The 50,616-nt window shown below is 45.3% G+C and carries 54 protein-coding genes and 1 riboswitch (1 of these 55 running past the window's edge); of the genes, 44 read left to right on the plus strand and 10 right to left on the minus strand.

Going from position 1 to position 50,616, the window contains the following annotated elements:
* The 12 genes from araA to NSQ09_RS21375 all read left to right on the plus strand — a co-directional run.
* Positions 1 to 726, plus strand: partial view of an L-arabinose isomerase gene (araA, locus tag NSQ09_RS21320; RefSeq protein WP_134156533.1) — the final stretch only. Its footprint begins 765 nt before the window's first position; only the last 726 of its 1,491 coding nucleotides appear in the window; the start codon falls outside the window, past its left edge; it ends in the stop codon at positions 724 to 726.
* A 13-nt stretch (positions 727 to 739) separates the two neighbouring features.
* Positions 740 to 2,422 carry a ribulokinase gene (gene araB, locus NSQ09_RS21325; protein WP_014480518.1) on the plus strand — a complete coding sequence of 561 codons (1,683 nt, stop codon included), beginning with the start codon at positions 740 to 742 and terminating at the stop codon, positions 2,420 to 2,422.
* A gap of 16 nt (positions 2,423 to 2,438) precedes the next feature.
* On the plus strand, positions 2,439 to 3,128 hold the full coding sequence (gene araD / locus NSQ09_RS21330; RefSeq protein WP_003229501.1) for an L-ribulose-5-phosphate 4-epimerase: 690 nt from the start codon (positions 2,439 to 2,441) through the stop codon (positions 3,126 to 3,128).
* Entirely contained in the window at positions 3,106 to 3,924 is an 819-nt protein-coding gene (araL, locus tag NSQ09_RS21335; protein ID WP_341032643.1) for a sugar-phosphatase AraL, read from the plus strand. Before araD ends, araL begins: the two co-directional genes overlap by 23 nt.
* Positions 3,921 to 5,105, plus strand: coding sequence for a sn-glycerol-1-phosphate dehydrogenase (egsA, locus tag NSQ09_RS21340; protein ID WP_144452714.1), 1,185 nt, complete (start codon positions 3,921 to 3,923; stop codon positions 5,103 to 5,105). Before araL ends, egsA begins: the two co-directional genes overlap by 4 nt.
* A gap of 30 nt (positions 5,106 to 5,135) precedes the next feature.
* Entirely contained in the window at positions 5,136 to 6,437 is a 1,302-nt protein-coding gene (locus tag NSQ09_RS21345; RefSeq protein WP_129137831.1) for an ABC transporter substrate-binding protein, read from the plus strand.
* A 35-nt stretch (positions 6,438 to 6,472) separates the two neighbouring features.
* On the plus strand, positions 6,473 to 7,414 hold the full coding sequence (locus NSQ09_RS21350) for a carbohydrate ABC transporter permease (RefSeq protein ID WP_003229507.1): 942 nt from the start codon (positions 6,473 to 6,475) through the stop codon (positions 7,412 to 7,414).
* Positions 7,415 to 8,260, plus strand: coding sequence for an arabinose ABC transporter permease AraQ (gene araQ, locus NSQ09_RS21355; RefSeq protein ID WP_017696695.1), 846 nt, complete (start codon positions 7,415 to 7,417; stop codon positions 8,258 to 8,260).
* Between the two features lie 18 nt (positions 8,261 to 8,278).
* Positions 8,279 to 9,781: an alpha-L-arabinofuranosidase AbfA gene (gene abfA / locus NSQ09_RS21360; protein ID WP_003222445.1), complete on the plus strand. Its 1,503-nt coding sequence runs from the start codon at positions 8,279 to 8,281 to the stop codon at positions 9,779 to 9,781.
* Between the two features lie 151 nt (positions 9,782 to 9,932).
* A complete protein-coding gene (cstA, locus tag NSQ09_RS21365) occupies positions 9,933 to 11,729 on the plus strand; it encodes a carbon starvation protein CstA (RefSeq protein WP_032726361.1) in 1,797 nt (598 codons plus the stop codon).
* Positions 11,672 to 11,860 (plus strand): hypothetical protein, encoded by a 189-nt coding sequence (locus tag NSQ09_RS21370; RefSeq protein ID WP_100506469.1) that lies wholly within the window; start codon positions 11,672 to 11,674, stop codon positions 11,858 to 11,860. Before cstA ends, NSQ09_RS21370 begins: the two co-directional genes overlap by 58 nt.
* Complete coding sequence (locus NSQ09_RS21375; protein WP_225510034.1) at positions 11,775 to 12,143, plus strand: VOC family protein; 369 nt, start codon at positions 11,775 to 11,777, stop codon at positions 12,141 to 12,143. Before NSQ09_RS21370 ends, NSQ09_RS21375 begins: the two co-directional genes overlap by 86 nt.
* A 38-nt stretch (positions 12,144 to 12,181) precedes the next feature.
* On the opposite strand, the gene NSQ09_RS21380 is transcribed toward NSQ09_RS21375, so the two are convergent.
* The 4 genes from NSQ09_RS21380 to sspI all read right to left on the minus strand — a co-directional run bounded on the left by NSQ09_RS21380 (position 12,182) and on the right by sspI (position 16,418).
* Positions 12,182 to 13,516 carry a (Fe-S)-binding protein gene (locus tag NSQ09_RS21380; protein WP_129137828.1) on the minus strand — a complete coding sequence of 445 codons (1,335 nt, stop codon included), beginning with the start codon at positions 13,514 to 13,516 and terminating at the stop codon, positions 12,182 to 12,184.
* Positions 13,513 to 14,925 (minus strand): glycolate oxidase subunit GlcD, encoded by a 1,413-nt coding sequence (glcD, locus tag NSQ09_RS21385; protein ID WP_341032639.1) that lies wholly within the window; start codon positions 14,923 to 14,925, stop codon positions 13,513 to 13,515. The genes NSQ09_RS21380 and glcD overlap by 4 nt, the downstream gene beginning before the upstream one ends.
* A 102-nt stretch (positions 14,926 to 15,027) precedes the next feature.
* Positions 15,028 to 16,134, minus strand: a complete 1,107-nt coding sequence (locus NSQ09_RS21390; protein WP_341032640.1) for a CdaR family transcriptional regulator — start codon at positions 16,132 to 16,134, stop codon at positions 15,028 to 15,030.
* 68 nt (positions 16,135 to 16,202) lie between these two features.
* Positions 16,203 to 16,418: a small acid-soluble spore protein SspI gene (gene sspI / locus NSQ09_RS21395; RefSeq protein WP_003229525.1), complete on the minus strand. Its 216-nt coding sequence runs from the start codon at positions 16,416 to 16,418 to the stop codon at positions 16,203 to 16,205.
* A gap of 118 nt (positions 16,419 to 16,536) precedes the next feature.
* Between sspI and NSQ09_RS21400 the strand changes: the two genes are divergently transcribed.
* Positions 16,537 to 17,283 carry a TrmH family RNA methyltransferase gene (locus tag NSQ09_RS21400; RefSeq protein WP_017696688.1) on the plus strand — a complete coding sequence of 249 codons (747 nt, stop codon included), beginning with the start codon at positions 16,537 to 16,539 and terminating at the stop codon, positions 17,281 to 17,283.
* Between the two features lie 66 nt (positions 17,284 to 17,349).
* Here the strand turns inward: NSQ09_RS21400 and NSQ09_RS21405 are convergent, their stop codons facing one another.
* Positions 17,350 to 17,556 (minus strand): hypothetical protein, encoded by a 207-nt coding sequence (locus NSQ09_RS21405; RefSeq protein WP_004398812.1) that lies wholly within the window; start codon positions 17,554 to 17,556, stop codon positions 17,350 to 17,352.
* An 81-nt stretch (positions 17,557 to 17,637) separates the two neighbouring features.
* Between NSQ09_RS21405 and pheS the strand changes: the two genes are divergently transcribed.
* On the plus strand, positions 17,638 to 18,672 hold the full coding sequence (pheS, locus tag NSQ09_RS21410) for a phenylalanine--tRNA ligase subunit alpha (RefSeq protein WP_004398818.1): 1,035 nt from the start codon (positions 17,638 to 17,640) through the stop codon (positions 18,670 to 18,672).
* A 15-nt stretch (positions 18,673 to 18,687) separates the two neighbouring features.
* Positions 18,688 to 21,102, plus strand: a complete 2,415-nt coding sequence (gene pheT, locus NSQ09_RS21415) for a phenylalanine--tRNA ligase subunit beta (RefSeq protein ID WP_341032641.1) — start codon at positions 18,688 to 18,690, stop codon at positions 21,100 to 21,102.
* Positions 21,103 to 21,295: 193 nt separating this feature from the next.
* On the opposite strand, the gene rnhC is transcribed toward pheT, so the two are convergent.
* Complete coding sequence (rnhC, locus tag NSQ09_RS21420) at positions 21,296 to 22,237, minus strand: ribonuclease HIII (RefSeq protein ID WP_024571958.1); 942 nt, start codon at positions 22,235 to 22,237, stop codon at positions 21,296 to 21,298.
* A 133-nt stretch (positions 22,238 to 22,370) separates the two neighbouring features.
* On the opposite strand from rnhC, the gene zapA reads away from it, so the two are divergent.
* From zapA to NSQ09_RS21490, 14 genes are all read left to right on the plus strand, one after another.
* The gene (zapA, locus tag NSQ09_RS21425; protein WP_003229534.1) at positions 22,371 to 22,628 is read left to right on the plus strand and encodes a cell division protein ZapA; all 258 of its coding nucleotides are present in this window, start codon (positions 22,371 to 22,373) and stop codon (positions 22,626 to 22,628) included.
* A 6-nt stretch (positions 22,629 to 22,634) separates the two neighbouring features.
* Positions 22,635 to 23,168 (plus strand): CvpA family protein, encoded by a 534-nt coding sequence (locus NSQ09_RS21430; protein ID WP_003229537.1) that lies wholly within the window; start codon positions 22,635 to 22,637, stop codon positions 23,166 to 23,168.
* Between the two features lie 73 nt (positions 23,169 to 23,241).
* A complete protein-coding gene (polX, locus tag NSQ09_RS21435) occupies positions 23,242 to 24,954 on the plus strand; it encodes a DNA polymerase/3'-5' exonuclease PolX (RefSeq protein WP_128474160.1) in 1,713 nt (570 codons plus the stop codon).
* Positions 24,955 to 24,974: 20 nt separating this feature from the next.
* The gene (locus NSQ09_RS21440) at positions 24,975 to 27,332 is read left to right on the plus strand and encodes an endonuclease MutS2 (RefSeq protein WP_017696683.1); all 2,358 of its coding nucleotides are present in this window, start codon (positions 24,975 to 24,977) and stop codon (positions 27,330 to 27,332) included.
* 14 nt (positions 27,333 to 27,346) lie between these two features.
* On the plus strand, positions 27,347 to 27,751 hold the full coding sequence (locus NSQ09_RS21445) for a DUF350 domain-containing protein (protein WP_003237674.1): 405 nt from the start codon (positions 27,347 to 27,349) through the stop codon (positions 27,749 to 27,751).
* Positions 27,752 to 27,939: 188 nt separating this feature from the next.
* Positions 27,940 to 29,622 (plus strand): long-chain-fatty-acid--CoA ligase LcfA, encoded by a 1,683-nt coding sequence (gene lcfA, locus NSQ09_RS21450; RefSeq protein ID WP_341032642.1) that lies wholly within the window; start codon positions 27,940 to 27,942, stop codon positions 29,620 to 29,622.
* Between the two features lie 104 nt (positions 29,623 to 29,726).
* Entirely contained in the window at positions 29,727 to 30,311 is a 585-nt protein-coding gene (fadR, locus tag NSQ09_RS21455; RefSeq protein WP_014477593.1) for a fatty acid metabolism transcriptional regulator FadR, read from the plus strand.
* Between the two features lie 14 nt (positions 30,312 to 30,325).
* Positions 30,326 to 31,102 (plus strand): enoyl-CoA hydratase, encoded by a 777-nt coding sequence (locus NSQ09_RS21460; protein ID WP_003229549.1) that lies wholly within the window; start codon positions 30,326 to 30,328, stop codon positions 31,100 to 31,102.
* Positions 31,103 to 31,116: 14 nt separating this feature from the next.
* Positions 31,117 to 31,890 (plus strand): electron transfer flavoprotein subunit beta, encoded by a 774-nt coding sequence (gene etfB / locus NSQ09_RS21465; RefSeq protein ID WP_014480500.1) that lies wholly within the window; start codon positions 31,117 to 31,119, stop codon positions 31,888 to 31,890.
* A gap of 35 nt (positions 31,891 to 31,925) precedes the next feature.
* Entirely contained in the window at positions 31,926 to 32,903 is a 978-nt protein-coding gene (gene etfA / locus NSQ09_RS21470) for an electron transfer flavoprotein subunit alpha (protein ID WP_072173597.1), read from the plus strand.
* Positions 32,904 to 33,121: 218 nt separating this feature from the next.
* Positions 33,122 to 34,609, plus strand: coding sequence for an alpha-L-arabinofuranosidase AbfB (abfB, locus tag NSQ09_RS21475; RefSeq protein WP_124058806.1), 1,488 nt, complete (start codon positions 33,122 to 33,124; stop codon positions 34,607 to 34,609).
* Positions 34,610 to 34,931: 322 nt separating this feature from the next.
* A complete protein-coding gene (gene trxA, locus NSQ09_RS21480; RefSeq protein WP_003222500.1) occupies positions 34,932 to 35,246 on the plus strand; it encodes a thioredoxin in 315 nt (104 codons plus the stop codon).
* A 135-nt stretch (positions 35,247 to 35,381) separates the two neighbouring features.
* Positions 35,382 to 37,154 carry an excinuclease ABC subunit UvrC gene (gene uvrC, locus NSQ09_RS21485; protein WP_017696677.1) on the plus strand — a complete coding sequence of 591 codons (1,773 nt, stop codon included), beginning with the start codon at positions 35,382 to 35,384 and terminating at the stop codon, positions 37,152 to 37,154.
* Between the two features lie 64 nt (positions 37,155 to 37,218).
* A riboswitch (Lysine riboswitch) is annotated at positions 37,219 to 37,398 on the plus strand.
* Positions 37,399 to 37,523: 125 nt separating this feature from the next.
* On the plus strand, positions 37,524 to 38,750 hold the full coding sequence (locus NSQ09_RS21490) for an aspartate kinase (RefSeq protein ID WP_024572581.1): 1,227 nt from the start codon (positions 37,524 to 37,526) through the stop codon (positions 38,748 to 38,750).
* Positions 38,751 to 38,793: 43 nt separating this feature from the next.
* Here the strand turns inward: NSQ09_RS21490 and NSQ09_RS21495 are convergent, their stop codons facing one another.
* Positions 38,794 to 39,240: a YslB family protein gene (locus NSQ09_RS21495; protein ID WP_003222508.1), complete on the minus strand. Its 447-nt coding sequence runs from the start codon at positions 39,238 to 39,240 to the stop codon at positions 38,794 to 38,796.
* A 292-nt stretch (positions 39,241 to 39,532) separates the two neighbouring features.
* Between NSQ09_RS21495 and sdhC the strand changes: the two genes are divergently transcribed.
* The 5 genes from sdhC (at position 39,533) to NSQ09_RS21520 (ending at position 43,501) form a co-directional block, all read left to right on the plus strand.
* Complete coding sequence (sdhC, locus tag NSQ09_RS21500; protein ID WP_003222512.1) at positions 39,533 to 40,141, plus strand: succinate dehydrogenase cytochrome B558; 609 nt, start codon at positions 39,533 to 39,535, stop codon at positions 40,139 to 40,141.
* Positions 40,142 to 40,174: 33 nt separating this feature from the next.
* On the plus strand, positions 40,175 to 41,935 hold the full coding sequence (gene sdhA / locus NSQ09_RS21505) for a succinate dehydrogenase flavoprotein subunit (RefSeq protein WP_003229567.1): 1,761 nt from the start codon (positions 40,175 to 40,177) through the stop codon (positions 41,933 to 41,935).
* 2 nt (positions 41,936 to 41,937) lie between these two features.
* Positions 41,938 to 42,699 (plus strand): succinate dehydrogenase iron-sulfur subunit, encoded by a 762-nt coding sequence (gene sdhB, locus NSQ09_RS21510; RefSeq protein ID WP_003229569.1) that lies wholly within the window; start codon positions 41,938 to 41,940, stop codon positions 42,697 to 42,699.
* A gap of 60 nt (positions 42,700 to 42,759) precedes the next feature.
* Positions 42,760 to 43,203: an acyl-CoA thioesterase gene (locus tag NSQ09_RS21515; RefSeq protein ID WP_129137821.1), complete on the plus strand. Its 444-nt coding sequence runs from the start codon at positions 42,760 to 42,762 to the stop codon at positions 43,201 to 43,203.
* Positions 43,204 to 43,318: 115 nt separating this feature from the next.
* Positions 43,319 to 43,501 carry a LuxR C-terminal-related transcriptional regulator gene (locus NSQ09_RS21520; protein ID WP_032722321.1) on the plus strand — a complete coding sequence of 61 codons (183 nt, stop codon included), beginning with the start codon at positions 43,319 to 43,321 and terminating at the stop codon, positions 43,499 to 43,501.
* Positions 43,502 to 43,512: 11 nt separating this feature from the next.
* Here the strand turns inward: NSQ09_RS21520 and NSQ09_RS21525 are convergent, their stop codons facing one another.
* The 3 genes from NSQ09_RS21525 to NSQ09_RS21535 all read right to left on the minus strand — a co-directional run bounded on the left by NSQ09_RS21525 (position 43,513) and on the right by NSQ09_RS21535 (position 45,832).
* Complete coding sequence (locus tag NSQ09_RS21525) at positions 43,513 to 43,989, minus strand: ImmA/IrrE family metallo-endopeptidase (protein WP_242139169.1); 477 nt, start codon at positions 43,987 to 43,989, stop codon at positions 43,513 to 43,515.
* Between the two features lie 138 nt (positions 43,990 to 44,127).
* Positions 44,128 to 45,165 (minus strand): hypothetical protein, encoded by a 1,038-nt coding sequence (locus NSQ09_RS21530; protein WP_064670934.1) that lies wholly within the window; start codon positions 45,163 to 45,165, stop codon positions 44,128 to 44,130.
* 283 nt (positions 45,166 to 45,448) lie between these two features.
* Complete coding sequence (locus NSQ09_RS21535) at positions 45,449 to 45,832, minus strand: helix-turn-helix domain-containing protein (protein WP_032722318.1); 384 nt, start codon at positions 45,830 to 45,832, stop codon at positions 45,449 to 45,451.
* 172 nt (positions 45,833 to 46,004) lie between these two features.
* Between NSQ09_RS21535 and NSQ09_RS21540 the strand changes: the two genes are divergently transcribed.
* The 10 genes from NSQ09_RS21540 (at position 46,005) to NSQ09_RS21585 (ending at position 50,440) form a co-directional block, all read left to right on the plus strand.
* Positions 46,005 to 46,256: a helix-turn-helix transcriptional regulator gene (locus tag NSQ09_RS21540; RefSeq protein ID WP_041850205.1), complete on the plus strand. Its 252-nt coding sequence runs from the start codon at positions 46,005 to 46,007 to the stop codon at positions 46,254 to 46,256.
* 53 nt (positions 46,257 to 46,309) lie between these two features.
* Positions 46,310 to 46,450 (plus strand): hypothetical protein, encoded by a 141-nt coding sequence (locus tag NSQ09_RS21545; protein WP_017696669.1) that lies wholly within the window; start codon positions 46,310 to 46,312, stop codon positions 46,448 to 46,450.
* Positions 46,451 to 46,496: 46 nt separating this feature from the next.
* Complete coding sequence (locus NSQ09_RS21550; protein ID WP_144452720.1) at positions 46,497 to 47,225, plus strand: Rha family transcriptional regulator; 729 nt, start codon at positions 46,497 to 46,499, stop codon at positions 47,223 to 47,225.
* Between the two features lie 56 nt (positions 47,226 to 47,281).
* On the plus strand, positions 47,282 to 47,851 hold the full coding sequence (locus NSQ09_RS21555) for a helix-turn-helix domain-containing protein (RefSeq protein WP_017696667.1): 570 nt from the start codon (positions 47,282 to 47,284) through the stop codon (positions 47,849 to 47,851).
* Positions 47,848 to 48,105 carry a YqaH family protein gene (locus NSQ09_RS21560; protein WP_032722314.1) on the plus strand — a complete coding sequence of 86 codons (258 nt, stop codon included), beginning with the start codon at positions 47,848 to 47,850 and terminating at the stop codon, positions 48,103 to 48,105. The genes NSQ09_RS21555 and NSQ09_RS21560 overlap by 4 nt, the downstream gene beginning before the upstream one ends.
* Positions 48,102 to 48,323 carry a hypothetical protein gene (locus NSQ09_RS21565; protein ID WP_272516055.1) on the plus strand — a complete coding sequence of 74 codons (222 nt, stop codon included), beginning with the start codon at positions 48,102 to 48,104 and terminating at the stop codon, positions 48,321 to 48,323. The genes NSQ09_RS21560 and NSQ09_RS21565 overlap by 4 nt, the downstream gene beginning before the upstream one ends.
* Positions 48,280 to 48,477 carry a YqaI family protein gene (locus tag NSQ09_RS21570; protein ID WP_095713588.1) on the plus strand — a complete coding sequence of 66 codons (198 nt, stop codon included), beginning with the start codon at positions 48,280 to 48,282 and terminating at the stop codon, positions 48,475 to 48,477. Before NSQ09_RS21565 ends, NSQ09_RS21570 begins: the two co-directional genes overlap by 44 nt.
* 100 nt (positions 48,478 to 48,577) lie before the next feature.
* Positions 48,578 to 48,769 carry a hypothetical protein gene (locus NSQ09_RS21575; protein WP_114523722.1) on the plus strand — a complete coding sequence of 64 codons (192 nt, stop codon included), beginning with the start codon at positions 48,578 to 48,580 and terminating at the stop codon, positions 48,767 to 48,769.
* Entirely contained in the window at positions 48,766 to 49,683 is a 918-nt protein-coding gene (locus tag NSQ09_RS21580) for a hypothetical protein (RefSeq protein ID WP_199680936.1), read from the plus strand. Before NSQ09_RS21575 ends, NSQ09_RS21580 begins: the two co-directional genes overlap by 4 nt.
* The gene (locus NSQ09_RS21585) at positions 49,643 to 50,440 is read left to right on the plus strand and encodes a PD-(D/E)XK nuclease-like domain-containing protein (RefSeq protein WP_284674913.1); all 798 of its coding nucleotides are present in this window, start codon (positions 49,643 to 49,645) and stop codon (positions 50,438 to 50,440) included. Before NSQ09_RS21580 ends, NSQ09_RS21585 begins: the two co-directional genes overlap by 41 nt.
* Positions 50,441 to 50,616 lie beyond the last annotated feature (176 nt).

A 50,616-nucleotide genomic window follows, 5' to 3' on the forward strand; every position in this document is an offset into this window, starting at 1 on the left:
GCGAAAATTGAGCTTGGCTTAACCGCTTTTCTTGAGCAAGGCGGATACACAGCGTTTACGACATCGTTTGAAGTGCTGCACGGAATGAAACAGCTGCCGGGACTTGCTGTTCAGCGCCTGATGGAGAAAGGCTACGGGTTTGCCGGTGAAGGAGATTGGAAGACAGCGGCCCTTGTACGGATGATGAAAATCATGGCTAAAGGAAAAAGAACTTCCTTCATGGAAGATTACACGTACCATTTTGAACCGGGAAATGAAATGATTCTGGGCTCTCACATGCTTGAAGTGTGTCCGACTGTCGCTTTGGATCAGCCGAAAATCGAGGTTCATTCGCTTTCGATTGGCGGCAAAGAGGACCCTGCGCGTTTTGTATTTAACGGCATCAGCGGTTCTGCCATTCAAGCTAGCATTGTTGATATTGGCGGGCGTTTCCGCCTTGTGCTGAATGAAGTCAACGGCCAGGAAATTGAAAAAGACATGCCGAATTTACCGGTTGCCCGTGTTCTCTGGAAGCCGGAGCCGTCATTGAAAACAGCAGCGGAGGCATGGATTTTAGCCGGCGGTGCACACCATACCTGCCTGTCTTATGAACTGACAGCGGAGCAAATGCTTGATTGGGCGGAAATGGCGGGAATCGAAAGTGTTCTCATTTCCCGTGATACGACAATTCATAAACTGAAACACGAGTTAAAATGGAACGAGGCGCTTTACCGGCTTCAAAAGTAGAGGGGGATGTCACATGGCTTACACAATAGGGGTTGATTTTGGAACTTTATCAGGAAGAGCAGTGCTCGTTCATGTCCAAACAGGGGAGGAACTTGCGGCTGCTGTAAAAGAATACCGGCATGCTGTCATTGATACCGTCCTTCCAAAAACGGGTCAAAAGCTGCCGCGTGACTGGGCGCTGCAGCACCCTGCTGATTACCTCGAAGTCTTGGAAACAACCATTCCGTCTTTACTCGAACAGACGGGCGTTGAACCGAAAGACATTATCGGGATTGGAATTGATTTCACGGCATGTACGATCCTTCCTATTGACAGCAGCGGGCAGCCGTTATGCATGCTGCCTGAATATGAAGAGGAGCCGCACAGCTATGTGAAGCTCTGGAAGCATCATGCGGCCCAAAAACATGCTGATCGGCTCAATCAAATCGCGGAAGAAGAAGGGAAGGCTTTTTTACAGCGGTACGGAGGAAAAATTTCATCAGAATGGATGATTCCAAAGGTCATGCAAATTGCCGAGGAAGCGCCTCACATTTATGAAGCGGCTGACCGGATCATCGAGGCTGCGGACTGGATCGTGTACCAGCTGTGCGGCTCGCTCAAGCGAAGCAATTGTACCGCAGGGTATAAAGCGATGTGGAGTGAAAAAGCGGGGTATCCGTCAGATGATTTCTTTGAGAAATTAAATCCTTCAATGAAAACGATTACAAAGGACAAATTGGCAGGTTCTATTCATTCGGTAGGAGAAAAAGCCGGCAGTCTGACTGAAAAAATGGCAAAGCTGACAGGGCTTCTCCCGGGAACGGCTGTTGCGGTTGCCAATGTGGACGCTCATGTTTCCGTACCGGCGGTTGGCATTACAGAGCCAGGGAAAATGCTGATGATTATGGGAACCTCAACGTGCCATGTTCTTCTTGGTGAAGAGGTGCATATCGTTCCAGGTATGTGCGGCGTTGTGGACAACGGAATTCTCCCGGGCTATGCGGGATATGAAGCCGGGCAGTCCTGTGTCGGCGATCATTTTGACTGGTTTGTGAAAACATGTGTCCCGCCAGCTTATCAAGAGGAAGCAAAGGAAAAAAACATTGGCGTTCATGAGCTGCTGAGTGAGAAAGCAAACCATCAAGCGCCAGGTGAAAGCGGCCTGCTTGCTTTAGATTGGTGGAATGGAAACCGTTCAACTCTTGTTGATGCAGATTTAACAGGGATGCTGCTTGGAATGACACTGCTGACGAAGCCTGAAGAGATTTATAGAGCGTTAGTTGAAGCGACAGCTTACGGAACCCGGATGATTATCGAAACATTCAAAGAAAGCGGTGTTCCGATTGAGGAACTATACGCAGCGGGCGGAATAGCTGAGAAAAACCCGTTTGTCATGCAGATTTATGCGGATGTGACAAACATGGACATTAAAATCTCTGGTTCACCGCAAGCCCCAGCCTTAGGATCTGCCATTTTCGGTGCGCTTGCAGCAGGCAAAGAAAAAGGCGGCTACGATGACATCAAAGAGGCAGCGGCGAACATGGGAAAACTGAAAGATATAACTTATACGCCAAATGCCGAAAACGCCGCGGTTTATGAAAAATTGTACGCTGAATATAAAGAGCTGGTTCATTATTTCGGAAAAGAAAACCATGTCATGAAGCGTCTGAAAACGATCAAAAATCTTCAATTTTCATCTGCCGCAAAAAAGAATTGATAAAGGGTGATGGAGCATGCTTGAAACATTAAAAAAAGAAGTGCTGGCTGCCAACCTGAAGCTTCAAGAGCATCAGCTGGTAACCTTTACGTGGGGAAATGTCAGCGGCATTGACCGTGAAAAAGAAAGAATTGTCATCAAACCTAGCGGAGTCGAATACAGCGACCTTACAGCAGATGACTTGGTTGTTTTGAACCTTGATGGAGAGGTCGTCGAAGGCTCGCTTAAGCCTTCTTCAGATACACCTACCCATGTTTATCTATATAAAGCCTTTCCGAATATCGGGGGAATTGTCCATACCCATTCCCAATGGGCGACAAGCTGGGCGCAATCGGGCAGAGACATCCCTCCGTTAGGCACGACCCATGCTGATTATTTTGACAGTGCGATTCCATGTACTCGAGAAATGTATGATGAAGAAATCATTCATGACTACGAACTGAATACAGGAAAAGTCATAGCGGAAACCTTTCAGCATCATAACTACGAACAGGTGCCGGGTGTGCTCGTGAATAATCACGGACCGTTCTGCTGGGGCACTGACGCCTTAAATGCCATTCATAACGCAGTTGTATTAGAAACGGTTGCCGAAATGGCCTATCACTCTATTATGCTGAACAAGGATGTAACCCCAATCAATACAGTCCTGCATGAAAAGCATTTTTATCGAAAACACGGAGCAAATGCGTATTATGGCCAGTCATGATACGCCTGTGTCACCAGCCGGCATTCTGATTGACTTGGACGGTACTGTATTCAGAGGAAATGAGTTGATCGAAGGAGCAAGAGAAGCGATCAAAACGCTTAGGAGAATGGGAAAGAAAATCGTCTTTTTAAGCAACCGGGGGAATATCTCCCGTGCCATGTGCAGAAAAAAACTTCTTGGCGCGGGGATTGAAACGAACGTAAACGACATTGTTCTGTCATCAAGCGTGACAGCGGCTTTTCTGAAAAAACATTATCGTTTTTCAAAGGTATGGGTGCTTGGGGAGCAAGGCTTGGTTGACGAGCTGAGGCTGGCCGGCGTGCAGAACGCGAACGAACCGAAGGAAGCGGATTGGCTCGTGATCTCCCTTCATGAAACGCTCACGTACGAAGATTTAAATCAAGCCTTTCAAGCGGCTGCCGGCGGCGCTCGTATTATCGCTACAAACAAAGACCGCTCTTTTCCGAACGAAGACGGAAATGCCATTGATGTGGCTGGAATGATTGGGGCGATAGAGGCTTCCGCACAAGCGAAGACTGAACTTGTTGTCGGAAAGCCGTCATGGCTGATGGCGGAGGCTGCCTGTACAGCAATGGGACTGTCCGCACATGAATGCATGATTATAGGAGACAGCATTGAATCTGACATTGCGATGGGGAAGCTTTATGGCATGAAAAGCGCCTTAGTGCTTACTGGTTCTGCGAAACAGGGCGAACAGCGTTTGTACACGCCGGATTATGTGCTGGATTCTGTTAAGGATGTAACCAAATTGGCTGAGGAGGGGATTCTGATATGAATCGTATCGCAGCTGACGTTCAGCGTGCTTTTGAACACGCCGGAGAAAAGACGTTGCCTATAAAAGTTGAAGAAATTGTTCTCGGTAAGCAAGCAGCTGATTCGCTTTTGGATTATGTAAAACGAAAAAACTACAAACATATTGTCCTTGTTTGCGACGCGAATACACACCGCATTGCAGGAATTGATTTAGAAAACCGACTGAATCAAGCAGGATTTCAGGCCGAGTGCCTGATCATTCCAGAAAATGAAGCCGGAGATGTGACAGCTGATGAACGATCGCTCATTCATGTGCTGATCCATACGAAACAAACAACGGATGTCATGATCGCAGTCGGTTCGGGCACGATTCATGATATCGTCCGCTTTGCGGCGTTTCAAAGAGATTTGCCGTTTATTTCTTATCCGACTGCTCCATCTGTAGACGGTTTTACATCAGCAGGGGCGCCGATTGTTTTATACGGTACGAAAACAACCATTCAAACGAAGGCCCCGTCTGCACTGTTCGCTGATCTGGATCTATTAAAAGCGGCACCGCAGTCAATGGTGGCGGCTGGATTTGGTGACATGCTCGGTAAAATAACGTCTTTAGCAGATTGGGAAATATCCCGGCATCTTGCCGGCGAGCCTTATTCGCCAGCAGGAGCTAAGATTGTTCAGGAGGCGCTTGCTGCCTGCATTGAACACACAGAAGACATTGCGATGAAAACGGAAACAGGCATACGGGTTTTGATGGAGTCTTTACTTGTATCGGGGCTTGTCATGCTGGCATTAGATCATTCCCGCCCGGCATCAGGCGGAGAGCATCATATTTCACATTGGATTGAGATGGAATTAATGGAGAAAAAACGGCCGCAGATTCTTCATGGGGCAAAGGTGGGCTGTGCAGCTGTTTTATTAACTGACACATACAGAAAGCTCGCTAAGGATGACGGGCTGAACGAATTTTCACCGAGCCGGCGGCAAGCCATCCAATCGGCTTATCAAACTCTCCCGGAAGGAGAAGTGCTGGCTGATTGGCTGAGATCAGCCGGAGGCCCTGCGTATTTTGACGAAATCGGTGTCGGGCAGGATTCCGTCAAGAATGCCTTCAGACACGCGCACACCTTAAGAGACCGCTGCACCGGATTAAGAATCATTAATGAAAACAAAACGCTGATCAACCATGGTCTATATGAATAGCCCGCACCTCGAATGGAAGGGGTAACGCAGATGAAAAAAATGACTGTCTGTTTTCTTGTGCTCATGATGCTGCTGACATTAGTCATTGCCGGGTGTTCAGCAGAAAGATCATCCGGGAAGTCGGGTGAAACCGAGCTGACCTTTTGGACATTTAACGGGCTTCATGAGCAGTTCTATGTGGAAATGGTGAAGGAATGGAATAAAAAATATCCTGACCGCAAAATTAAGCTGAATACGGTCGTTTATCCGTATGGACAAATGCACGATAACTTGTCTATCTCCTTAATAGCGGGAGAAGGCGTCCCTGATATTGCCGATGTTGAATTGGCCCGTTTTTCAAACTTTTTGAAGGGCTCTGACATACCGCTTGCCGACTTGACTCCGCTGATTGAAAAGGACCGCGATAAATTCGTTGAGGCGCGGCTGACCCTGTACAGCAAAAACGGCAAGCTTTACGGACTCGATACGCATGTAGGAACAACAGTCATGTTTTATAACATGGATGTTATGAAGAAAGCCGGCGTCAATCCTGACGATATTAAAACATGGGATGATTACCATAAAGCCGGACAGAAAGTGCGCAAAGTGACCGGGAAGCCGATGGGAACGGTGGAAACAAATGATTCCGGAACGTTCTTATCTATTATTTCACAGCAAAACTCAGGCTATTTTGATAAAAACGGCAAGCTGATCCTCAATAATGACACCAACGTAAAAACACTTCAATATTTAAAAGACATGATCAATGATAAAACGATGATTCCTGCGCCGGGCGGCGGGCATCACAGTGAAGAATACTACGGCTTTATGAACCAAGGAGGAGCTGCTTCAGTCCTCATGCCGATTTGGTATATGGGAAGATTTATCGATTATATGCCTGATCTGAAAGGGAAGATTGCCATCAGGCCGCTCCCGGCATGGAAAGAGGGAGGCGACCGCTCGGCAGGTTTGGGCGGTACGGCAACCGTTGTGCCGAAGCAAGCCAAGCATGTTGAGTTAGCAACAGAGTTTTTAGCCTTTGCGAAGGGCTCTAAAGAAGGAAACAAAAAGCTCTGGAGCGTACTTGGGTTTGACCCGCTTCGCTGGGATGTCTGGAGCTCCAAGGAATTGAAAGAGAAAAACAAATACACGGATTACTTCCAAAACGGAACAGGCATTTTTTCCGTGCTGCTCGATATCAAGGATGAAATCAATCCGATTTATTTACATGAGGATTTTGCCAAGGCTTCAGACCTTGTCAACAGAAGCGTGTTGTTCGACGCACTTAAATCTCAGCAAAAAACGCCTAAACAAGCCTTGGACAGAGCGGCAGGTGAACTGAAACAGAAATAGAATCCCATTCAAAAAGTGAAAGCGGGGAGGTTCTCATGAAACCTGTGAAAACAGGAACGGTTCATCCCGTTCCTTCAGCTGCGAAACAATCAGGCTGGCGAGATCTATTTTATTCAAAAAAAGCGGCGCCCTATCTGTTTACAGCGCCATTCGTTTTATCCTTTCTCGTATTTTTTCTATACCCCATCATTAGTGTCTTCATCATGAGCTTCCAAAGAATTTTGCCGGGAGAGGTGTCCTTTGTCGGATTGTCTAATTATACAGCGCTAAACAACCCGACGTTCTATACCGCCCTTTGGAATACGCTGGAATACACCTTTTGGACGCTAATCGTGCTGATTCCTGTCCCATTGCTTCTGGCCATATTCCTGAATTCAAAGCTGGTCAAATTTAGAAATATATTTAAATCAGCATTATTCATCCCGGCATTGACCTCCACCATTGTCGCGGGGATCATTTTTCGGCTGATCTTCGGAGAAATGGAAACGTCTCTGGCCAATTCCATCCTACTCAAACTCGGCTTTTCACCTCAGAACTGGATGAACAATGAACATACCGGCATGTTTTTGATGGTGCTGCTTGCTTCATGGAGATGGATGGGAATCAACATCCTTTACTTTTTAGCCGGTTTGCAAAATGTGCCGAAAGAGCTGTACGAAGCCGCTGATATAGACGGCGCGAATACAATGAAAAAATTTCTGCACATCACGCTGCCGTTTCTCAAGCCTGTAACCGTATATGTGCTGACCATCAGCATCATCGGCGGCTTCAGGATGTTTGAGGAAAGCTACGTCCTTTGGCAGAATAATTCCCCGGGTAATATTGGTCTGACGCTTGTCGGATATTTGTATCAGCAGGGACTTGCCTACAACGAAATGGGGTACGGAGCAGCCATCGGCATCGTGCTTTTGATTGTGATCCTTGTTGTCAGCCTGATTTCATTAAAGCTGTCAGGCTCGTTTAAGGGGGAGGGATAAATGTTGCGGCACAGTCCTCAGTTCAGCGTTTACAGAATCGCACTAACCCTGTTTTTTATGATGCTGAGCCTATTGTATCTTTTTCCGATTTTCTGTTTGCTTTTAGGATCATTAAAGCCCTCATCTGAGCTTTTGCGTGTGGGGCTCAATCTCGACATTGATCCTAAAGTAATGAGTCTTGATAATTATACATTTCTGTTTAACGGCGGAAGCATTTATTTCAAATGGTTTTTTAACAGTCTTGTACTTGGGCTTTTCACAACCGTGCTTACCCTGTTTTTTTCTTCGATGATCGGGTACGGGCTTGCGGTTTATGATTTTAAGGGCAGAAATATCATCTTTGTTCTTGTGCTGATTATCATGATGGTTCCGCTGGAAGTGATGATGCTTCCTCTGTTTAAGCTTACCGTCGGACTGCACTTGATCGATTCATATACAGGTGTCATATTGCCGTTTATCGTTTCACCTGTTGCCGTTTTCTTTTTTAGGCAATATGCTCTTGGCCTTCCAAGAGATCTGCTGGACTCTGCAAGGATGGACGGCTGTACGGAATTCGGCATCTTTTTCAGGATTATGGCACCGCTGATGAAACCGGCTTTCGGTGCGATGATTATCCTTCAGTCCTTAAACAGCTGGAACAACTTCTTGTGGCCGCTGATTGTGCTTCGGTCGAAAGAAATGTTTACGCTTCCAATAGGGCTGTCCAGCTTGCTGAGCCCTTATGGAAATAATTACGACATGCTTATATCCGGCTCAGTATTTGCGATTTTGCCGGTGATTATCATTTTCTTGTTTTTCCAAAAGTACTTTATCTCCGGCCTGACGGTAGGGGGAGTCAAAGGTTAATGAAGGAGGAAACGTGTGATGAAAAAAGCGCGAATGATTGTAGACAAAGAATATAAAATCGGTGAAGTAGATAAACGGATTTATGGCTCGTTTATCGAACATATGGGTCGTGCGGTATATGAAGGCATATACGAGCCTGATCACCCTGAAGCGGATGAAGATGGGTTTAGAAAAGATGTTCAGTCGCTGATCAAAGAATTACAGGTTCCCATCATCCGCTATCCGGGCGGAAACTTTTTATCCGGATACAACTGGGAGGACGGTGTCGGACCAGTCGAAAACCGCCCGAGACGGCTTGACTTGGCATGGCAAACGACAGAAACCAATGAAGTGGGAACAAATGAATTTTTATCTTGGGCCAAAAAGGTGAACACTGAGGTCAATATGGCCGTCAACCTCGGCACAAGAGGCATAGATGCCGCCCGTAATCTCGTTGAATACTGCAACCACCCGAAAGGCTCTTACTGGAGTGATTTAAGAAGATCGCATGGCTATGAACAGCCGTATGGCATCAAAACATGGTGCTTAGGAAACGAAATGGATGGACCGTGGCAGATCGGCCACAAAACAGCTGATGAATACGGACGGCTTGCCGCAGAAACAGCAAAGGTCATGAAGTGGGTTGACCCATCAATTGAACTCGTTGCCTGCGGCAGCTCAAACAGCGGCATGCCGACCTTTATCGATTGGGAAGCGAAGGTGCTGGAGCATACGTATGAGCATGTCGACTATATCTCTCTTCACACCTACTACGGAAACCGGGATAACAATCTGCCAAACTACTTGGCACGTTCTATGGATTTGGATCATTTTATCAAATCAGTCGCTGCGACCTGTGACTATGTAAAAGCAAAAACACGCAGCAAGAAAACAATTAATCTTTCTCTGGATGAATGGAACGTCTGGTACCACTCAAATGAGGCTGATAAAAAAGTCGAGCCGTGGATCACTGCGCGTCCGATTTTAGAGGATATTTACAATTTTGAAGATGCCTTATTAGTCGGCTCTCTGCTCATTACGATGCTGCAGCACGCAGACCGTGTGAAAATTGCGTGTCTTGCACAGCTTGTCAATGTCATCGCGCCGATCATGACGGAAAAAGGCGGAGAAGCATGGAGACAGCCGATTTTCTATCCATACATGCATGCTTCTGTTTACGGAAGGGGCGAGTCACTGAAACCGCTTATTTCCTCTCCTAAGTACGATTGTTCTGATTTCACTGATGTGCCATATGTTGATGCTGCTGTTGTGTACTCTGAAGAGGAAGAAACACTCACTATTTTTGCGGTAAACAAGGCTGAGGATCAGATGGAGACGGAGATTTCGCTCAGAGGCTTTGAATCCTACCAAATCGCAGAGCACATCGTACTTGAGCATCAGGATATCAAAGCGACAAACCAGCATAACAGAAAAAATGTCGTTCCGCATTCCAACGGAACATCGTCTGTCAGCGAAAACGGCTTAACTGCTCATTTCACGCCGCTTTCCTGGAATGTGATCCGCCTGAAAAAACAGTCATAAGAGAAGCTAAGCCGGAGATTTCTCTCCGGCTTGTCTTTCAACTGCCACGAGCCGGCCCGTTCAAGCCGGCTTTTTGTATAGGAAAAAATGACCGCTTTTCACCATGAAATTATGATATATTTATGAAAAACAGCAAAGGGGATGGGAGAAAATGAATGCGGTTACAATTGTGATAGCATCAATGTGTATTTTGGCTATTGCCTATCGTTTATACGGAACATTTATGATGGTGAAGGTTCTCAAAGTGAATGATGACAAGCCAACACCTGCTCATGCGCTTGAGGATGGGAAAGACTATGTGCCTACAAATAAATGGGTTTCGTTCGGCCACCACTTTGCCGCGATCGCAGCGGCCGGGCCGCTGGTCGGACCAATTCTGGCGGCGCAGTTTGGCTATTTGCCGGGATTATTGTGGCTGTTAATCGGGGCGGTAATTGGGGGAGCCGTCCATGATATTGTGGTGTTGTTTGCATCGATGCGCAAAAACGGAAAATCGCTGTCGGAAGTGGCGAAGGATGAGCTTGGCCCTGTTGCAGGATTTTGTACAGGACTGTCCATGCTGTTTATCATCACGATCACAATGGCGGGCCTGTCGATGGTTGTCTTGCATGCGCTTGAACGTAATCCATGGGGAACATTTGCGGTAGGGATTACGATTCCGATTGCGATGGGTGTGGGCTTATTTTATAAGAAAACGGGAAATTTAAAGCTCGCTTCAACGGTCGGCTTTCTCTTTTTAATGGCAGGAGTCTTTATCGGTCCGTGGGTACAGACTACCGCGCTCGGTGACTTTTTAACGCTAGATACGAAAGCGCTTGCAATCGCGCTTCCTGTTTATGCATTTTTTGCGGCTGCGCTTCCCGTTTGGCTGCTTCTGGCTCCGCGTGATTATTTAAGCAGCTTTATGAAAATCGGTGTTTTTATCGCTTTGATTGTTGGTGTGTTTGTCGTCAATCCGTCTATTCCGTTTCCTGCGTTTACAGAATTCGTAAAAGGCGGCGGGCCGGTGCTGGCAGGACCTGTCTGGCCGTTCATCTCAATAACCATCGCCTGCGGGGCGATCTCTGGGTTCCATGCCTTTGTCGGCTCAGGAACGACACCGAAAATGCTGAATAAATGGAGTGATATGAAGCCGGTTGCGTTTGGCGCAATGCTTGTTGAGTGTCTTGTCGGCATCATGGCGCTGATTGCAGCGACCGCTTTACAGCCTGCTGATTACTTTGCGATTAACAGCACGCCTGAGGTTTTCCGTACGCTTGGCATGAATGTCGTACATTTGCCTGAATTGAGCAGGGAAATCGGTTTGGACTTAGAAGGAAGAACAGGGGGAGCCGTTACGCTTGCGGTGGGAATGACTTATATTTTTACCGGAATGCCGTTTTTCAGCCATTTGGCCTCATACTTTTTCCAATTTGTCATTATGTTTGAAGCGGTCTTTATTTTAACAGCGATTGACGCCGGCACACGTGTCGCCCGTTATTTGATCCAGGACTTCTTCGGGGAGGTGTATAAGCCGCTGAAGAAAACAGACTGGATTCCGGGCTCTGTATTTGCCAGCGCGCTTGCCTGTTTGATGTGGGGGTACTTGCTGTATTCAGGAGATATCGGTTCCATTTGGGCGCTCTTCGGCGTTTCTAATCAGCTGATGGCTTCAGTGGGGCTGATTATCGGAGCGACGATCGTGCTGAAAATCGCCGATAAACGCCGGTACATTCTGACCTGTCTTATCCCGCTTGCCTATTTATATGTCACTGTCAATTATGCGGGCTATTGGATGGTGCGCAATGTGTATCTCAATCCTGAAGCAGCAGGATATAGTGTATTGAATGGCGTATTATCTATCATCATGCTGGTGTTAGGCTTCATCATTATCGTGGCGGCTGTGAAAAAATGGGCGCAGATGTGGAAAGATCCGAGCTTAAGGATGGAAGCGTCTATACCGGGCTAGAAGGACTATTGAAAATGCTGAGAGGGGTTGGCAATGAATCTATCAATGAAATATCTTATTCTATACGTATCGGACAGCAAGCGGGCTATTCATTTTTACCGGGATATTTTAGGACTGCCGATTCGTGCTGAACACGGCACGTATGTCGAATTTGATACAGGGTCTACGATATTGGCGCTTAATACCCGGGAAAGCGCCAGAGACATCACGGCGCTGGACATTCCGGATACATCTGCTTCAAACACATTTGAAATCGGGTTTGTTACTGAAAATGTAGAAGCGGTCATCAAAAGGATGAGAGAACAAGGCGTATCGATTATCGGGGAGCCGAAAGTGAAACCATGGGGGCAGACGGTCGCCTATATCGCTGATCCGGATGGACATTATATCGAAATTTGCAGTCCGATGGAATAACGCACAAAAGCCCAAAACAATGTCTGTTTTGGGCTTTCTCATGATGTTTTGTGCCCGGCTGCTTCTAATAGCAAATCAGCCAGGTGAACGGCTCTGACTTTACCGCTTAGTCCTTCGCGTTCAATGCCGAGCTTCATCTGCAGCAGGCAGCCGGGATTTGCTGTTACAATGAGGATCGCTTCGGTTGCTTTGACGGCAGCCATTTTGCTGTCCAGTATTTTCATAGACATTTCAGCTTCGATGATGTTGTAAATTCCCGCTGACCCGCAGCAACTGTCTGCTTTCTCCATTTCTTTGAATTCAGCACCTTTTATGCTTTTAAGAAGCTGGCGGGGCTCAAGCGACGTATGCATTACATTTCTTAGGTGGCATGAATCTTGGTAGGTAACGACCTGAGGCGTCTCGAGTGCTAGATCCATTTGATGGAAATCGAGTTCAACCAAAACAGAAGAAAAATCCTTCAGCTTTTGAACAAAAGCGGCAGCCCGTTCCGACCACTCAGGGTCATCCTTCAGCAAATGATCATATTCAGTGAGAAAGGCTCCGCATCCTCCTGCGTTTGTAATGACTGCATCCACGTCTAACGCTTCGAAAGCAGCGATATTTTGTTTCGCGAGCTCTTTCCCTGTGTTTTTTTCACCGCTGTGTCCATGAAGCGCCCCGCAGCAAGCCTGTTCAGGCGGAATGACAATGTCGCAGCCTGCCAGCTGTAAAAGCTTCAATGTGGCGTTATTGGTCGGTAAAAACATTGTATCCATTAAGCAGCCCGAAAAAAAGGCGACCCGTTTTTTCATGGGGCCAATGGAAGGCAGGAAACGCGGCCGATGTTTCATGTCTTTGCTTTTTGGAACATCAGGAAGAACAGCTTCCATCGTCCGCAAATGCTCAGGCAGGACTCGAAGCATGCCTGATTTTCGCACAGCGGTTTGCAGCCCTGACCGCTGATATAAACCGATAAGGCTTACAGCTGAGCGCATGCGGTTTTGATGCGGAAACAGCTCGTGAAAAGCCGTCTTTCGCATGACACGTTCACCAAGCGAGTGTTTTTTATTTTGGTGGATAATATCTCTGGCTTCCTCAAGCAGCTGCCCGTATTTCACGCCAGACGGGCATACGGGCTCACAGGCGCGGCAGCCGAGGCAAAGTGACAGCGAACGTTCGACATCTTCATCCGGTTCAATCATACCGTCGGCTACGGCTTTCATTAAGGCGATACGCCCGCGCGGAGAGTGTGTTTCCTGAAATCCCGATTCGATATAGGTCGGACAGGAAGGAAGACAGAAGCCGCAGCGCATACAATTTAATAACTCGCCTTCATCCATACGCTCTTTAAATTCATTTTGGATCTGTTTCATTTCTTTTTCTGTTGTCATCTTTCCGCCACCACACGTTTTCTGGCATCTTTCGCAAACACTTTGCCCGGATTTAATATGTTCCGGGGGTCAAATGCCGCTTTCAACGCTTTCATCGCATCAATGCCTTCTTTTTTCAGCTTCATTTCCAAGTAAGGCGCTTTCATTTCCCCGACTCCGTGCTCTCCGGTTATCGTCCCGCCAAGTTCAATCGCTTTCTCAAAAATCTCGGCAAAAGCCTGTTCGACACGTTCCATTTCATCCTTATTTCTTATGTCTGTCGTGCATGTCGGGTGAAGGTTCCCGTCTCCCGCATGACCAAAGGTGCAGATGGAAATATCATATTTAGCAGCAATATCATTAATCGCTTTAACCATATTGGCGATTTCTGAGCGAGGAACGGTCGCATCCTCTAAAATCGTCGTCGGTTTGAGGCGGGCTAGGGCAGAAAGTGCAGAGCGCCGTGCTTCAGTCAGGGCGAATGCCTCCTCCTCCGTTTGTGCGGTCTGAACGGATACGGCGTCGCCTTTTTTGCAGATCGCCTCAATCTTTTCCATATCCCGTTCAACAGTTTCAAATGGCCCGTCTTGTTCAATTAACAGAACTGCTTTTGCGTTTGTCGGAAGTCCGATTTTGGCATAATCCTCAATCACCAAAAGTGTAGGCTGGTCGAGAAATTCAAGCGTGGCGGGTATGATTTTTGCGGCAATGATGTCTGATACCGTTTGAGCAGCGGCATCGATGTTTTCATATAGGGCAAGCAGTGTCTTCTTTGTTTCAGGCTTTGGAACGAGCTTGACGATTGCCTCTGTCACAATGCCGAGTGTTCCTTCTGAGCCGACAAAAAGACGTGTGAGATCGTATCCGGCCACATCCTTTGCGAGTTTTCCGCCGGTGCGGATGATGTCACCATTTGCGAGAACAACCTCCAGTCCAATAACATAGTCGCGGGTGACGCCGTATTTTAATCCGCGTAGCCCGCCGGAATTTTCATTGATGTTGCCCCCGATAGTTGATATTTTCATAGAACTCGGGTCAGGCGGATAAAATAAACCTTTGCTTTCAACCGCGCGGATCATATCCAACGTAATGACGCCCGGCTGAACTGTGGCAGTTAAATTTTCTTCATCAATCTCAAGAATCTGGTTCATGTGCTTAAAGAGAAGCACAAGTCCGCCTTCAGTCGGGCACGTGCCGCCGCACAGGTTTGTCCCTGATCCTCTTGGAACGATCGGCACTCGATGTTCGCTGCAAATTGTTAAAATGCGTGATACTTCATCAGTATTCCTTGGAGCAATCACGGCATCAGGCATAGACTGATACTGAGGCGTCGCATCATATGAATAGACGAGACGGCCGGCATTCGAGTCATCAAAGTTTTCTGGTCCGGAGATCCGAATCAGCTGCTCCTTTACATCCTTGGTGATCATTTCACCCATCCCCCTGTCAAAAAACGCTTTCAATCTATTGTAAAAGAAAAAAAGCAAAGCCTTCTATAGAGAGACATACAAAAAATGAAACTGAAACTCTCTCTATTTTGTATCTTGATCTAAAAAATAGAGTGCAACGTACATCGTGACGATGTCCTCGGTACGGTCAAAACGTAAACCCGTCAGCTGTTCAGCCTTAGCCAGACGATAACGCAATGTATTGATATGAATATGCATATTTTCTGCGGTTTGTTTCAAAGACAAATCGTGATGAAAGAAAGTCCGTAACGTATTCATAAGTTCCTGATGCTCTAGCGCCTCTCCTAATACTCTTTGCGGAAATTCATTTCGGGTTCCCGGGCTGATCTCCGTCAGACACATATCAAGCTTCAGATCCTCTTCAAATATGGGCGTTTTTCGCTTAAGGCTGACAGCCAGCGCTTTTTCCGCTTGCTCGTATGAATCTGTCAGGCTGGAGCTTGCGACAGCCCTTCCGGCGCCAGCTGCTGTATATTGGCTGCTTGCGGTATTGGCAAACGAACAAATGTGAAGGATCTTCCGTAAAAGCTGATCCCTTTGTTCATGCTGCGGCACTTCATGATTAATCAAGATCCGTTCATTTCCCCACCTGATGAACAAATCCGCAGGGTACGAGGATTTCCAGCTGCGTGCCATTTGTTCAATATCATGAGGTGACCACTCATACCCCTGAATAAGAATCATTTGGCGCCGGGAGGCAAGGTCAACACCAAGAAGCTGAGCTTTCTCAAGAAAACTGGGAGACCACTCCTTTAGTTGCAGCCAATCGATCATAAAGGACTCCAGCATTCTCTCACGCCACTGGGATTGCTCTAAATGCCGTGATTCCTTAATGAACAGCTCTGTCATTTTTCGAAGCAGTTCTCCGAATGGCTGAATCTCTGCAGGCTCACCTGTCAGCCCGAAGACGGCGATCACATCATGGTCAAAAAATACAGGGAGGTTTATGCCTGCTTTCACTCCTTTTAACCTTGTTTCATCTTCTTTTGTAATAATCACGCTGCGTCTTTCTTTTGCGCAGATAAGCGCTCCCTCATGAAATTGTCCGACACGCTCATCGTTTGTGCCTGCCATAATAAGACCGTCCGTGTTTACAATAATGACTTCACGTTCGTACATTTTTTTAACTTCAGCAATAATTTTTTTCGCTAATAACGGCTGTAAAAACATGGCGTTCCCCCTCATCATGTTTTTATTATATAAGAAAAAAACCGGGCGCTGTCACCCGGTTTCATGTCTTATTCGGCGGGTTTTAATCCGCCTTCAAGCGTTTTCAGCATTTCGTTTTTCTCACTTTCGGATGCGTGCTGCCAAATGACTTCGAATAAAACGCCGAGCCCTGGAAGCATTTTTTCTTCACCGCTTTGAATAGCATCTACGATTGTATGCTCAAGCTGCTCCTGATTATTGCCGGTGACATTGGCAATGACGGCATGACGTAAATTAAGATCCATGTAAAATGCTCCTTTTTCTAAAATGTAATACGTATATTCTAACCCTGCACCTGGTTTATTATGTGCTGTTCTTGCGATATAATAACATCATGTTAAAAAAAGGAGCGCCACATAGACAGTGAAACAAATAGAATCAGCAAAAAACCAAAAAGTGAAGGATTGGAAAAAGCTTCACACAAAAAAAGAACGAACAAAAACAAATACATTTCTGATAGAGGGAGAACACCTCGTTGAAGAGGCGTTGAAAAGCCCGGGCATTGTGAAAGAAATCCTTGTAAAGGATGAAACGAAGATTCCTTCAGATCTTGAGACTGGTATCCAGTGCTATATGCTGAGTGAAGATGCGTTTTCAGCTGTGACTGAAACCGAAACGCCGCAGCAGATTGCCGCTGTGTGCCATATGCCTGAAGAAAAGCTGGCAACGGCACGCAAGGTGCTGCTGATTGACGCTGTTCAAGATCCGGGAAACCTTGGCACAATGATTCGAACGGCTGATGCGGCGGGTTTGGATGCGGTTGTACTCGGTGACGGCACGGCGGACGCCTTTAACGGAAAAACACTGCGATCTGCGCAAGGATCTCACTTCCATATTCCTGTTGTGAGAAGAAACCTGCATTCATATGTGGACGAATTGAAGGCAGAGGGCGTAAAAGTATACGGCACGGCGCTGCAAAACGGAGCGCCTTACCAGGAGATCCCTCAGTCTGAATCCTTTGCGCTCATTGTAGGAAATGAAGGTGCAGGGGTAGATGCTGCATTGCTGGAAAAAACGGATTTGAACCTGTACGTGCCGCTTTACGGACAGGCTGAATCACTAAACGTTGCGGTTGCGGCTGCCATCCTCGTGTATCACTTGCGAGGATAGTGTTGCGCCAAGCGTTGGATTTCTCTATAATAGAACATAATATTTCAAAAACCGTGACAGAGGACCTCAATTTCTGATCAACTGCTTTCCAGGGAGAAAATGCCGCTGACTGAGAGCATTTTTAACGCAGCCGGAAATTGGCTTCACCTCTTGAGTTGTCGCCGGGACCGCGTACACTGCGCGTAAAGGTGAACCGGAATCTGATTCCGTTATGTCAATGAAGCTGACGACAGCATCAGTCTGTCTGAAATAAGGGTGGTACCGCGGCCACAACTCGTCCCTTGTACAAGGGACGGGTTTTTTTTATTTTCCAAAGACATATGACGGTTTGTTTACATAAAAGGAGGATGCAAAATGGAAGAAAAGCTAAAACAGCTGGAACAAGAAGCTTTAGAACAAGTAGAAGCGGCAAGCTCATTGAAGGTTGTCAATGATATTCGGGTGCAATATCTCGGAAAAAAAGGGCCGATTACAGAAGTGCTGCGCGGAATGGGCAAGCTTTCTGCTGAGGAACGCCCAAAAATGGGGGCGCTCGCGAACGAAGTAAGGGAGCGTATTGCCAATGCGATTGCTGACAAAAACGAGAAGCTTGAAGAAGAGGAAATGAAGCAGAAGCTTGCAGGACAGACAATTGACGTCACGCTGCCGGGGAACCCTGTTGCAGTCGGCGGCCGCCATCCGCTTACTGTTGTCATTGAAGAAATTGAAGATTTATTTATCGGTATGGGCTACACAGTCGAGGAAGGGCCAGAGGTTGAAACGGATTACTACAACTTCGAATCGCTCAATCTTCCGAAAGAACACCCTGCGCGCGATATGCAGGACAGCTTTTACATCACAGAGGAGACTTTGATGAGAACGCAAACTTCTCCTGTCCAAACACGGACGATGGAAAAGCATGAAGGCAAAGGTCCCGTTAAAATCATTTGCCCGGGTAAAGTATATCGCCGTGATAACGATGATGCGACGCACTCTCACCAATTTATGCAAATTGAAGGGCTTGTCGTTGACAAAAACATCAGCATGAGTGATTTAAAAGGAACGCTTGAACTCGTTGCGAAAAAAATGTTCGGGCAAGACCGTGAAATCAGACTCCGCCCAAGCTTCTTCCCGTTTACTGAGCCTTCAGTAGAAGTGGATGTGACATGCTTTAAATGTGGTGGAAACGGCTGCTCAGTATGTAAAGGAACAGGCTGGATTGAAATCCTCGGTGCCGGAATGGTTCACCCGAACGTGCTTAAAATGGCTGGCTTTGATCCGAAGGAATATCAGGGCTTCGCATTCGGAATGGGTGTTGAGCGCATCGCGATGCTGAAATACGGCATTGATGATATCCGCCACTTCTATACAAACGATGTCAGATTTATTTCGCAGTTTAAACAGGCGTAAGAGGAGGATGCAAGGATGTTTGTTTCTTATAAATGGTTAGAGGATTATGTTGATTTAAAAGGCATGGACCCGGCTGTTCTTGCTGAAAAAATTACAAGAGCCGGTATTGAGGTTGAAGGAATTGAATACAAAGGAGAAGGCATCAAAGGCGTTGTCATCGGCCATGTGCTGGAGCGCGAGCAGCACCCGAATGCTGATAAGCTGAATAAGTGCCTTGTGGATATCGGAGCTGAAGCCCCTGTACAAATCATTTGCGGCGCGCCAAATGTGGATAAGGGACAAAAAGTCGCAGTTGCAACAGTCGGAGCAGTGCTGCCGGGCAATTTCAAAATCAAAAAAGCCAAGCTTCGCGGTGAAGAATCAAATGGCATGATCTGTTCCTTACAGGAGCTTGGTATCGAAAGCAAACTTGTGGCGAAGGAGTATGCAGAAGGCATTTTCGTATTCCCGAATGACGCTGAAACAGGAAGCGATGCCTTAGCGGCTTTACAGCTTGACGATGCGATTCTTGAGCTGGGTTTAACGCCAAACCGCGCCGATGCCATGAACATGCTTGGTGTTGCTTACGAGGTTGCGGCGATTTTAGACACTGAGGTAAAGCTTCCGCAAACGGATTACCCGGCTGCTTCAGAACAAGCGTCTGATTACATTTCAGTCAAAATTGAAGATCAAGAAGCGAACCCGCTGTACACTGCAAAAATCATTAAAAATGTCACGATTGCTCCGTCACCGCTTTGGATGCAGACAAAGCTGATGAATGCAGGCATTCGTCCGCACAACAACGTCGTTGACATCACAAATTTTGTCCTGTTGGAATACGGACAGCCGCTTCATGCGTTTGATTATGACAGATTTGGCTCTAAGGAAGTCGTAGTAAGAAAAGCAGCTGAGAATGAAATGATCGTCACTCTTGATGATCAAGAACGTAAGCTGTCCGCCGATCACCTTGTCATTACAAACGGAATGAAAGCGCAGGCCGTTGCGGGTGTCATGGGAGGAGCAGAGTCAGAGGTTCAGGAAGATACGAAAACGATTTTGCTTGAGGCTGCGTATTTCAACGGGCAGACGGTTCGCAAGGCTTCCAAAGACCTTGGTTTGAGAAGTGAATCAAGCGTAAGATTTGAAAAAGGAATTGATCCGGCGCGCGTACGTCTTGCAGCAGAACGGGCTGCGCAGCTGATCCATCTGTATGCCGGCGGTGAGGTGCTTGCTGGAACAGTTGAGGAAGATCACCTGACAATCGAAGCAAATAACATTCACGTATCTGCTGACAAAGTGAGCAGCGTTCTAGGCCTGACGATCAGTAAAGAAGAACTGATCAGCATTTATAAACGTCTCGGTTTTACGGTCGGTGAAGCGGGTGAACTTCTCGTTGTGACTGTTCCATCACGCCGCGGCGACATTACAATAGAAGAGGATTTAATCGAAGAAGCGGCAAGACTGTACGGCTACGATAACATTCCGTCTACGCTTCCTGAGAAAGCGGGGACTACAGGCGGATTAACGCCATATCAGGCAAAACGCCGTAAAGTCAGACGCTTCCTTGAAGGCGCAGGCTTATCACAAGCCATCACTTACTCACTGACAAACGAGAAGAAAGCGGCAGCGTTTGCGATTGAAAAATCACTGAATACTGTGCTTGCGCTTCCAATGAGTGAAGAAAGAAGCATTCTCAGACACAGTCTTGTTCCGAATCTGCTTGATTCTGTTTCTTACAACCTTGCGAGGCAGACTGACTCAGTTGCACTGTACGAAGTTGGCTCCGTTTTCCTGACGAAGGAAGAGGACACAAAACCTGTTGAAACAGAGCGCGTAGCAGGAGCTATTACCGGATTATGGCGCAAGCAGCTATGGCAGGGTGAAAAGAAACCAGTTGATTTCTTTGTTGTCAAAGGAATTGTGGAAGGGCTGTTAGACAAACTCAACGTCCTAGACAGCATTGAATTTGTACAGTCTGAACGCAAACAGCTGCATCCGGGCAGAACAGCGAACATTTTATTGAATGGTTCTCTGATCGGCTTCATCGGCCAAGTCCACCCTTCATTGGAAAAAGAACTGGATATAAAGGAAACATACGTATTTGAGCTTGATCTTCATGCGTTGCTCGCAGCAGAAACAGCACCGCTTGTTTACACGGCGATTCCAAAATATCCGTCTGTGACACGTGATATCGCTCTTGTAACAGATAAAACCGTCACGAGCGGCCAGCTCGAGAGCGTCATCAAAGAGGCTGGCGGCAAGCTTCTGAAAGAGGTAACCGTCTTTGACGTATACGAAGGAGAACATATGGAGGAAGGCAAGAAGTCAGTCGCTTTCTCACTCCAGTATGTCAATCCTGAACAAACACTGACTGAAGAAGAAGTGACAAAGGCGCACAGCAAAGTGCTGAAAGCGTTGGAAGACACATATCAAGCTGTTTTAAGAGGCTGATAAAAAAGCTTGCAGAGAAATGCAGGCTCAGCGTGTCGGCAAACCCCCGCATTCGTTGTCAGGTCTGCGCGTTGGTGCTCACGAATTAGAACATTCGCTGTGCTCCAATGCTCGCCTTTCCTAGACTTCAAGGGTTTTCAATCACGCTGAAAAGATGAAAAAAGCTTGCAGAGAAATCTCTGCAAGCTTTTTTCTATGAGCGTTTTTTATCAGCAAGGCGCTGCGCTTTTTGCGTATTGGCGAAATGGAGTTTTGTAAAGGTTCTGAGTGCAGATGCCCCTTTTTTGAGGATTAGCTTGGCGGCCGCTTCATCGACGTGCGGACCGGCGCCTTTTGGAAGCGTCATTCCTGCCGCGCGTGATAGTTTATCCATTTCCATTAAAAACGAATATCTTGCAATGATTGAAGCAGCGGCGACAGCCAGGTGAATACCTTCAGCTTTTGTGCTAAAATAGGTCCGCTCCTTCACAATGTCTCTGCCCTTTAAATGATTGAAGTAGACGCCTGGCTCAGCGAATTGGTCAATCAAAATGGCTTCAGGCTTTACTCCATCCAATTTTCTTAATAAATGGGTGATCGCCTGATTGTGCAGCAAAGCTTTCATTTTCCCTTGGCTCATGCCTTTTTCCTGCATGCTGTTATACTTTTCATTCTTTAAAACCAGCAGGCTATATGGAATGGTTTTGATCAGGTTTCGGGCAATCTCGATGATTTGCGGATCTTTTAAATCTTTAGAATCCTTAACACCGAGTTCCTTCATTAAAGGAAGCATGGTTTTGTCGACGTACGCGCATACAACCGTCATTGGGCCAAAGTAATCTCCGGTTCCGACTTCGTCAGAACCGATAACAGACATTCCGGCGATATCTGCCGGAGGGGCATAGCGGGGATCAGCCGGCTTTTTGGCCGTTTTCTTCTTTTCCTGAGGCTCTGCTGTTCCCCAGCGCGCGGATTCTGCCGCAGCGTTTTTTCCTTGAAACAAGACCTTGCCTGATTTATATGCTGTAATGGTACAGCCGGGCGGTTTTGCCTGAAAAACGGCTCCCTGCGGAACAGAGGCTGTAAGTGAACCGCTGTACGTCATTTTCATTTGGTCAATAGCAGACAACGATACTTTTATCACTGAATGGGACACGTAATAATCTCCTTTTTTTACACTTTTCGCTGTATATACCAGTGTATCATAACAGCGGGAGGCTCGTCTTTCCATTCATTTAATAAACGTGTTATGATAAGAACTAGGATTCTCGCGGAATGGAGGAGAAACGTTGTCTGACGGCAAAAAAACAAAAACAACCGTTGACATTTACGGCCAGCACTTCACGATTGTCGGTGAAGAAAGCAGAGCCCATATGAGGTATGTCGCCGGAATTGTTGATGATAAAATGAGAGAAATCAATGAAAAAAATCCATACCTTGATATAAATAAACTTGCAGTGCTGACAGCGGTAAATGTGGTGCACGATTATGTCAAATTACAAGAGAAATGTGAAAAACTGGAGCGTCAGCTTAAAGAAAAGGATTGAACAACTATGCTAGATATCATCATCTTAATCTTGCTCCTGATGGGGACTTTACTGGGGTTAAAACGCGGTTTTATCCTGCAGTTTATCCGCTTGACGAGCTTTATTTTATCAATTGCCTTTGCGGCTTTATTCTATAAAAACGTGGCACCGCATTTACATTGGATTCCCGCACCCGATTTTTCAGCGGGACAGCCGGCTCTTTCTTTTTTTACGGGGAATTTGGAAGCAGCGTACTATAATGCGATTGCGTTTATCGTTTTATTTATCATTGCTAAAATCTTACTGAGAATCATCGGCTCGTTCCTGAGTATTGTAGCCGGCATTCCGGTGATTAAACAAATCAACCAGATGCTGGGAGCCGTTCTCGGTTTTCTAGAAGTCTATTTATTTACATTTGTGCTGCTGTATGTCGCATCCGTTCTGCCGGTAGATGCGTTGCAGCAAATGATGGGGCAATCGTCTCTCGCAAATGTGATCATTAACCATACACCGTACTTGTCAGGGCTTTTACAAGAGCTGTGGACACAGTACGGGGCATAAAAAAACTTCTCTTGTCCGGAGAAGTTTTTTTCAAGTATGATGGAAACATATGTGAACGTCTGGGGGTTATGATATGCATAAAAAAGATATTATCCGGCTGCTTGAAACCATTGCAGTCTATATGGAACTAAAAGGGGACAACCCGTTTAAAGTATCTGCCTTCCGAAAAGCGGCGGCAGCCTTGGAACAGGACGACCGAAGCTTATCAGAAATTGACGATATGATGTCGCTGTCCGGAATTGGAAAAGGAACGTACAGCGTCATTAAAGAGTATATAGATGAAGGAAAGTCAAGCACGCTCGAATCGCTGCAGAAAGAAGTGCCGGAAGGACTCGTGCCTTTATTGAAGCTGCCAGGGCTCGGCGGCAAAAAAATTGCAAAGCTGTATAAAGAGCTCGGCGTACACGATGCAGAATCTCTGAAGGAAGCCTGTGAGCAGCAAAAGGTTCAGGGTCTTGCGGGCTTCGGCAAAAAATCGGAAGAAAAAATATTACAGGCGCTCGGGGAAGCCGGAAAACAGCCTGAACGGTTCCCGATCGGCTACGCCCTCCGGATCGCGCGGGAAATTGAGGAGCATCTTTCTCAATTTACGCATATCATCAAATTTTCTCGTGCCGGAAGTCTCCGCAGAGCGCGGGAAACGGTGAAGGATCTGGATTATATCATTGCTACAGATCATCCGGCTGAAGTAAGAGAGCAGCTTCTTGAGCTGCCAAACATCAAAAGCGTGATCGCAAGCGGAGATACGAAGGTGTCCGTCATCCTTTCCTTTGAATATGAAACAAGCGTCGATTTCCGTCTTGTGACGGAAGAGCAGTTTCCGACAACCCTCCATCATTTTACGGGATCAAAGGATCACAATATTAAGATGCGCCAAATCGCCAAAGAACGTGGCGAGCGGATCAGTGAATACGGCGTTGAGACAGTTGAAACCGGAGAGATCAAAACATTTCCGAGTGAACGTGAATTTTATGCGCACTTCGGCCTGCCGCTGATTCCGCCGGAAATTCGTGAAAGCGGACAGGAAGTGGAAACCTACAGCGACAGCATTGAACTGATAGAGCTCGGGCAAATCAAAGGTGATCTCCACATGCACTCAACGTGGAGCGATGGCGCATTTTCGATCAGAGAGATGGCTGAAGCCTGCATCAAAAAAGGCTATCAATACATGGCGATCACCGATCACTCACAATATTTAAAGGTCGCCAACGGGCTTACTGCAGAAAGACTTAAGCAGCAGGCAAAAGAAATTGACGCGCTGAATGCAGAGTTCGAAAACTTCCGTATTTTGAAAGGCGTTGAGATGGATATCCTGCCTGACGGTACGCTCGATTATGATGACGATGTACTGGCGGAAATGGATATTGTTATTGCATCGATTCATTCCAGTTTTAATCAGCCGGAACACGTGATTATGAAACGGCTTGAGACGGCACTGACAAACAAGCATGTTGACATTATCGCACACCCGACCGGGCGCCTTATCGGCAGACGGGCCGGTTACGAAATCGATATTGATCAGCTGATTGAGCTTGCGAGGAAAACAAATACGGCGCTTGAACTCAACGCCAACCCTGCGCGCCTTGATCTGCGCACAGAGCATTTAATGAAAGCAAACGAACAAGGGGTTACATTGGTGATTAATACTGATGCCCATAATATTGAGATGTTAGACGATATGAAAACTGGCGTTACTGCCGCGCGCAAAGGATGGACGGAAACGAAAAACGTTCTGAATGCCCGGTCGCTTAAAGACGTAGAGGCATTTCTGAAGCGCAACGATTAAGTAAGGAGGCTCACACAATCGTGCAGCAAAAAGTATTATCAGCTCTTGAATTTCATAAAGTGAAAGAACAGGTTATTGGGCATGCCGCTTCATCGCTCGGAAAAGAAATGCTTCTCGAGCTTAAGCCTTCTGCTTCTATAGACGAAATCAAAAAACAGCTGGATGAAGTAGACGAAGCTTCTGACATTATCCGGCTGAGAGGCCAAGCGCCATTTGGCGGCCTTGTGGATATCAGAGGAGCGTTAAGACGGGCGGAAATCGGCAGCGTTCTCAGTCCTTCTGAATTCACTGAAATCTCAGGCCTGCTTTATGCAGTTAAACAAATGAAACATTTTATCACCCAAATGGCTGAAGACGGTGTCGACATTCCGCTGATCCATCAGCATGCTGAACAGCTTATCACGCTGTCCGATTTAGAGCGGGACATTAATTCCTGCATCGATGATCACGGAGAAGTGCTTGATCATGCATCGGAAACATTAAGAGGAATCCGCACACAGCTCAGAACACTCGAATCAAGAGTCAGAGACCGGTTAGAGTCGATGCTGCGTTCCTCTTCCGCATCGAAAATGCTGTCTGATACGATTGTTACGATTCGGAATGACCGCTTTGTGATCCCGGTCAAACAGGAGTACAGATCCAGCTATGGAGGAATTGTGCACGACACCTCATCCTCTGGTGCGACACTATTCATTGAACCGCAGGCGATTGTAGATATGAACAATTCCCTTCAGCAGGCGAAAGTGAAAGAAAAGCAAGAAATTGAACGGATTTTGCGTGTGCTGACAGAGAAAACGGCAGAGCATACAGAGGAGCTATTTCTAGATTTGCAAGTGCTGCAGACGCTTGACTTTATTTTTGCAAAAGCTAGATATGCAAAAGCGGTTAAAGCGACAAAACCGATTATGAACGACACCGGCTTTATCCGTTTGAAAAAAGCCCGCCATCCATTGCTTCCGCCTGATCAGGTTGTTGCCAATGACATCGAGCTTGGCCGCGATTTTTCAACCATTGTCATCACAGGGCCAAACACCGGGGGGAAAACAGTCACCCTTAAAACGTTAGGCCTGCTAACCTTAATGGCGCAATCAGGTCTTCATATCCCGGCAGATGAAGGGTCAGAAGCGGCAGTATTTGAGCACGTATTCGCTGATATCGGTGATGAACAGTCGATTGAGCAAAGTTTAAGTACGTTCTCATCCCATATGGTGAATATTGTCGGCATTTTAGAACAGGTCAATGAAAACAGTCTTGTGCTTTTCGATGAACTTGGTGCAGGGACAGATCCGCAGGAGGGGGCGGCCCTCGCCATGAGCATCTTGGATGACGTGCATCGCACCAATGCAAGAGTGTTAGCTACGACGCATTATCCGGAATTGAAGGCGTACGGCTATAACAGAGAAGGCGTCATGAATGCCAGTGTTGAATTTGACATCGAAACGCTGTCACCGACCTATAAACTTTTAATTGGTGTGCCGGGTCGAAGCAATGCTTTCGAAATTTCAAAACGCCTCGGGCTTCCGGACCATATCATCGGGCAGGCGAAGTCAGAAATGACGGCCGAGCATAACGAAGTCGATACGATGATTGCGTCGCTGGAACAAAGCAAAAAACGTGCGGAAGAAGAGCTTTCTGAGACAGAATCAATCAGAAAAGAAGCGGAAAAACTGCATAAAGAGCTGCAGCAGCAAATCATCGAGCTTAACAGCAAAAAAGACAAAATGCTTGAAGAGGCAGAACAGCAGGCTGCTGAAAAAGTAAAAGCGGCAATGAAAGAAGCCGAGGACATTATTCATGAATTGCGCTCCATAAAAGAAGAACACAAATCCTTCAAGGATCACGAGCTGATTAACGCGAAGAAACGGTTAGAAGACGCTATGCCGGCTTTTGAAAAGTCCAAGAAACCGGAAAAGCCGAAAGCGCAAAAACGCGACTTTAAGCCTGGCGACGAGGTGAAAGTCCTCACTTTCGGGCAAAAAGGAACATTGCTCGAAAAAACAGGCGGCAATGAATGGAATGTTCAAATCGGTATTTTAAAGATGAAAGTAAAAGAAAAAGATCTGGAGTTTATCAAATCAGCTCCGGAGCCAAAAAAAGAAAAAATCATTACAGCGGTCAAGGGAAAGGACTATCACGTATCGCTTGAACTTGATCTCCGCGGCGAACGCTATGAAAATGCCCTCAGCCGGGTTGAAAAATACTTGGATGATGCGGTGTTAGCCGGATATCCAAGAGTGTCAATCATCCACGGAAAAGGAACCGGCGCTTTAAGAAAAGGCGTACAGGATCTTCTGAAAAACCATCGCAGCGTCAAAAGTTCCCGTTTCGGTGAAGCAGGTGAGGGAGGATCAGGCGTTACGGTTGTTGAACTAAAATAAAAGGGAGTATGGCCATGAGTGATTTTTGGGAAAACGAGCTTGTGGAAATCGCGGCATATTACAGTGTCGCGGTTCTCTGCCTCGTCCTCTTTTTGACTGTGTTTGAGCTGGTGACGGCTTATAAAAACTGGGAAGAGATTCAAAAAGGAAATCTTGCGGTGGCAATGGCGACCGGCGGAAAAATTTTGGGAATCGCAAACGTATTTCAGCATTCCATCTCCCAGCATAATTCGCTGCTGCAAATGATCGGCTGGGGCGTTTACGGGTTTGTTATGCTTTTGATCAGCTACTTTATTTTTGAGTTTTTGACTCCGCGGTTTAAAATTGATCAGGAAATCGAAAATGATAACCGGGCTGTCGGCTTTATTTCATTTGTCATTTCTGTCGGGCTTTCATTTGTGGTGGCAGCCGGAATATAAGGGGACGGGGAATAGATGGAAAAGCTTGCAAAAGTACTGCTCGCCGCGGCGGGAATCTTTTTGTTAATTGGTCTTATATATCTGTTCATATGATGAGAAAAAGAAAGATTTACCTTTCTTTTTCTTTTTTTTGCCGTCCATCTGCTATAATGATAAGGTGGATCTCTAAAATCGAAAGGGGAGGTTTTATGCAGTCTCAAAAGCCGTGGCTTGCCGAGTATCCCAACGATATCCCGCATGAGCTTCCGTTGCCGAATAAAACCCTGCAATCCATCCTGACAGACTCCGCCGCACGATTCCCTGATAAAACCGCAATATCGTTTTATGGAAAAAAACTCACCTTTCATGACATTCTGACGGATGCTCTTAAACTTGCAGCTTTTTTGCAGTGCAATGGCCTGCAAAAAGGAGACAGAGTGGCTGTTATGCTGCCCAATTGCCCGCAAACAGTGATTTCTTATTATGGCGTCTTGTTTGCCGGCGGCATCGTGGTGCAGACGAATCCGCTTTATACCGAGCATGAGCTTGAATACCAGCTTAGAGATGCTCAGGTAAGTGTAATCATCACCTTAGATTTGCTTTTTCCGAAGGTAATAAAAATGAAAACGTTATCAATAGTCGACCAGATTTTGATAACCAGCGTAAAAGACTATTTGCCTTTTCCGAAGAATATTCTTTACCCGCTGACGCAAAAACAAAAAGTGCATATCGACTTTGACAAAACAGCTAACATTCACACGTTCGCTTCCAGTATGAAGCAGGAAAAAACTGAACTCCTGACAATCCCGAAGATCGATCCTGAGCATGATATCGCTGTCCTCCAGTATACCGGAGGAACAACCGGAGCTCCAAAAGGGGTCATGCTCACGCACCAAAATATTTTGGCAAATACTGAAATGTGCGCCGCTTGGATGTATGACGTGAAAGAAGGCGCTGAAAAAGTGCTGGGCATCGTCCCGTTTTTTCATGTCTACGGACTGACGGCAGTCATGAACTATTCGATTAAACTAGGCTTCGAAATGATTCTTCTTCCTAAGTTTGATCCGCTCGAAACACTTAAAATCATCGACAAACACAAACCGACGCTCTTTCCTGGCGTACCGACAATTTACATTGGCCTTTTGCATCACCCCGAATTGCAGCATTATGATCTGTCATCCATTAAAAGCTGTCTTAGCGGATCAGCCGCGCTCCCCGTGGAGGTAAAGCAGAAATTTGAAAAGGTGACTGGCGGAAAGCTTGTGGAAGGCTATGGTTTGTCTGAGGCATCCCCAGTGACGCACGCCAATTTTATCTGGGGAAAAAACAAGCCGGGCAGTATCGGCTGTCCTTGGCCGAGTACGGACGCCGCGATCTATTCTGAAGAGACGGGTGAGCTTGCCGCTCCGTATGAGCATGGAGAAATCATTGTAAAAGGTCCGCAAGTCATGAAAGGATACTGGAATAAACCAGAGGAAACCGCCGCTGTGCTGAGAGATGGCTGGCTGTTCACCGGGGACATGGGCTATATGGATGAAGAAGGCTTCTTCTATATTGCTGACAGGAAGAAGGATATCATCATTGCCGGCGGTTACAATATTTACCCGCGTGAGGTAGAAGAAGCGCTTTATGAACATGAAGCCATCCAGGAAATTGTTGTCGCAGGCGTTCCCGATTCCTACAGAGGAGAAACAGTAAAAGCATTTGTCGTATTAAAGAAAGGCGCAAAAGCCGATGCAGAAGAACTGGACGCTTTTGCGAGATCACGTCTAGCTCCCTATAAGGTGCCCAAAGCCTATGAGTTCAGAAAGGAGCTGCCGAAAACGGCGGTGGGAAAAATTTTAAGAAGGCGTTTACTTGAAGAAGAAACCGAAAATCATCATATCAAATAAAAAAAGAGAACGTCTATGAATAAACTTGACAAACCTGAAAATCCTTCTTATCATGAAATTATGAATGAATAGTCATTCATTTCTATAGGAAGGAACGATGAACATTGAAGCAAAAACGGCCAAAGTATATGCAGATTATTGATGCAGCAGTAGAAGTCATTGCAGAAAACGGCTACCACCAGTCACAGGTATCCAAAATTGCCAAACAAGCCGGGGTAGCGGACGGCACCATCTATCTCTATTTTAAAAACAAAGAAGATATTTTAATTTCTCTTTTCAAAGAAAAAATGGGTCAATTTATTGAGCGGATGGAAGAGGACATTAAAGAAAAAGCAACAGCGAAAGAGAAATTGGCGCTTGTGATTTCAAAGCATTTTTCCCTTTTAGCGGGTGACCATAATCTCGCAATTGTCACGCAGCTTGAGCTCCGCCAATCCAACTTGGAGCTGCGCCAAAAAATCAACGAAATATTAAAAGGCTACTTAAATATTTTGGATGGCATTTTGACGGAAGGTATACAATCAGGCGAATTAAAAGAAGGCCTCGACGTCCGCCTCGCCCGGCAGATGATTTTTGGAACGATTGACGAAACCGTGACAACTTGGGTGATGAATGACCAAAAGTACGATCTCGCTGCGCTTTCAGACAGCGTTTTAGAATTATTGGTGTCCGGAATTCATAATAAGTAAAGGAGTTCTGTCCTATGAATGCAATATCACTGGCAGTTGATCAATTTGTGGCAGTTTTGACGATTCACAATCCGCCGGCAAATGCGCTTTCCAGCCGGATATTAGAAGAGCTGTCTTCCTGTCTTGATCAATGTGAGACAGATGCAGGCGTACGAAGCATTATCATTCACGGCGAGGGGAGATTTTTCTCAGCCGGCGCTGATATTAAAGAATTTACATCGCTTAAAGGCAATGAGGATTCCTCATTGCTCGCTGAGCGCGGCCAGCAGTTAATGGAGAGAATCGAAAGCTTTCCAAAACCGATTATCGCAGCGATTCACGGCGCTGCTCTCGGAGGCGGGCTGGAGCTTGCGATGGCCTGTCATATCAGAATCGCGGCAGAAGATGCTAAGCTGGGGCTCCCGGAGCTTAATCTCGGTATCATTCCAGGTTTTGCGGGGACACAGCGCCTTCCGAGATATGTCGGTACAGCCAAAGCATTAGAGCTCATCGGATCAGGAGAACCGATATCCGGAAAAGAAGCGCTTGATCTCGGACTTGTCTCAATTGGAGCGAAAGATGAGGCAGAAGTGATTGAAAAAGCAAAAGCACTTGCCGCTAAGTTTGCAGAGAAAAGCCCGCAAACGCTGGCATCTTTGCTTGAACTTCTTTATTCCAACAAGGTGTATTCCTATGAAGGCAGCTTAAAGCTTGAAGCAAAGCGATTTGGGGAAGCATTTGAGTCAGAGGACGCCAAGGAAGGCATCCAGGCATTTCTCGAAAAAAGAAAGCCTCAGTTCAAAGGCGAATAAAAGGGGATATGATCATGAATCTATTTGTACTGATGAAACGGACGTTTGACACAGAAGAAAAAATCGTCATTGAAACAGGAAAGATTCAGGATGACGGAGCTGAATGGATCATTAATCCATATGATGAGTACGCGATAGAAGAAGCCATCCAGCTGAAGGAAAAGCATGGCGGCACGATCACCGCCGTCACGGTCGGCGGTGAAGAAGCGGAGAAAGAATTGCGTACGGCGCTTGCCATGGGTTGTGACCAAGCTGTTTTAATCAACATAGAAGATGATCTCGAAGAACCCGACCAATATTCCATTTCTCAAGTTTTATACCACTATATGAAGGATCAGGAGTTTGATTTGATTCTCGGCGGAAATGTTGCCATTGACGGAGGATCAGGACAAGTGGCGCCTCGGCTTGCCGAGCTACTGGACATTCCGTGTATCACTACGATCACCAAACTCGAAATCAACGGCACTGATGCAGAAGCAGAAAGGGACGTCGAAGGGGATGTTGAAAAAATCAAAACGACGCTCCCATTGCTTGTCACAGCTCAGCAGGGCTTAAACGAGCCGCGCTATCCATCGCTTCCGGGAATTATGAAGGCTAAGAAAAAGCCGCTTGAAGAGCTTGAACTTGATGATCTTGACTTGGACGAAGAGGATGCTGAACCAAAGCTGAAAACCATTGAACGTTTTCTGCCGCCGAAAAAAGAAGCCGGGAAGCTTCTCCAAGGTGAGCCTGCTGAACAGGCAAAAGAGCTTGTTTCATTGCTCCGCAGCGAAGCTAAAGTCATTTAAAGCTTGGACATTCAAAGAAACAGGGGGATGTTAGAATGGGAAAAAAAGTGATCGTGCTTGGAGAAATACGCGATGGGGAATTGCGGAATGTCACCTTTGAAGCAATAGCTGCAGGAAGAACCATTTCAGGAGACGGGGAAGTCATCGGTGTTCTCATCGGTGAAAATGTACAAAGCATTGCACAAGAGCTTATTCATTACGGAGCAGATAAAGTTCTTACCGCTGAGGACCCGAAGCTGAAAACATACACGGCAGACGGGTACAGCCAGGTCATGAGAGGTGTTATCGAGCAAGAAAATCCTGATTCAGTCATATTCGGGCATACGGCAATGGGCAAGGATCTTTCACCGAAGCTTGCTGCCCGGCTGCAAACAGGCTTAATTTCTGATGCTATAGATGTAAGCGTTACCGGAGGGAATGTTGTGTTCACACGGCCGATTTACTCGGGGAAAGCTTTTGAACGCGTCATTTCAACCGATCCGATGATCTTTGCAACAATTCGCCCCAATAACATTCAAGCTTCAGAAAAAGACATCAGCAGGTCGGGAAGCATCGAAAGCATGAATGTCTCTCTTACTGACCTCCGCACTGTGATTCAAGAGGTCGTGAAAAAAACGGCGGACGGTGTTGATCTCTCCGAAGCAAAAATTATCGTTGCGGGCGGCCGAGGAGTCAAAAGTAAGGAAGGATTTCAGCCGCTGCAGGAGCTTGCAGAGGTGCTAGGGGCCGCAGTCGGGGCTTCTCGCGGGGCATGTGACGCTGATTATTGCGATTACGCGCTCCAAATCGGGCAGACCGGGAAAGTCGTCACTCCGGATTTGTACATTGCATGCGGCATTTCCGGCGCCATCCAGCATTTGGCCGGCATGTCAAACAGCAAGGTGATCGTCGCCATCAATAAAGACCCCGAAGCCGATATCTTTAAAATAGCGGATTACGGCATCGTCGGTGATTTATTTGAAGTTGTCCCGTTATTAACTGAGGAATTCAAACAATTGAATATACACTCATAAAGGAAATCCCGGACTTTAAAAGTTCGGGATTTTTTTCATATTTATAAATACATACGTACAAATATAAAAACAATAGAAAATGTCGTTGACATGTACGAACATATATAATATGGTTACTTTAAAAGCGCTTACATTCATGCTGACTCCTCAGGCAAAAGACAGATCACATATTTGACTGTGGTGCTTTTCATATCCGTATGAAAGGAATGATCAGAGGCATGTCTGAACATCAAGCAGTGATTCAAACAGATATCGTAAAAGGAACCATTAACAAAAATATATACGGTCATTTTGCTGAGCATTTAGGAAGAGGGATTTATGAGGGGATCTGGGTCGGAACGGACTCAGACATCCCCAATATCAACGGGATACGAAAGGACGTGTTGGAGGCGCTCAAACAGCTGCACATTCCTGTCCTCAGGTGGCCGGGCGGGTGTTTTGCGGACGAATACCATTGGGCAAACGGTGTCGGTGACCGTAAGACAATGCTGAACACTCACTGGGGCGGTACAATTGAATCAAATGAATTCGGAACGCATGAATTTATGATGCTTTGCGAGCTGCTTGAATGCGAGCCATATATTTGCGGCAATGTCGGAAGCGGAACCGTTCAGGAAATGGCGGAGTGGATTGAGTATATGACATTTGAAGAAGGCACGCCGATGTCAGACTGGAGAAAACAAAATGGAAGAGAAGAGCCTTGGAATCTGAAATATTTCGGCGTGGGTAATGAAAACTGGGGCTGTGGCGGCAACATGCATCCCGAATACTACGCAGATCTGTACCGGCGTTTTCAGACTTATGTCCGCAATTACAGCGGGAATGAAATTTATAAAATTGCAGGCGGCGCAAATGTGGATGATTTTAATTGGACGGACGTGCTTATGAAAAAAGCCGCTGGCCTGATGGACGGGTTGAGTCTTCATTATTACACGATTCCGGGGGATTTCTGGAAGGGCAAAGGATCAGCCACAGAATTCACGGAAGATGAATGGTTTATTACGATGAAAAAAGCCAAATACATCGGTGAATTGATTCAAAAACACGGCACAATTATGGACCGGTACGATCCGGAGCAGCGGGTCGGGCTGATTATTGATGAATGGGGCACGTGGTTTGATCCCGAGCCAGGCACGAATCCCGGTTTCTTATATCAGCAAAACACCATTCGTGATGCACTGGTGGCGGCTTCTCATTTCCACATTTTCCATCAGCATTGCCGCCGGGTGCAAATGGCCAACATCGCCCAAACAGTAAACGTTCTACAAGCGATGATTTTGACTGAGGGCAAGCGGATGCTTTTGACACCGACGTACCATGTATTCAATATGTTTAAGGTGCACCAGGACGCTTCTCTTTTAGCAACAGAGACAATGTCTGCCGACTATGAATGGAAGGGTGAAACGCTTCCGCAAATCAGCATTTCAGCGTCGAAACAAGCTGAAGGTGATATCAATATCACTATTTGCAACATCGATCACCAAAACAAAGCGGAGGCGGAAATCGAGCTGAGAGGCCTACTCAAGGCAGCGGACCATTCCGGAGTCATTCTTACGGCAGAAAAAATGAATGCGCATAACACGTTTGACGATCCTCATCATGTCAAACCGGAATCCTTCAGACAATACACGCTCAGCAAAAACAAACTGAAAGTAAAACTCCCGCCAATGTCAGTCGTCTTACTTACGCTGCGTGCTGATTCTTAATCGCGCAAGAGCGCCGGAGCTTCATGCCGGCGCTCTTTTTCAGGTTTTAAAACAGCTCCGGCAGGGCATGGTAAAGTACATGACAGTGAAGAGGAGATGTGATCTTATGCTTCGTACCATTTTAATGATTATTGGGGCAATTGTAGTGATCGGGGCCATTATCAGATTTGTGTTTTAAAAAAAGAGCATATCCCATTCAACCATATAAAAATGAGTAAACCGGCTGTGATCAGGAAAAAATAATTTGTAAGCATTAAAATAGCGTGAACGAATGGGAGATGCTATACTAAAAATCATCATTTCACATTGGAGGAATTCAATAATGGCTATCGTAAAAGCAACTGATCAATCTTTCTCAGCTGAAACAAGCGAAGGCGTCGTACTGGCAGACTTCTGGGCTCCTTGGTGCGGACCTTGTAAAATGATTGCACCTGTTCTTGAAGAATTGGATCAAGAAATGGGAGACAAACTGAAAATCGTAAAAATCGATGTAGACGAAAACCAAGAAACTGCCGGAAAATACGGCGTTATGAGCATCCCGACTCTTCTTGTGTTAAAAGACGGCGAAGTAGTTGAAACTTCAGTCGGCTTCAAACCAAAAGAAGCGCTTCAAGAGCTTGTAAACAAACATCTTTAATTTTCCGCTGCTTACATGCCAGAGCGATTCCGATTGAGGGATCGCTTTTTTTATTCGCCAATTGTGAACCATAGAGAAAAACAAACGTTCGTGTTAAACTGGATATAAAGGATTAAACATAAGGAAGGGTAACATATGAACAAACAACTGAAAGAAAAACTCGCCCTCCTTCCCGATCAACCGGGTTGTTATCTCATGAAGGACCGGCAGCAGACTGTGATCTACGTAGGGAAAGCAAAAGTGCTGAAAAACAGAGTGCGCTCCTACTTCACCGGTTCTCACGACGCGAAAACCCAAAGGCTTGTGACGGAAATCGAGGATTTTGAATATATCGTGACGTCCTCCAATCTTGAAGCGCTTATTTTAGAAATGAATCTGATCAAAAAGCATGATCCGAAATACAACGTCATGCTCAAAGACGACAAAACCTATCCTTTCATAAAACTCACCCATGAACGCCACCCAAGGCTAATTGTCACCCGCAATGTCAAAAAAGACAAAGGGCGCTATTTCGGGCCGTATCCGAATGTACAGGCAGCAAGGGAAACAAAAAAACTGCTCGACCGTCTGTATCCTCTCAGAAAATGCTCCAAGCTCCCGGACAGAGTGTGCCTTTATTATCATCTGGGCCAATGTCTTGCTCCGTGCGTAAAGGATATTTCCGAAGAGACGAACAGAGAGCTGGTTGAAAGCATTACACGTTTCTTAAGGGGCGGCTATAATGAGGTCAAAAAAGAGCTTGAAGAGAAAATGCATGAAGCTGCTGAGAATCTTGAGTTTGAACGAGCAAAAGAGCTTCGTGACCAAATTGCCCATATTGAATCAACGATGGAAAAACAAAAAATGACGATGAACGATCTAGTCGACCGTGATGTATTCGCGTACGCGTACGATAAGGGCTGGATGTGCGTGCAGGTCTTTTTCATCCGCCAAGGGAAGCTCATTGAACGCGATGTCAGCATGTTCCCGCTTTATCAGGAAGCAGATGAAGAGTTCCTCACGTTCATCGGGCAGTTCTATTCGAAAAACAACCACTTCCTTCCGAAGGAGATTTTAGTTCCAGACAGCGTAGATCAATCCATGATCGAGCAGCTGCTGGAAACAAACGTTCACCAGCCGAAGAAAGGCCCGAAAAAAGAACTGCTCATGCTGGCCCATAAAAATGCGAAAATCGCATTGAAAGAAAAATTCTCTTTAATCGAACGGGACGAGGAGCGTTCAATCGGGGCTGTGCAGAAACTAGGTGAGGCATTAAATATTTATACGCCGCACAGAATTGAAGCGTTTGATAACTCAAACATACAGGGGACAAACCCGGTTTCCGCGATGATTGTGTTTATCGACGGCAAACCATACAAAAAGGAATACCGCAAATATAAAATCAAAACCGTTACAGGGCCGGATGATTACGGTTCTATGAGAGAGGTTGTCAGAAGACGCTATACGAGAGTGCTTCGTGAGAATCTGCCGCTGCCCGATCTGATCATCATTGACGGAGGAAAAGGGCAGATCAACGCAGCAAGGGATGTCATTGAAAATGAACTCGGCTTGGATATCCCGATCGCCGGTTTAGCGAAAGATGAAAAACACAGAACCTCAAATTTACTGATCGGTGATCCGCTGGAGGTGGTGTATCTGGAACGAAACAGCCAGGAATTTTACCTCCTGCAGCGCATTCAGGACGAGGTGCACCGTTTTGCAATCAGTTTTCACAGGCAAATCCGCGGAAAAAGCGCGTTTCAATCCGTTTTGGACGACATCCCGGGTATCGGAGAGAAAAGAAAGAAAATGCTGTTAAAGCATTTCGGTTCCGTTAAAAAAATGAAGGAAGCAAGCCTTGAGGACATCAAAAAAGCCGGTGTTCCCACAGCGGCGGCTCAGCTCCTTTACGACAAATTGCAAAAATAATGTTGTCCTTTTAAATAAGATCTGATAAAATGTGAACTAATTTCATAGTTAGATCGTGTTATATGGTGAAGATAGAGGTGCGAACTTCAAGAGTATGCCTTTGGAGAAAGATGGATTCTGTGAAAAAGGCTGAAAGGGGAGCGTCGCCGAAGCAAGTAAAACCCCATCGGTATTATTTGCTGGCCGTGCATTGAATAAATGTAAGGCTGTCAAGAAATCATTTTCTTGGAGGGCTATCTCGTTGTTCATAATCATTTATGATGATTAATTGATAAGCAATGAGAGTATTCCTCTCATTGCTTTTTTTATTGTGGACAAAGCGCTCTTTCTCCTCACCCGCACGAACCAAAATGTAAAGGGTGGTAATACATGGGTCTTATTGTACAAAAATTCGGAGGCACTTCCGTCGGCTCAGTCGAAAAAATTCAAAATGCGGCAAACCGCGCAATTGCAGAAAAACAGAAAGGCCATCAAGTCGTTGTCGTCGTTTCAGCAATGGGAAAATCCACTGACGAATTGGTCAGCCTTGCAAAAGCTATTTCTGACCAGCCGAGCAAACGCGAAATGGATATGCTGCTGGCGACAGGCGAGCAGGTCACGATTTCACTCCTTTCAATGGCATTGCAGGAAAAAGGCTATGACGCTGTATCTTATACTGGCTGGCAGGCGGGAATCCGTACAGAGGCCATTCACGGAAACGCCAGAATTACAGATATCGACACTTCGGTTTTAGCAGACCAGCTTGAAAAAGGAAAAATTGTCATTGTTGCAGGCTTCCAAGGCATGACAGAGGATTGTGAAATTACGACATTGGGCCGGGGCGGTTCAGATACAACAGCAGTTGCTTTGGCTGCCGCTTTAAAAGCTGATAAATGTGACATATACACAGACGTGCCAGGTGTGTTTACAACCGATCCGCGCTATGTGAAATCAGCGAGAAAACTTGCGGGCATCTCATACGATGAAATGCTTGAGCTTGCCAATTTAGGCGCCGGCGTTCTTCATCCGAGAGCAGTTGAGTTCGCGAAAAATTACCAAGTGCCGTTAGAAGTGCGTTCAAGTACAGAAACCGAAGCGGGAACATTAATTGAGGAGGAATCATCCATGGAACAGAATTTAATTGTCAGAGGAATTGCATTTGAAGATCAAATCACAAGAGTAACCATTTACGGGCTGACTAGCGGTCTGACAACTTTGTCTACTATTTTTACGACACTTGCCAAAAGAAACATAAACGTGGATATCATTATCCAAACGCAGGCCGAGGACAAGACTGGAATTTCCTTCTCTGTCAAAACAGAAGATGCAGACCAAACCGTTGCGGTGCTTGAAGAGTATAAAGACGCGCTGGAATTTGAGAAAATCGAGACAGAAAGCAAATTGGCTAAAGTATCCATTGTTGGATCCGGCATGGTCTCAAATCCCGGTGTAGCGGCTGAAATGTTTGCTGTACTGGCGCAAAAAAACATTTTAATCAAAATGGTCAGCACATCTGAAATCAAAGTGTCAACAGTCGTAAGCGAAAATGACATGGTGAAAGCAGTCGAGTCGCTTCACGATGCATTTGAGCTTTCAAAACACCCTTCAGCTGTGTAATGACAATCAAAAAGGCGGGACTATGCAGTCACCGCCTTTTTGATTACACTGGGTCTTTCATATCCCATTTCACAGTCAGAACCACTTTATCGGCTCTCTTTTTCACTTGTTCATATGATTCGGCAATCTGATCATTCATCAATTGAATTTGTTCAGCGATAAAACCAGCCTCCAGCTGAAAGCAAGGTTCTTTCTGATGTTTAAGCCGGTTGGAAATGATCGGCCCTTCAAGTTCAAATTCAAGCTCCTGTTTTTTAGCGCTTACGTTGGTGAGGGTTCCCCAGCCCGCTTCTTCAAAGAAGGCCGGAAATTCCTCCCATGATTCAAGAGGAAACTTACGGGCGAGATGTTTTCCTGCCCAATACATCATGGAAGAGTAATCTTGGCCAAGCATATCTGGGAGAACGATCTCTCGTATTAGTTCGTAGGCATAGGCGTTCATTTCAATTTCTTTTAGGTTGTCAATAGATGCTTCAAATTTAGACTTCATATCTGTCTCCCCTCTCTCCTGCGTATATTATAGCTTAAACAGGGGGGAGGATTACAGAATGATCCTGTAATTCTTATGAAAAATTAAGCAAGAAATATATATTGATAAAATAAAATTTTTCAATCAACTAATCAATTCGGAAAATTATAATTTATGTACGCGTTTTCTTGACGCCCTTTTGAGGGAGGAGTAAAATGAAATTGTCAATAAATCTTAATAAAGTGCTTACAATTGAAAGAAGTGGGGGAAGAGATTTAGCACATTTCGCACTTATCAAACAGGGGGTAAAGTAATGTCTGGGAACAGAGAGTTTTATTTTCGAAGATTGCATTCCTTGCTTGGCGTCATACCGGTCGGCATCTTTCTTATTCAGCATTTAGTCGTCAACCAGTTTGCCGCAAGGGGCGCTGAAGCATTCAATAGCGCTGCTCATTTTATGGATAGTCTGCCTTTCAGGTATGCCTTGGAAATTTTTATTATCTTCTTACCATTAATTTATCATGCAGTTTATGGTGTGTACATAGCGTTTACTGCGAAAAATAACGCAGGCCAATACAGCTACATGAGAAACTGGCTATTCGTCCTGCAGCGTGTAACCGGTATCATCACCCTCATTTTCGTCAGCTGGCACGTGTGGGAAACCCGCATTGCCGCACAAATGGGCGCTGAGGTCAATTTCGACATGATGGCGAATATTTTGAGCTCTCCGGCTATGCTTGGTTTTTACATTGTCGGTGTTTTATCAACAATTTTCCACTTCTCGAACGGTTTATGGTCTTTCGCTGTTACATGGGGCATCACGGTAACGCCTCGTTCTCAAAGAATTTCGACATACGTTACGCTGATTATTTTTGTTGCACTGTCATACGTAGGCTTAAAAGCGATTTTTGCATTTGTTTAAGAGTACTAGATTACTAGAGGGAGAGGGGCTATCATGAGTCAATCAAGCATTATCGTAGTCGGCGGGGGTCTTGCCGGCCTCATGGCGACAATTAAAGCAGCGGAATCAGGAATGGCGGTTAAATTGTTTTCCATCGTTCCTGTCAAACGTTCTCATTCAGTTTGTGCGCAAGGCGGCATAAACGGAGCGGTCAATACAAAAGGGGAAGGTGACTCTCCGTGGGAACATTTTGATGACACGGTATACGGGGGAGACTTTCTTGCCAACCAGCCGCCAGTCAAGGCGATGTGTGAAGCGGCGCCTTCTATCATCCACTTATTAGACCGGATGGGCGTCATGTTTAACCGGACGCCTGAAGGCCTGCTTGATTTCCGCCGATTCGGGGGTACACAGCACCACAGAACTGCTTATGCTGGTGCGACGACGGGACAGCAGCTGCTTTACGCACTGGACGAGCAAGTGCGCAGATACGAAGTTGCGGGTCTGGTCACAAAATACGAAGGCTGGGAATTCCTTGGCGCTGTTTTAGATGATGACAGAACCTGCCGTGGAATTGTTGCACAAAACCTGACAAACATGCAAATTGAATCCTTCCGTTCAGACGCTGTCATTATGGCGACGGGCGGACCGGGAATCATCTTTGGAAAATCAACGAACTCCATGATTAATACAGGATCTGCTGCATCAATCGTTTATCAGCAGGGAGCGTATTATGCAAACGGAGAATTCATTCAAATCCACCCGACAGCCATACCGGGCGATGACAAACTAAGACTGATGAGTGAATCAGCGCGTGGAGAAGGCGGGCGCGTGTGGACATATAAAGACGGCAAACCATGGTATTTCCTGGAGGAAAAATATCCGGCATACGGAAACCTGGTGCCGCGTGATATTGCGACACGCGAAATATTTGATGTGTGTGTGAACCAGAAGCTCGGCATTAACGGTGAAAACATGGTATATCTGGATCTGTCTCATAAAGATCCGAAAGAGCTTGATATTAAGCTTGGCGGCATCATTGAGATTTATGAGAAATTCATGGGAGACGACCCGCGTAAGCTTCCAATGAAAATCTTCCCGGCGGTCCATTATTCTATGGGCGGTTTATGGGTGGATTACGATCAAATGACAAACATCCCTGGACTGTTTGCGGCTGGGGAATGTGATTATTCTATGCACGGCGGCAACCGCTTGGGAGCAAACTCCTTGCTGTCTGCGATTTACGGAGGCATGGTGGCCGGTCCGAATGCGGTGAAATATGTAAACGGCTTAGAATCTTCAGCGGAAGACATGTCTTCATCTTTATTCGACGCTCACGTTAAGAAAGAAGAAGAAAAATGGGCTGACATTATGAGTATGGACGGAACCGAAAATGCCTATGTTCTTCACAAAGAGCTCGGTGAGTGGATGACGGCGAACGTAACGGTTGTCCGCCATAATGACAAGCTTTTGAAAACGGATGACAAAATTCAGGAGTTAATGGAGCGCTTCAAAAAGATCAACATCAATGACACGACAAAATGGAGCAACCAGGGAGCGATGTTCACACGCCAGTTCTCAAACATGCTTCAGCTTGCTAGGGTGATTACCCTTGGCGCATACAACCGTAATGAAAGCCGGGGCGCCCATTATAAACCGGATTATCCTGAACGTAATGATGATGAATGGCTCAAAACAACAATGGCTAAACATGTAAGCCCGTATGAAGCGCCGGAATTTGAGTATCAGGATGTCGATGTATCACTGATAACGCCTCGGAAACGGGATTACTCGAAGAAGAAGGTGGCGAAATAATCATGAGTGAACAAAAAACCATACGATTTATTATCACACGTCAAGATACAGCCGACAGCACGCCTTACGATGAAGAATTTGAGATTCCATACCGCCCGAATCTGAACGTCATTTCCGCTCTGATGGAAATCCGCCGGAATCCGGTTAATGTCAAAGGTGAGAAGACAACCCCTGTCACATGGGATATGAACTGTCTTGAGGAAGTATGCGGCGCATGTTCAATGGTCATAAACGGAAAACCCCGCCAGTCTTGTACGGCGCTTATCGACCAGCTTGAACAGCCGATCCGTTTAAAACCAATGAAAACATTCCCAGTCGTTCGTGATTTGCAGGTTGATCGCAGCAGAATGTTTGATTCATTGAAAAAAGTTAAAGCATGGATACCGATTGACGGTACGTACGATTTAGGACCGGGGCCGAGAATGCCGGAAAAACGCCGTCAATGGGCATATGAATTATCAAAATGCATGACATGCGGCGTCTGCCTCGAAGCTTGCCCGAATGTGAACAGCAAATCGAAGTTCATGGGGCCTGCACCGATGTCGCAAGTCCGCCTGTTTAACGCGCATCCGACAGGCGCCATGAATAAATCTGAACGATTAGAAGCATTAATGGATGAAGGTGGCCTTGCAGATTGCGGCAACTCGCAAAACTGTGTTCAATCCTGTCCGAAGGGGATTCCGCTTACCACTTCGATTGCAGCCTTGAATAGAGATACAAACTTACAAGCGTTCCGCAATTTCTTCGGAAGCGACAGAGTATAAGAAGAAAAAACCTCTTCCGCATGGGAGAGGTTTTTTTAAACAATAAGGAGATGAAAAAAGATGAAGCTTCCCGCTTATATTGATATGCCGTTTCAAGAATGGAAAACATCCTTTTCTTTTGTTAATGAGGTATCCGTAAGATTTTCCGAGACAGACATGTTTGGGCATATGAATAATGTAACCCCTTTTATATATTTTGAGGAGGCGCGGATTTCTTATTTTAAAAAGCTGAATATGATGAGTGAAAACAAACAGACCATGACAGTCGTGGCAAGCCAGCAATGCGATTATTTGCGCCAAGTCATGCCTTATGAAGAATTGCGCATCTATGTGAAAACAAGCGCAGTCGGCAGTTCATCTCTTACCTTGCACTATCTCGGAGAGAACCGCGAAGGCGAGCCCTGCTTCACCGGGGCAGTCGTGATGGTTCAAGTCTCAAAGGAAAGCGGCAAAGCTGTCAGCTGGACGGATGAGGAGAAAGAAACGCTTCTTCATACACGATAAACTAATTATCTTGTAAACGTCACCTCCTGCGCCCTTCTTACATATGATATCTCGACTATATCAAAACCCATTCGTTTCTGATTCGCTCTCACCTTAGCAAGGAGGGTTACAATACTTGAAGGAGAAAGAATTTCAATCGAAGCCGCTGCTAACGAAAAGAGAAAGAGAAGTGTTCGAATTGCTCGTTCAAGATAAGACAACAAAGGAGATTGCAAGCGAGCTATTTATCAGTGAGAAAACCGTTCGAAACCATATTTCAAATGGTATGCATACCGGTCGCAAACTAAGAGCCCTTTAGAGGCTCTTTTTTTATATGATGAGTCGTTTTTTATTGAAGTACATATTGATGCGGGTCATCGCAAATGACTCTGGAACCTTGAAGGCATCGGCAATGACTTGAACTGCGTCGTATAGATTACGGGGGATGTCCATTGCTCGGAGCATGAAAGTAGGTATACAAAAGTGATACGCAAAATAATTGGCCTGGTACTCTAAATATCGTTTCCACGAAGCAGGCATGATCTTATCATCGTTCATGTGTCTAAAATCATGGCAAACCTCATGAGCAAAATCCAGCCACTGTTCCTGTCGTGTCTTTCGTGAATCTAAAGAAATTGTATACATGCCGTTGAATCGCAGAGCAAAACTCGTTTCCGGATTATAAACAATTAAGATGTCCAAGGCCTGAGCAATTCTATCAAAATTAATCTCATGTGGCTTTGTAATATCGATCTCCCTGTAAAGCTGTTCAATCCAATCTTCTAAATGGCTGTTAGTGTATCTCAAAGATGAAACCTCCCTTAAATAACCAAAGATGTGACTTTTATCATAGGCTTTATTGTATCTTATCACCTATTTTGTCGAAGGTGAACAAACGTATGTTCCCTTTTTAGCGAAAAGAAAAGCCCCCTTTAGGGGCTCAATTTAATTTGAATCTTTTTTCTTAGCTTCTTCAAAACTCAAGATATCAAAATCTAGTCTTTTCTCGCTTCCTAAATCATCATAGGTTTTTGCATCACTTGGAGGAGAAATAATCATTTTCAAACTAGTGATATCTTTTGAATTATCTTTAAGTATCCACCATGCCTGGCCTTCTTTTTTAACTTTCCCTAAGAAGTCTCCGCCTACTTCACCCATTAATCCCATTTCAGATTCAAGCTGTTCTCCTGTATTTGTAACAATAACAGCTTGGTTAGGGTCAAACGTTACGTCCTTAGAAGAAGTGTTTTCGGCCTTCATATCGACTACAATAGCCCGAACTTTATCTTGATCATTAAAATAGAGTGATTTTGCATCAGCATCTGGTTCAATTTCGAGAACGTCCACACTGTTAATATAAAGCTTCATGCTGCCCATAGTAACAGGTTTTATAGGCGTGTCTTTACCATCAATTCCGACTTCGTCGTTATATCCAACTCCGATATCTTTAACGTGGCCCAGTCCTTCAATATCACCTTCGCCAGTTTTTTCAAACTGTTCTTTTAGTGCAGCATCTTGTTTAGCTTGCTCTTTTTCTTTATCAATTTTATCGACGTAAACGGCTTTCACTTTAGGAAGGGCACTTCCTTCAGCTCTGCCTTCATATGTACCATAAATTTTAACCGTATCGTTTAGTTTGAACTTATCAGCGCTTTTATTGCTTACTGTGTAAACTTCAGATCCATCGCTATTTTTACTTACAGTAAACTCAACATTTTTAGAAACTGTGTCCCCATCATCATTGACGTTATCGGCATAAGTAACATCGCCTTCAATGACAATTTTTGTCCCTTTCTTAATGCCGGCGCTATTTACTTTTTCATAGGCATATGATTTTGCATCTTTTTTAAACTGGTCCTCAGCACTAAGTGAGCTTGTCTTGCTTGAAGAAGATTTTTCATTACTACTTGAAGAGTCAGAACTACATGCAGCTAAAGAAAAACTAAGAGTCAATGCTCCAATACCTAATAACCATTTTTTCAATTGTAATTTCCCCTTTTATAATGAAGTGCAATCTCTTTCTTTGTATCGTCTAAATAAAGGATTTTTTTACTTTTTCTCTCTAAAATCTGAGTGAAAAACCCTGAATGTTTTACCTCAAAATTTGCGGTTGAATGCAGAAATAACCTCATGGATCACCTCAAAAATTGAGGTTGAAATGGTTTCAACTGAATAGTTTACCTCAAATTTTGAGGCGAAGTGTTCAGCATTAATTAAACTAAACTAAACAATAATAATAAATAAAGATAAAGAGATCGTTATGTAATTATTTTTTGTTCCCGTTTTTTATATCTCCGGGTTGTCTACCTGATTTTAATTGCTCAGCAATAATTCTTTGAGCTGCTTCCAAAATTGAAGCTGTTATCTTTCCATCAGCAGCAGCTACCAGAGTATCAGGATCTTCAAGAATCTTTCTTGCTTGTTCGTTGAAGATTTCATCTTGTGTCTCCTGGCTTTCTCCTCTCAAAAGAAAATCAATAGTGACGTTATAGTAGTCAGCAATTTTTATTAGAGTCTCATGATCTGGCTCTCTTTTCCCTTGCTCATATGAAGCGTAGGTTGTACGGGCAATACCTAACTTATCTGCTACTTCCTGTTGCTTCATCTTCTTTTCTTCTCTTAATTTCTTTATTTTGGTTGAAAAGTTCATATTTTATCGCCTCTCACATTTTGTGGCACTAAGAACATTATAACTACACAATAAGCGTAGTATATTAAATTACTCGAAAAGAGTATTTTTTTTAGGAAAAGGGGTTTACAATACTCTAAATGCGTAGTATATTATATTCAACGACACGAAATGAGTAGTGGAGGTGAAAGGAATGGCCACTAAATCAAAACAGCGAGAATGGTTAAAGTGTCATCGTTTAAACAAAGGATTAACTCAAAAAGATGTTGCTGCTAAAGCAAAGATCGCACGAACTACTTACGCTTCAATTGAACAAGGCGAGCGTAATGCGGGAGTTCAAACAGCTAAGTCTATAGCAGAAGTTCTTGATTTTAACTGGACTCTTTTTTTTGATGATCAAGTACGCGTTTCGAGTAGTGAGCGTAATGCAGTACATTCTGCTTAATTTCTTGGTTAGTCCAACCGTCCAACACGAATACACTGACGTGAGGTGATCACATGGCGAAACAAACTAAGAAAAAAACAACAAACATCAAGATGGGCAAAGAATATTACGGAACGATGGACAGAGAAGAGTGTTTCCGTAAAGCTCTTGAGCCGTACTTCACTTCTAAAAAAGAATTAAGGCTTCACGCTTAATTATCTGCTTCACCTTTTTTTGGTGGACAAGCAAGGAGGTAACAGCATGAATCAAATTGTTTTTATTGAAGGCAACCAAGCCGTGACAGACAGCCTGACAGTGGCTGAGGTATTCGGAAAACGTCACGCCGATGTAATAAAAAGCATTGAAACGCTTAATTGCTCTAAAGATTTTGCTGAACGAAATTTTTCGTTGAGTGAATATCTAGATCCAACAGGCCGATCATTGAAAAAATATCTGATTAAACGCGATGGACTCACATTTCTGGTTTTTGGTTACACGGGCGCCAAAGCAGCAGTGTTCAAAGAAAAATACATTGCCGAATTTAACCGGATGGAAGCCGAACTTCAAAAAATGACTCAACCGTCCTACATGATCGAAGATCCAGTCAGCCGGGCAAAGCGATGGATCAGCGAGCAGGAAGAACGGCAGCAACTTGAACAAGCATTGAAGATTCAGGAACCATTGGTCAACTTTGCACAGAGTTGCATGGCGGCTGAAAAATCATTGCTTGTGAGAGAACTGGCAAAGCTTGCTTCGAAAAATGGCATCATGATTGGTGAAAAGCGACTGTTTCAGAAGCTGCGCGAATGGAAGATGATCATGGCCAACAAGAATGAGCCATACCAGGAATACATCGAGCGAGGTTTCTTTGAGATCGCACAGGGGGTGCGCCAAGTAAACGGGACGCCAAAATCCTGGCTGACAATGCGCATCACTCCGAAGGGACAAGCCTTCATCATCAATAAGCTGAAAAAACAGCAAGCCAGCTAGTTCCTTCATTACTTAAATTTTACCAGTTAAAACTAAATATATCAGGGGGCAAACATATGTCGAACAATCCATACAATATGGACAATTTACCAAGCATTCTCAGGCGAGAACGCAAAAGGGCAGGATTGTCGCAGTATCAAATTGGCAAGGTGATTGGGAATAGAGATCAATCGTATGTCTCCAATGTGGAAAACGGTATTTTTCCTCTTACGCCTGATCTGTGTATCAAGTGGTTTGAAGCTTGCGGAGCCTATGAACACATTGATCTAGTGCATTTCTTGTTTAAGCTTCATCCGACAGCGGCGGCGCCTATTGATCCAGCGTTAAATGAGAGTGCAAGTAGTGCGGTTATCAATATGATTCATCAGCTTGAAGAGGCATTGCAAGCAACAAAACATCTGGCTCGTTGGCTGGCAAATGATCGGCCCGGAAGGTCAGATGATATACCGATGGGGGACATCAAACAAATATTTGATCTGATCCCAGCAAATAAAACGCTGATTTATTCATTAGTGCGGAGTCACGGTTTAAGCATGCAAGAGCTGGCCGATAGGTGGACGCGTAAAGCATTAATGGATCGGGTTGCGATGGCAAAACAAGAAGAAAGAAAGGCGGTTTTGGTATGAAAACTAATCAATTTTTGAAGTCAGATGTAAATGCTGCAAAAAGAAAAATTGAATCAGCGGAAGAGCTTTCTATCATGCTTTCAGAGGCATTGCGTGATGGTGATTATGAAGAGGCAATCAGTCTCGCCGGAAGTATCAAAGTTCTTACAGAGGATATCAGCCGACTGGCGAATAAAGGGCGGTTGTATGAAACAGCTATGAAAATGCAACAGCGCGGCATCAATTTGGCAGTGATAAGTAGGTGTTTGGGATGAATCTCAGAAAATTTGAGCTCGCGGCAAGCTTCTTGCGCCATGCCCAAAAGGCGGCATATTCAGAGGAAGATATCAAAGGAGCTGTGAGCATTCTGCATAAGGAATTTTACTCTTTAGAAAATGCAATCGACAGTCTTGCTGAACTTGCTAAAGCAAAAGAAGGAGCTGAGGAAAATGGAAGTCGAGAACCCAATGATTCTGAACAACTGGCACGATAGGCTGACTGAGCCGGAAACACAAAAGGATTTTTTCGGGGATGAAGTTACCCCAGTCGATGATTATGTAATCGATTGCGGCGCGGTGATCTTGAGAGAGAACCTTGATCGTTATCTGAGGGAACAGCTTGGTTTCAAATTTAAAAATGAGCAATAAAAAAGCCCACTCTGGCAAGTGGACTCAGTAAGGCGTTTTGACTGAAATATTTACTTAATTATACCAAAACGCCTCATAAAAATCAATGGAGGTTTTATACATGGCTAAATCAATAAAAGTGGCATTCAGCGAGCGTGCGGAGGATCAGCAACGTTTAAGACAGGTCGGCGGTTCAATTGTATTCGCCAAAAACGGTAAAGCGCAGTTTAGTTTCCCTTCTATGGATCACTACCGGGAATGGCAGCGGCTTGGAACGGAAGCATACAAAAGAAAGGTGGCAGAAGCACAATGAATGGATTATCACAGGTAGATTACTCAGATTACATGCCGGCCCCTCAGCAGGCATCCAGTGTGACTACAGAAGCCATGGTAAGCCGACAGGCGCAAGAAGTACAGGCGGCTATGGTTATTGCAAAGAAATTCCCGCGGGACGTATATGCGGCGTTTGATCGGATAAAAAAAGCATGCGAACGAAGATTGTTAGCTGAGAATGCGGTGTATGAATATCCCCGCGGCGGGACAAAGGTATCTGGTCCGTCAATCCGATTGGCTGAGGCATTGGCGCAGAATTGGGGCAACATTGATTACGGAATTATGGAGCTCGAGCAAAAAGCCGGAGAATCCTCTGTCATGGCGTATGCTTGGGATCTCGAAACGAATACACGACAAACCAAAATATTCACTGTGAAGCATGAGAAAAAGGCAAAAGGTACAGTTACAAAGCTTAATGACGCTAGGGATATTTACGAAATGGTTGCCAATCAAGGAGCCCGTCGACTACGTTCCTGCATACTTGGAGTGATTCCTGGTGATATCGTTGACGCTGCAGTTGATATGTGCCAGAAAACGTTAATAAACGGCCATAAAGAACCATTGGAAGATCGGCTCAGAAATGCTTTATCAACATTCAAAAAAGAATTCGGGATCACCAAAGAAATGATTGAAGAATACATCGGCAGTAACGTCGATGCCTTTACAGAACAAGACTTTTTAAAGATTGGCCGCATTTATACATCTTTACGTGATGGTATGGCGAAGAAAGAAGATTACTTCAATATCAAGACGACAGGCCCAACTAAATCAAAGGCTGAGGAAGAATTCAAAAAGCAAAAAGAACAAGCTGACAAGCCTGTTGATAGTAAAGAAAAGGCGGGTGATCCTGCTAATGCGGATACCGGCGCTAAACAAGGAGAACTATTATTCTAACGAGATTGATAGATACTACATGTCGAACTCTCAATATAAAAGCTTTCTTCAATGTGAGGCAGCAACGATGGCAAAGATTAACGGAGAATGGACGCCCCCAACATCGGAGGCCCTTCTCTTCGGTCAATATGTTCATGCCTGGCTTGAAGGTGAACAGGCTTTTGATGAATTTAAGATGAATACACCTTCGCTATTTACTCAAAAAGGTCAGCTGTACAAGCAGTATCAGTTAGCTGATCTGATGATTGAGGCAATTCAACAAGACGATCTCTGTATGTTCGTTCTTCAAGGTGACAAGGAAGTCATCGTAACTGCTGAATTGTTCGGTGTTCCGTGGAAAGGAAAGCTGGACGTATACAACCCAGCTGGCGGCCGTTTCTCCGATCTGAAAACTGCACGGTCTTTACGGGAGAAAGTTTGGGACCCCGAAATTGGATATTGTTCTTTTGTTGAGGCTTATGGCTATATCGCGCAAATGGCACTATATGCAGAGCTTGAAAGAAGAATGACAGGGCGAAATGAGTGGCTTGAGCCTCTGATAGTAGGAGTCTCTAAGGAAGATCCGCCCGATAAAGCTGTAATCAATATTGACGAGGCCAGAATGGAAGTTGAGCTTGAGGACATTGAGAAACGAATTGAACGTATTATTCAGGTTAAACACGGTGGAGAAAAGCCAAGACGATGCGAAAAATGCAAGTATTGCCGTGCCACTAATCAACTCAACAGCATCATACATTTTTCGGAGCTGGTTAGTTGATGGAAAGGACAGTGATCAAAGTTCCTATCCCTCATTGTTATGTCTGGCTTGTAAAGACGGTCCGACGAGATATGCGAAAAGACTTGTACACCCGATATGTTACTGACTATCTCAAGAGAAATGAACCTACTTTGAGATTAGTTGAAATAGACTTCAAAGCTTTGACAGCACTGTGC

It is taken from the genome of Bacillus sp. FSL W8-1202 (assembly GCF_038006165.1).
Taxonomy (GTDB): Bacteria; Bacillota; Bacilli; order Bacillales; family Bacillaceae; genus Bacillus; species Bacillus subtilis.

Excerpts from the sequence above, each read along its gene's own strand:
- pheT (WP_341032641.1), top strand. The coding sequence starts at position 18,688 with ATGTTTGTTTCTTATAAATGGTTAGAGGATTATGTTGATTTAAAAGGC.
- cstA (WP_032726361.1), top strand. The coding sequence starts at position 9,933 with ATGAATGCGGTTACAATTGTGATAGCATCAATGTGTATTTTGGCTATT.
- NSQ09_RS21585 (WP_284674913.1), top strand. The coding sequence starts at position 49,643 with ATGCGGATACCGGCGCTAAACAAGGAGAACTATTATTCTAACGAGATT.
- NSQ09_RS21540 (WP_041850205.1), top strand. The coding sequence starts at position 46,005 with ATGGCCACTAAATCAAAACAGCGAGAATGGTTAAAGTGTCATCGTTTA.
- sspI (WP_003229525.1), bottom strand. The coding sequence starts at position 16,418 with ATGGATCTTAATTTACGTCATGCCGTCATTGCCAATGTCACCGGCAAT.
- NSQ09_RS21555 (WP_017696667.1), top strand. The coding sequence starts at position 47,282 with ATGTCGAACAATCCATACAATATGGACAATTTACCAAGCATTCTCAGG.
- NSQ09_RS21545 (WP_017696669.1), top strand. The coding sequence starts at position 46,310 with ATGGCGAAACAAACTAAGAAAAAAACAACAAACATCAAGATGGGCAAA.
- araB (WP_014480518.1), top strand. The coding sequence starts at position 740 with ATGGCTTACACAATAGGGGTTGATTTTGGAACTTTATCAGGAAGAGCA.
- abfB (WP_124058806.1), top strand. The coding sequence starts at position 33,122 with ATGTCTGAACATCAAGCAGTGATTCAAACAGATATCGTAAAAGGAACC.
- NSQ09_RS21375 (WP_225510034.1), top strand. The coding sequence starts at position 11,775 with ATGAAATATCTTATTCTATACGTATCGGACAGCAAGCGGGCTATTCAT.
- NSQ09_RS21460 (WP_003229549.1), top strand. The coding sequence starts at position 30,326 with ATGAATGCAATATCACTGGCAGTTGATCAATTTGTGGCAGTTTTGACG.
- pheS (WP_004398818.1), top strand. The coding sequence starts at position 17,638 with ATGGAAGAAAAGCTAAAACAGCTGGAACAAGAAGCTTTAGAACAAGTA.
- sdhA (WP_003229567.1), top strand. The coding sequence starts at position 40,175 with ATGAGTCAATCAAGCATTATCGTAGTCGGCGGGGGTCTTGCCGGCCTC.
- NSQ09_RS21430 (WP_003229537.1), top strand. The coding sequence starts at position 22,635 with ATGCTAGATATCATCATCTTAATCTTGCTCCTGATGGGGACTTTACTG.
- NSQ09_RS21490 (WP_024572581.1), top strand. The coding sequence starts at position 37,524 with ATGGGTCTTATTGTACAAAAATTCGGAGGCACTTCCGTCGGCTCAGTC.
- sdhC (WP_003222512.1), top strand. The coding sequence starts at position 39,533 with ATGTCTGGGAACAGAGAGTTTTATTTTCGAAGATTGCATTCCTTGCTT.
- NSQ09_RS21575 (WP_114523722.1), top strand. The coding sequence starts at position 48,578 with ATGGCTAAATCAATAAAAGTGGCATTCAGCGAGCGTGCGGAGGATCAG.
- etfB (WP_014480500.1), top strand. The coding sequence starts at position 31,117 with ATGAATCTATTTGTACTGATGAAACGGACGTTTGACACAGAAGAAAAA.
- NSQ09_RS21550 (WP_144452720.1), top strand. The coding sequence starts at position 46,497 with ATGAATCAAATTGTTTTTATTGAAGGCAACCAAGCCGTGACAGACAGC.
- glcD (WP_341032639.1), bottom strand. The coding sequence starts at position 14,925 with ATGATCACCAAGGATGTAAAGGAGCAGCTGATTCGGATCTCCGGACCA.
- araQ (WP_017696695.1), top strand. The coding sequence starts at position 7,415 with ATGTTGCGGCACAGTCCTCAGTTCAGCGTTTACAGAATCGCACTAACC.
- NSQ09_RS21570 (WP_095713588.1), top strand. The coding sequence starts at position 48,280 with ATGGAAGTCGAGAACCCAATGATTCTGAACAACTGGCACGATAGGCTG.
- NSQ09_RS21445 (WP_003237674.1), top strand. The coding sequence starts at position 27,347 with ATGAGTGATTTTTGGGAAAACGAGCTTGTGGAAATCGCGGCATATTAC.
- egsA (WP_144452714.1), top strand. The coding sequence starts at position 3,921 with ATGAATCGTATCGCAGCTGACGTTCAGCGTGCTTTTGAACACGCCGGA.
- NSQ09_RS21350 (WP_003229507.1), top strand. The coding sequence starts at position 6,473 with ATGAAACCTGTGAAAACAGGAACGGTTCATCCCGTTCCTTCAGCTGCG.
- trxA (WP_003222500.1), top strand. The coding sequence starts at position 34,932 with ATGGCTATCGTAAAAGCAACTGATCAATCTTTCTCAGCTGAAACAAGC.
- polX (WP_128474160.1), top strand. The coding sequence starts at position 23,242 with ATGCATAAAAAAGATATTATCCGGCTGCTTGAAACCATTGCAGTCTAT.
- NSQ09_RS21515 (WP_129137821.1), top strand. The coding sequence starts at position 42,760 with ATGAAGCTTCCCGCTTATATTGATATGCCGTTTCAAGAATGGAAAACA.
- NSQ09_RS21535 (WP_032722318.1), bottom strand. The coding sequence starts at position 45,832 with ATGAACTTTTCAACCAAAATAAAGAAATTAAGAGAAGAAAAGAAGATG.
- NSQ09_RS21380 (WP_129137828.1), bottom strand. The coding sequence starts at position 13,516 with ATGACAACAGAAAAAGAAATGAAACAGATCCAAAATGAATTTAAAGAG.
- lcfA (WP_341032642.1), top strand. The coding sequence starts at position 27,940 with ATGCAGTCTCAAAAGCCGTGGCTTGCCGAGTATCCCAACGATATCCCG.
- araD (WP_003229501.1), top strand. The coding sequence starts at position 2,439 with ATGCTTGAAACATTAAAAAAAGAAGTGCTGGCTGCCAACCTGAAGCTT.
- etfA (WP_072173597.1), top strand. The coding sequence starts at position 31,926 with ATGGGAAAAAAAGTGATCGTGCTTGGAGAAATACGCGATGGGGAATTG.
- araL (WP_341032643.1), top strand. The coding sequence starts at position 3,106 with ATGCGTATTATGGCCAGTCATGATACGCCTGTGTCACCAGCCGGCATT.
- NSQ09_RS21370 (WP_100506469.1), top strand. The coding sequence starts at position 11,672 with ATGGGCGCAGATGTGGAAAGATCCGAGCTTAAGGATGGAAGCGTCTAT.
- sdhB (WP_003229569.1), top strand. The coding sequence starts at position 41,938 with ATGAGTGAACAAAAAACCATACGATTTATTATCACACGTCAAGATACA.
- NSQ09_RS21495 (WP_003222508.1), bottom strand. The coding sequence starts at position 39,240 with ATGAAGTCTAAATTTGAAGCATCTATTGACAACCTAAAAGAAATTGAA.
- NSQ09_RS21565 (WP_272516055.1), top strand. The coding sequence starts at position 48,102 with ATGAATCTCAGAAAATTTGAGCTCGCGGCAAGCTTCTTGCGCCATGCC.
- NSQ09_RS21390 (WP_341032640.1), bottom strand. The coding sequence starts at position 16,134 with ATGTTTTTACAGCCGTTATTAGCGAAAAAAATTATTGCTGAAGTTAAA.
- abfA (WP_003222445.1), top strand. The coding sequence starts at position 8,279 with ATGAAAAAAGCGCGAATGATTGTAGACAAAGAATATAAAATCGGTGAA.
- NSQ09_RS21345 (WP_129137831.1), top strand. The coding sequence starts at position 5,136 with ATGAAAAAAATGACTGTCTGTTTTCTTGTGCTCATGATGCTGCTGACA.
- uvrC (WP_017696677.1), top strand. The coding sequence starts at position 35,382 with ATGAACAAACAACTGAAAGAAAAACTCGCCCTCCTTCCCGATCAACCG.
- NSQ09_RS21560 (WP_032722314.1), top strand. The coding sequence starts at position 47,848 with ATGAAAACTAATCAATTTTTGAAGTCAGATGTAAATGCTGCAAAAAGA.
- NSQ09_RS21580 (WP_199680936.1), top strand. The coding sequence starts at position 48,766 with ATGAATGGATTATCACAGGTAGATTACTCAGATTACATGCCGGCCCCT.